Origin of the sequence: Salipiger sp. 1_MG-2023, assembly GCF_030547555.1 — a bacterium.
GTDB lineage: Bacteria > Pseudomonadota > Alphaproteobacteria > Rhodobacterales > Rhodobacteraceae > Salipiger.
The window spans coordinates 1-54397 of record NZ_JAUOQN010000023.1; the positions used below are offsets into that span (position 1 = coordinate 1).

A 54397-nucleotide genomic window follows, 5' to 3' on the forward strand; every position below is an offset into this window, starting at 1 on the left:
GCACGCGATGAAGGACTGGCACAAACTCAAGCCAGAGCTGTTCAAGAAACAGCCATATTACCTGCCGGGATGTGACACATATGCTAGAAGGCGCTCAAAAGGCTCTTTTCTACCTCTGACGTATTTCCATGTTCCTTCGACGTCAAGGCCAACACCGCCGGGTTTCGCGCCGGCTGATTTCGTAAGTTCATACTCGGACTTTTCAATTTCTTCCAAGCGATCAAGTTTATCCTCAAATGCAGCGCCGAGACTTCCTAGCGAAGATGCTTGAACAAGATTAACAACTTCGGATGATACTTTTGATTCTTCAAATACTTGCTTGTAAAGCCAAGACTTGCCATTTCCACTCTCTCCAAATATCACTAGATGTTGACTTTCGGAAAGTCCTTCTCGAAGCTCTTCTTCGAGATCGGGGCGGGGGATATAAATGCGTGGATTAACTGTGGCAGACCTTGGGGTGAAAATATCCTCTGGGGCGATCTTCGGCCGGAATAAGCTCACTTTTCACTCCAGTTTAGTGTTAAATTTCAATACTGTGAGGCTGAATCATTCTTGCAAGATAGGGTGGTTCACCCCTGCTTCAACAACCTCTGCTTCTGCCGGCTCCAATCGCGCTTGGCTTCGGTTTCGCGTTTGTCGTGGTTCTTTTTGCCCTTGGCGATGCCGATCTTCAGCTTCACGATGCCCTTGTGGTTGAAATACAGCACCAGCGGCACGATGGTCATGCCCTTGCGCTGGGTCTCGTTCCACAGTCGCGCCAGTTCCTTTTTCGAGGCGAGCAGCTTGCGCCGCTTGCGTTCCTCGTGGCCGAACATGGCGCGCTCGTAGGGGGCGATATAGCTGTTGACCAGCCACAGTTCGCCGTTTTCAACCGCCGCGTAGCTTTCCGCGATGTTCGAGGTGTTCTCGCGCAGGGATTTGACCTCGGAGCCGGACAGGATGATGCCGACCTCGAGATCGTCTTCGATCGCGTAGTCGTAACGGGCGCGCCGGTTCTCGGCGATCACCTTGTAATTCGGGTCTGTCTTCGGTTTGGCCATGTCGTGCATGTAATGCGCGCCAAGGCGTCTGTCCATATCTAGGCGGGCAGGATCAGTTCGGCGTGCTCGCCGCCGCCGCTGCGGGCGCTTAGCGACAGCGTTCCGCCCATGCGCTCCATCGCGGCGGCGACGATGGCAAGGCCCAGCCCGCTGCCGGTGCCGCTGTTGGATGCGCGGAAAAAGCGTTCGGTGACACGGGGGCGGAGGGCCTCGGCGATGCCGGGGCCGCGATCGCTTATGGAAAACCGCACAGTCTGCCCGTCGCGCGACAGCTCGGTGTCGACCGTGGCGCCTTCGGGTGAGGCTTCGATGGCGTTTTCCAGCAGGTTGCGCAGGGCGGCGTGCAGCAGCGGCGGGCGGTCGGTCTGCCACAGGCCGGGCAGGGCGTTGATCGACAGCGTGACGCCGCGCCGGTCGGCCAGTGGGGTCAGCTCGACCACGGTGCCACGCAAGACCTCGGCGGCATCGCGCTTTGGGCCCTGCGGGGTGTCGCGATCCACCGCCGCCATCTCGAGCAGTTGGCGCACCATGCGGTCCGAGCGTTTCACCCCGCGTTCGATCTGCAGCAGGGCGTAGGCGCGGGTGGCCTCGTCTGGCGCGAGGCGGGCGATTTCGGCCTGTGTGCGCAACCCGGCCAGCGGGGTCTTCAGCTCATGCGCGGCGAAGGCGGTGAAATTGCGCTCGCGCTCGCGGGCGCTGCTGACCCGCGCCAGCAGCCCGTTCAGCGAGTCGAGCATCGGACGCAGCTCGCGCGGCGCGCCGCGATCGTCGAGCGGTCCAAGGTCGGCGTGTCCGCGACCCGCGAGCGCCCTGCCCAGCCGGTCGAGCGGGGCCATGCCACGCCCGACGATGACCCAGATCAGCGCCGCCAGCAGCGGCAGCACCAGCAGCGCCGGAACCGCCAGCCCCTTGACCACGCCGCTGACCAGATGGTCGCGCATCGCGACGGCGTCGCCGACCATGACGCGAAACCCCAGCCCCGGCTCTTCGAGGGTAAACACGCGCCATTGCTCGCCGTCGACGTTGGTTTCGCTGAAGCCGTCACCGTCGCCCAGCTGCTGCGCGGGCGCGCCCTGCGAGCCGCCGATATATTGCCCGTCGAGTCCCCAGACCTGACAGGACAGTTGGCGCCGCATGCCTTCAGGCCCGGCATGCGACAGGGCGCGGCCCGCGATCTCGACCCCGACGCCGCCTTCGCCGATCAGGGAGGCCACCATGCGGGCCGATTCCTCGAGCCGGCGGTCCAGCACGCGGATCACCTCGGCGCGGGTGTTGTGCTGGGCCCAGAGCACGGCGCACAGCCAGATCGCCCCGGTGGCGGCCAGCAGGATCAGCAACAGGCGGCTGCGGATACTGGTCATGTTTCGGGCGCTTCGCTGTGCCGCAGCTCGGGTACATCGCTGTGCTGCACCTCTGGTGCGAGGCGATAGCCTGCCCCCCGCACGGTCTGGATAAAGCCGCTGCCCAGCTTGGCGCGCAGGTGGTGGATATGCACCTCGACGGTGTTGCTTTCGATGCCTTCCTGCCAGCCGTAGAGCTTTTCCTCGAGCTCCTGCTTGCCAAGGATCGCGCCGGGGCGATCCAGCAATGCGGCCAGAACGCCGAATTCGCGGCGCGCAAAATGCACGTCGACGCCGCGATAGCGCCCCGCCATGCGCGCCGTATCGAGCGTTAGCCCGTTCCACGACACGGTGTTTTCGGCCCTGCCCTGAGCGCGGCGGATCAGGGCGCGCAGCCGCGCCGACACTTCGGGCAAGGCGAACGGTTTGCCGAGGTAATCATCGGCCCCGGCGTCGAGCCCTTCGACGCGGTCTTCCAGCGTGTCGCGGGCGGTCAGCATCAGCACCGGCAGGCTGTCGCCCCGGGCGCGCAGCCCACGCAGCAGATCGACGCCGGAGCCGTCGGGCAGCATCAGATCAAGCACCATGGCATCGAATCCGCCCGCCTCCAGCGCATGGCTGGCATCGGCGCAGGTTTCCACCGCTTCGGGGGAAAACCCGTGCAGGCGCAGCCCGACGGTCAGCCCGTCAAGGATCAGCGCATCGTCTTCGACCACCAGTACCCGCATCATCGCCTCATGCCCGCTTGCCCCCCTGCCTAACGGCAGATCGGCGGGGGGGCCACTGACGATGCCGTCAGTTCAGCTGCCGCGATAGGTGGAATAGCCATAGGCCGACAGCAGCAGCGGCACATGATAATGCGCCTGCGCGTCGGCCATGCCAAAGCGCAGCGGGATCTCATCTAGGAACATCGGCGCCTCTCCGGCCTGCCCCGTGGCCTTGAGATAATCGCCCGCGAAGAACACCAGCTCATAGGTGCCGGGGGCGAAATCCTCTTTCGGCAGAATGGGTTTGTCGGTGCGGCCATCGGCGTTGGTCAGGGTTTCGGCAACCAGCGCGCGTTCGGGCGCAAGGCAGTACAGCTGGATTCTGACCCCCTCGGCGGGTACGCCCTTTGCCGTATCCAGAACATGGGTGGTGAGATATCCTTCGGCCATCGGCTGTGCTCCTTTTGCGGGCAATGCTGCGAAAAGCAGCAGATCCGCGACGATTGGTCGTGCGCGGGGTGTTCCGTTTCGATCAGAGCGCGATTATCGGAGGGATGCAACTCAGGAGGGCCCGCCATGAACCGCTATCCCCGTAATATGATCGGCCATGGGCCGAACCGCCCCGATGCCGACTGGCCCGGAGGCGCAAAGATCGCGGTTCAGTTCGTGCTCAATTACGAAGAGGGCGGCGAGAACAACGTGCTGCACGGCGATGCGGCCTCCGAGGCGTTCCTGTCGGATATTCCGGGCGCGGCGATGTGGCCGGGGCAGCGGCACTGGAACATGGAATCGATCTATGAATACGGCGCCCGCGCCGGGTTCTGGCGGGTGTATCGGCTGTTCACCGAGGCCGATATTCCGTTGACCATCTACGGCGTCGCCACGGCGCTGGCGCGCAATCCCGAACAGGTCGAGGCGATGAAGGACGCGGGCTGGGAGATTGCCTCGCACGGGCTGAAATGGGTCGAACACAAGGACATGCCCGAGGCCGAAGAGCGCGCCAGCATTCTTGAGGCGATCCGGCTGCATACCGAGGTGGTCGGCACGCCCCCGCAGGGCTGGTACACCGGGCGCTGTTCGGAAAACACCGTGCGGCTGGTGGCCGAAACCGGTGCCTGCGATTACATTTCCGATAGCTACGACGACGATCTGCCCTACTGGCTAGAAGTCGGGGACCGTGATCAGCTGATCATTCCCTACACGCTGGAAGCCAATGATATGCGCTACGCGACCAGCCCGGGCTGGATCGAGGGCGAGATGTTCTACACCTACCTCAAGGATTCCTTCGACATGCTCTATGCTGAGGGCGAGGCGGGCAAGCCGGCGATGATGTCGATCGGGCTGCACAACCGTCTGATTGGCCGTCCGGGCAAGATTGCAGGTCTGAAGCGGTTTCTCGAGTACATCGAACGGTTCGACGGGGTCTGGACCCCGCGCCGCATCGACATCGCTCGGCATTGGGCGGCAAAGCATCCGCATCTGCGCAAGGAGCGGCCAAGCCAGATGGACCGCGAGACCTTTGTTGCCCGCTTCGGCGAGGTGGTCGAGCATTCGCCATGGGTCGCAGAGCGCGCCTGGGCGCTGGAACTTGGCGCGGCGCATGACCGGCCTGCGGGCTTGGCGAATGCCTTGGCGCGGGTGCTGCGCACCGCCTCGGATGCCGAGCGCATGGGCGTATTGCGCGCCCACCCGGATCTTGCAGGCAAGCTGGCCGCCGCCAAGGCGCTGACCGAGGACAGCAGCGCCGAACAGGCCAGCGCCGGGCTCGATGCGCTGACCGATGCAGAGCGCGCCCGCTTTACCCAGCTGAACGATGCCTATATGGACAAGCATGGATTTCCCTTCATCATTGCCGTGCGCGATCACGACAAGCCCGGTATCCTTGCCGCCTTTGAACGGCGGCTCGCACAGGATACCATGGCCGAATTCGACGAGGCTTGCCGCCAGGTCGAACGCATCGCCCGGCTTCGTCTGGAGCAAATGCTTTGAAGCATGACCCCATCGTGACCTACGCCTTTCCGCCCGGCGGCCTGCCCGGTCAGGCCGGAGAACCCGACGCCAGCGCGGCGATCTTCACCGAGTCCTATGCCGTCATCCCCGCTTCGGTGATGTGCGACATCGTGACCAGCTTTCTGCCGGGCTGGGTCGGGCACCGGGTGTGGATTCTCGCCCGCCCGATGACCGGCTTTTCCGAGACCTTCGCGCAATACGCGGTGGAACTCTCGCCCGGCGGTGGCAGCAACGATCCCGAGCCGGACCCTGACGCGCAGGGGGTGATCTTTGTCACCCATGGCGAGATGCGCCTGACGCTGGGCCGCGACTCGTACGATCTGAAGGCGGGCAGCTATGCCTATCTGCCGCCCTCGGCGGTGTGGAGCATCTGGAACACCGGCGAGGTTCCGGCCGGGTTTCACTGGGTGCGCAAGCGCTGGACCCCGGTGCCGGGGATGCTGCCGCCCGAGGCCTTCGTGACCCACGAGCGCGACGTGGCCCGCACCCCGATGCCCGATTGCGACGCGGTCTGGGCAACGCAGCGCTTTGCCGATCCGCTCGACCTGCGCCATGACATGCACGTCAATATCGTCAATATCGAAAGCGCCGGGCGCATTCCCTTTGCCGAAACCCATGTGATGGAACACGGGCTTTACGTGTTGTCGGGCACGGCGCGCTATCTGCTGAACCGCGACTGGGTCGAGGTCGGCCCCGGCGATTTCATGTGGCTGCGCGCCTTTTGCCCGCAAGCCTGCATTGCCACCGGCGACGAGACCTTCCGCTACATGCTTTACAAGGACGTGAACCGCCACGTGTCGTTGTCGCTGAAATGACCACCATCGTCGCAAAGCCGCTGAGCGCTGCCGCCTTCGCCCCGTTCGGAGATGTCCTTGAGATCGCAGGCGATCCCGACAAGATCATCAATCAGGGTCTTTGCGGGCGCTACCACGACCGCGCCGCGCTGGATTTCGGCGCCGATGGGCGCGCCGGGATCAGCCTGTTCAACGCGCAGCCGCGCGCGCTGCCCTATACGCTCGAGCTGCTCGAGCGGCACCCCGAGGGCTCGCAGGCGTTTGTGCCGATGCACCAGAACCCGTGGCTGGTGATTACTGCTGAGGCAGGTGAGGCCCCGGAGGCCCCTCCGGGGATGGTTCACGCTTTCCTCGCCGCGCCGGGACAAGCTATCAATTTCCATAAGGGCACGTGGCACGGGGTTTTGACCCCACTGCACGGTCCCGGCCTTTTTGCAGTGATCGACCGCATCGGCGACAGCGCAAACCTCGAAGAGCACTGGCTGGCAGAGCCGCTGCTCGTGACCGGCCCCTGACCCTTTGGGCGGGGGCGCACGCCTCCGCAGCAGGCCCGGCAAGAGGTCGCGGACCCAAGGGACAGGGAGCTTCCCCATGACCAAGGCCTCACTCGGCACGCCGGCGCAACTGGCGGACCCAAATTATACCCCGCCCATCGTTCAGGCGATACCGCTGGGCATCCAGCATGTGCTGGCGATGTTCGTCTCGAACGTCACCCCGGCGATCATCGTCGCGGGGGCGGCGGGCTTCGGATTCGGCTCGAACTCGCCCGACTTTCCCGAATTGCTGTACCTGATCCAGATGTCGATGCTGTTTGCCGGCATCGCGACGCTGTTCCAGACCATCGGCATCGGCCCGGTCGGGGCGCGGCTGCCGATCGTGCAGGGCACCTCGTTCGCCTTTCTGCCGATCATGATCCCACTGGTAGCGGGGCAGGGGGTCGATGCGCTGGCCGGCTTGTTCGGAGGCATTCTGGTCGGCGGCGTGTTTCACGCCTGTCTTGGCACGGTGATCGGCAAGCTCCGCTTTGCCTTGCCGCCGCTGGTCACCGGGCTTGTGGTCACGATGATCGGGCTGGCGCTGGTCAAGGTCGGCATCGAATACGCGGCGGGCGGAGTGCCGGCCAAGGCGTCGGGCAATCCGAGCTATGGCGGGCTTGCCAGCTGGTCGACCGCGCTGGTGGTGGTGATCGTCACGCTGTCGATCAAGTTCTTCACCCGCGGGCTGCTGTCGATTTCGGCGGTTCTGGTGGGCATCGTCGTCGGCTATTTCTACGCGCTGGGCATTGGCGTGCTGGCGTTCGACTCGGTTATTGCCAGCTGGCAGAACTCGGCCGCCTTCGCCCTGCCGGTGCCGTTCAAATATGGCTTTGAATTCAGCTTTGCCGCGGTGGTCGGCTTTTGCCTGATGGCCTTCGTCTCTGCGGTTGAAACAGTCGGAGACGTCAGCGGCATCACCAAGGGCGGTGCGGGCCGCGAGGCGAGCGACAAGGAAATCGCCGGCGCGACCTATGCCGACGGTATCGGATCGTTCATTTCGGGGATGTTCGGCGGGCTGCCCAACACCTCATTCAGCCAGAATGTCGGGCTGATTGCCATGACCGGCGTCATGAGCCGCCACGTGGTGACCATCGGCGCGATCTTCCTGATCGTCTGCGGCCTTGTGCCCAAGGTCGGCGGCGTCATCCGGACCGTGCCCATCGAGGTGCTTGGGGGCGGGGTTATCGTGATGTTCGGCATGGTGGTGGCCTCGGGCATGTCGATGCTGTCGGATGTAACGTGGGACAAGCGCAACATGGTGATCTTTGCGGTGTCGCTGTCGGTGGGGCTGGGGCTGCAACTCGAGGTGTTGAACGTGCCGCCGGGGGCACCCAACGCGCTGCAACATCTGCCCGACACGCTGCGCATCCTTGGCGCATCGGGCATTCTGCCCGCGGCGCTGCTGGCCATCGTGCTGAACCTTGTGCTGCCAACGCCGTTATCTGACGAATCGACCGAAGAGATCTCGGGCGGCATGGCCGGGCACGGCACGCCGGGCGAATGAGCCTGTGATCACAGGGCGCGCGCCGGGGTGGCGCGCGCCGATCCGGCCGTCAGTTGCCGGGGTAGCGGCGCGGCAGGTAGGGCGTTGCGCTGTAGCGTTCGTTTTGCTGCCAGCCGCTCTGCCTGTCGCGGCCATGGTTGCTGAACCGATCAATGCAGCGCGCGTCAAAGCCAAGCGCATTGCCGTGTCGGGTGTTCAGCGCGACCCGGCATTGACCGGGCAGATCGCGCAGCTGCACCCCCTGCCGGGCAAGGCAGTTTGCGTCATAGGCATCGTTGCGTCCGCGCTGATCGACGATGCAGCGCTGTGACAATTGGATGCCGCGCCGGGGTTGTTCGTGCCGGGGCTGTTCATAGCGGGGCTTGTGCTTTTCGGCCTCGCGGCGATCCTTGTCCTTTTTCCTGTCTTTTTCGCGTTTCTCGTCCTGCTTGGCCTTGTTGGCGATGGCAGCGCCGAGGATGGCAATCGCTGCCGCCCCCGCGATCAGCTTGGCGGCGTCGTCGTTGCGCTTGTCGAGGCGGGTGGTGTCGGCGGCGACCGGGCTCGCGGTCAGCGGCACAATGGCGGTGATGGACATCGAAACGGCCAGAACGGCAGAGATGAAACGACGGGACATGGGCGATCTCCTGAGGGCTTGCGAAGGCGCCGGTCGTGGCGCGCTTGCCATGCCGGACCGTCGCCTTACCCTGCGGTTTCAGGCAATATCGGCCCGCCGTTATGGGATAACCGGCCGATTTTGCGCCGCCGCTATTGCCTTGCAGGGATCTGGCAGCGCAGGAATACTGTCATGAAACACGCCCTTCTCATCGCTCTGCTGGTCATCGGGATGCCTGCCGCCGCGCAGGCCGATTGTTTTGCCCAGTACAAGGCCAAGCAGGACAGCCCGCTGCGCCTGCATTTTGGTATCGCCCGCCTGTCGGGGGCCTGCCCCGATCGGTCCACCGCTGAGTCCCAGCTGCGCGCGCGTCTTGCGCAAGGCGGCTGGCAGTTGCTCAACATCGTGTCCCTGTCGCCCGACGAGCCGGGTGCCAAGCAGAAGGCGAATGCCGGTGAGTTCTACCTCCGTTACTGACGCCCGCCGGGCAGGCACGCGGCTGGTGAGCATCGGCATCGGCGTGATCACGGCGCTGCTGGTCGGCACGGCGGCGGTGTTGATGCTGACCCTGCCCGGAGCCAATGCCTTCAATGACCGGGTCGAACGCATCTTTGTGCAGAACGATGCGCTGACCGGGCAGGGTGAGGTCAAGCTGCTCGAGATCCTTGCGCAGTCGGGCACCGTCTTTGCCGATACGCTGACCAGCTACCGCATGGTCATTCTGGTGCTGCTGCTGTTCGCCGCCGCGCTGCTGGTGGCGGCGCTGGTCTGCCTTGTCATGCTGGTGACGCTGAACCGACGGATGGCGCAGATCGAACGATCGGGGATTCAGGTCAGCTCGCTGATCATTTCGCGCGAGGAAAATACCGTTTACCTCAATACCATGGGGTTCAAGCTGACCGAGGCGATGATCGAGACCCTCGCGGTGCTTGCCGAGGCCCGCATGGATGACGAAATGCTGTCGGGGATCGAGGTCGAGGCGATGATTTCGGGCAAACCCACCTCTGACTGCGAGGAATCCGCCGGGGCGATGCGCATCAAGCGGCTGCGCGACGGGCTGGGCAATCAGATGGTGAGCGAGCTTCTGGTCAAGACCATTGCGCGCAAGGGCTATGTGCTGGCCATCGACAAGGACGTGATCGAGGTCGTGTGATGCCCCGCGCGCCTGAATGAGCGTTCAAAACCGCTGGCAGCGTGGCGAAACCGGCAGGAAAACCGCGGAGAATCACGCGCACAGTTGCAACCGGGCGGGATAGAAGGCACACATGAGGTCGGATTTCCCTGTCTTCCCGGATACTATCGCTCCCATGGCAAAGCTCTATCATGTGCCGCTGTCGCCGTTCTGCCGCAAGGTCAGGCTGAGCCTTGCCGAGAAGAAGATCGAGTGCGAGCTGATCGAGGAGAGGTATTGGGAAAAGGGCAGCGATTTCATGCGCCGCAACCCGGCGGGCAAAGTGCCGGTGCTGCGCATCGACAACAAGATCATGTCCGAAAGCGCCGCGATCTGTGAATGGCTCGAGGAAAAGTACCCCGAGCCGCCGCTGATGCCGCGCTCGGCCGATGCCCGCTACGAAGTGCGCCGCATCGTCAGCTGGTTCGACGACAAGTTTCACAATGAGGTGACGTCGAAGCTGCTGTATGAGCGGGTGAACAAGAAGATCATGAAGGCAGGGTTCCCGGACAGTGGCAACGTCAAGTCCGGTGCCAAGGCGATCAAATATCACATCGACTACATGGCGTGGCTGCTGGATCATCGGCGCTGGCTGGCGGGCGATGTGATGACGCTGGCGGATTTCGCCGCCGCGGCGCATCTGTCGTCGCTCGATTATATCTCGGATGTGGACTGGAACCGCAGCCAGACGGTCAAGGACTGGTATGCGAAGATCAAGTCGCGCCCTGCGTTCCGCAATATCCTTGCCGATCAGGTGTCGGGTTTTCCGCCGCCGCCGCAATATGCCGATCTGGACTTCTGATCGCGAGGGCAGAGGGGGGCCAGCCCCCCGCCTGCGGCTCCCCCCGGGATATTGCGGGCCAGAAGAAGGGCCGGGCGCGTGTCTTTGAAGGCGGCGCTTGTCGAGGAGGCGCGGGTGGCCGGGTTTTCGGCGTGCCGGGTGTGTCGGCCATGGGATGTGCCGCAGGCGGCGGGGCGGCTGGCGGCGTTTCTGGACGCCGGCTATCATGGGCAGATGGGCTGGATGGCGGAGCGGACGGCCTGGCGGGGCGATCCGGCGGCGCTCTGGCCCGAGGCGCGATCGGTGATCATGCTGGCAGAGAATTACGCGCCGCCGTTCGATCCGATGGAGATCGTCGGGCAGGGCGGGCGCGGTGCGATCTCTGTCTATGCGCAGAACCGCGATTACCACGATGTGGTGAAGAAGCGACTCAAGCGGCTGGGGCGCTGGCTGATCGACCAGGCCGGGGGCGAGATCAAGGTGTTTGTCGACACCGCCCCGGTGATGGAAAAGCCGCTGGGGCAGGCGGCGGGGCTGGGCTGGCAGGGCAAGCACACCAATCTGGTCAGTCGTGAGCTGGGCTCGTGGTTCTTTCTCGGGGCGGTTTTCACCACGCTAGAACTGGAAACTGACGCGGCGGAGCGCGATCATTGCGGTTCGTGCCGGGCCTGTCTTGATGTCTGCCCGACGGATGCGTTCCCGGCACCTTATCAGCTGGATGCGCGGCGGTGCATTTCCTACCTGACGATCGAGCATTCCGGACCGGTGGACGAGGCTTTGCGCCCGCTGCTGGGCAATCGCATCTATGGCTGTGACGATTGCCTGGCCGCCTGCCCTTGGAACAAGTTTGCCCAGAGTGCCGCCGAGGTGAAATACCACGCGCGGGATGAGCTGATCGGGCCGTCGCTGGCAGAGCTTGCCACGTTGGATGACGCCGGGTTTCGGGCGCTGTTCTCGGGCTCGCCGATCAAGCGGATCGGGCGCAACCGGTTCCTGCGCAATGTCTGCTATGCCATTGGCAATTCCGCCGACCCGGCGCTGCGCCCCGCCGTGCAGGCGCTGTGCGACGAGCCGGACGAGGCGCTGCGCGACGCGGCGCGCTGGGCGGCGTTGCGCCTAAGCTGACCGTCAGCTGCGATCGTCAATCAGGACCGTCACCTGACCGCTGCCCGAAGAGTAGACCCCCAGCACCTGATCCGAGGTGACGCCATCGGCCTCTAGCGCCTCTGTCAGCAACGTATCGCCGTCGATGCGGGTCTGCAGCATGTCGAGCTGGGTCTGCGCGCGGGACAGGGCCGTATCCAGGGCCGCGTCATTGCCCGAGCCGGTGGAATCGCTCGGCAATTCGGTGATGCTGAGGGTTTCGATTTGGGTGCCTTCGGGCATGTCTTCCATCGGCACGGCGACGCCGTCACCGCTTAGGCTGCCAACCAGTTCGGCGAGCGTTTCGGGCGGCGGGGCCAGCGGGCTGTCGGCCTCGAGCCGGGCGGCGGCATCTGCCTGCGCCTGCGCGGTAAGGTCGTTGGCGGCTTGTGCGGCTGCGCCTGTGGCAAGGCTGGCGACGAGCAGAGCGGCAAGGGCGGTTCGGGAGGTGCTGCGGCTGGTCATTCTGGATGCTCCTTTGCGTGGGATGCAGACCAATGCCCGGCGGGGCCGGCGGGATCCCATGCCTTTGCGGGCTGGCGGCAGACTGCCGGAACAGGGGGGCGGAAGCGGCGGTCAGTCGCCACCGCGTACAGATCAGCGGGAACCCGCCCGCTCACGCCCGCGCGAGAAGCCTTTGCAAAAGATGCAAACGCGCCCCATCTTGGACAGGACAGATCATGGAGGACCCCTCATGGCGTATGAACGCAATCCCGACGTTGTGGCCGCGCTCGATCCCGAGCAGTACCGCGTTACGCAGGAAAACGGCACCGAGCGCCCCGGCTCGGGCCAGTACCTGTCGAACAAGGCCCCCGGCATTTACGTGGACATCGTGTCTGGCGAGCCGCTGTTCGCCTCGGCGGACAAGTATGAAAGCGGCTGCGGCTGGCCGAGCTTTACCAAGCCCATCGAGCCTGCGCATGTGATCGAGCTGCGAGATGTCTCCCACGGCATGATCCGCACCGAAGTGCGCTCGACCCATGGCGATTCGCATCTGGGGCATGTGTTTCCCGATGGGCCGCAGGATCGTGGCGGGCTGCGCTATTGCATCAACTCGGCCTCGCTGCGGTTCATCCATCGCGACGACATGGAGGCCGAAGGCTACGGCGCCTATCTTCAGCAGGTGGAGGACGTGGCATGAGCGAGCGCGCTGTTCTGGCCGGAGGCTGTTTCTGGGGCATGCAGGATCTGATCCGCAGGCTGCCCGGCGTCACCGGCACCCGTGTCGGTTATACCGGCGGAGACGTGCCCAACGCGACCTACCGCAACCATGGCACCCATGCCGAGGGCATCGAAATAATCTTCGACCCCGAGCGGATCTCGTTCCGGCAGTTGCTCGAGGTGTTCTTCATGATCCACGATCCGACCACGCTGAACCGGCAGGGCAATGATCTGGGCACCAGCTATCGGTCGGGCATCTATTACGTTGATGACGCTCAAAAACAGATCGCCGAAGAGCTGATCGGCGAAATCGACGCATCGGGGATCTGGCCGGGCAAGGTCGTGACCGAGATCGCGCCGGTCGGGCCATTCTGGGAGGCCGAGCCAGAGCATCAGGATTACCTCGAGCGCTTTCCTGCCGGGTACACCTGCCATTTCCCGCGCGAGCACTGGGTGCTGCCAAAGGCGAACGCGGCGGAATGATCTACGGGGGCGCTGAGGCGCCCCTGACCTTGACGCAACGGTGCGTTTGCCATCATTGCTTCGGGCGCCGCCTTAACGGGTTGAGCGGACATTCATGGCAAACGTCATTCTTGGGGGGCGCGCACTTCGTCCACTCTCGCGGTCGTCGCCTCCGCCACCCATGCCGCTGCGCTGCGCGAAGGATTGTGCTGACCCTAGCCTGTCATTTCCACGGCTGTCGCAAGATGTTGGTCCGCTCCCCCCGGCGGCACGGTGTGCGGCGCTGATCGAGGCCTTCGTCACCCATTCCTGACGCGACGTTTCGCGCGACAGGCGGGCGGGCGCGGGGCAGTCTCTGCCCTCGAAAGGAGACCCGCATGACCCAGTATCCGCACCTGTTCGCGCCGCTCGATCTTGGCCATCTGACCCTGCCCAACCGGGTGCTGATGGGATCGATGCATACCAATCTCGAAGAGCGCGGTGACTGGTCCCGCGTTGCGGCATTCTATGCGGCGCGGGCAAGGGGCCGCGCCGGGCTGATCGTCACCGGCGGCATGGCACCCAATGCCGAAGGCGCGGTGTTTCCCGGCGCGGCGGGGCTGTTCGATGCGCAGGGCATCGCCAACCAGCGCCGCGTAACAGATGCGGTCCACGGCGAAGGCGGGCGCATCGCCATGCAGATCCTGCACGCGGGGCGCTATGCCTATGGCAAGGATTGCGTCGCCCCCTCTGCGATCAAATCTCCGATCTCGCCCTTTGCCCCGGCCGAGCTTGACGAGGCGGGCATCGAAAAACAGATCGCCGACATGGCCACCGCCGCCGCCCGCGCCCGCGAGGCGGGCTATGACGGGGTCGAGATCATGGGGTCCGAAGGCTACCTGATCAACCAGTTCCTTGCCGCCCGCACCAACCGGCGCAGTGACGACTGGGGCGGCAGCTATGACAATCGGATGCGTCTTGCCATCGAGGTGATGAAACGGGTGCGCGCAGCGGTGGGGCAGGATTTCATCGTGATCTTCCGGATCTCGATGATCGATCTCGTGCCGGGCGGCTCTACCCATGACGAGGTGGTGCAGCTGGCGCAGGCGATCGAAGCCGCCGGGGCCAGCCTTCTCAACACCGGCATCGGCTGGCACGAGGCGCGGGTGCCAACCATCGCCACCTCGGTGCCGCGCGCTGGCTGGGCGTGGGTGACGCGCAAGTTGATGGGCAAGGTGGGCATCCCTGTCATCACCTCGAACCGGATCAACACGCCGCAGGTCGCCGAGGATCTGCTGGCTTCTGGCGCGGCCGACATGGTGAGCCTCGCGCGCCCCTTCCTCGCCGATCCCGATTTCGTCGCCAAGGCGCGGGCGGGGCAGGCCGAACTGATCGCACCCTGCATCGCCTGCAATCAGGCCTGCCTTGACCATACGTTTCAGGGCAAGGTGTCATCGTGCCTTGTGAACCCGCTCGCGGGGCATGAGACTGAGCTGTCGATCGCCCGGGCGGACGCGCCACGCGATATTGCCGTGGTTGGCGCTGGCCCTGCCGGCCTGTCCTGCGCCATCACGGCGGCGCAGCGCGGGCACCGTGTCACGCTTTTCGAAGCCGATGGGCAGATCGGAGGCCAGCTCAACATGGCGCGCCGGGTGCCGGGCAAAGAGGAATTCCACGGCCTCGTCGACTGGTACAGCGCGATGCTGGCCGAGACCGGCGTGGAGTTGCGGCTGAACACCCGCGCCGAGGCGGCCACGCTGCAAGGCTTTGACGCGGTGGTTGTTGCCACCGGCGTGCTGCCGCGCAGCCCCGGCATTCCGGGGCAGGACGGGCCGAATGTCCTAAGCTACATCGATGTGTTGCGCGGCGGTGCCGAGGTTGGCCCACGCGTTGCGGTGATCGGCGCGGGGGGCATTGGCTTCGATGTGGCGGAATACCTTGTGACCGGCGAAAGCCCGACCCTGAACCTGCCCGACTGGCTGCGCGAATGGGGCGTCACCGATCCCGCAGAGGCGCGAGCAGGGCTGGCCGAGGAAGGCCCGCAGCCCGACAAGGCCCTGCGCGCCGTGACGCTGGTGCAGCGCAAGGCGGAACGCCCCGGCAGGCGGCTTGGCAAAACCACCGGCTGGATTCACCGCGCTTCCCTGACGATGAAGGGCGTGAAGATGATCGGCGGCGCGACTTATGAGCGGATCGATGCGCAGGGGCTGCACATCCTGCGCAACGGCGTGCCAGAACTGATCGCCTGCGAGAATGTGGTGCTGTGCGCCGGGCAGGAAAGCCTGCGCGATCTCGCGGATCTTCCCGGCGAAGTGCATGTCATTGGCGGCGCCGATGTGGCTGCCGAACTGGATGCCAAGCGCGCCATCGATCAGGGGGTGCGGCTGGCGGCACGGCTGTAGCTCACGCAGGCGTTATCGCCGGTTCTGGAACGTAGCCCCCTCCTTTCGGCGTTGTCCCCATAACTGAAAGACACTGGAAGGAGGCTCACCATGGCCAAGATCACCGAAGCAAAGATCCTCATCATCTCCACCAACGGGTTCGAGCAGTCCGAGCTTGAATTCCCCCGCGATCAGCTGCGCGCCAAAGGCGCAGAGGTGCATGTCGCCACGCTTGACGGCAAGGCGATCACGGGCTGGGAAGGCACCGACTGGGGCCGCGAGGCCGAGGCAGACCTTGCGGTCGAGGATGCGGATGCCACGAAATATGACGCGCTGGTCATTCCCGGTGGCCAGATCAACCCGGACATCCTGCGCACCAAACCCGAGGTCATCGCCTTGGTGCGTGCCTTCGCCCATCAGGGCAAGGCCATCGCGGCGGTCTGCCATGGCCCATGGGTGCTGATCGAAGCAGAGATCGTCGCGGGCCGCGAGATGACCGGATACCCGTCGATCCGCACCGATCTGAAAAACGCCGGGGCCCGCGTGGTGGATGTTCCTGTCGCGTGCGACAGCGCGATCATCACCAGCCGCACGCCGGACGACCTTGAGGCATTTGTCGCCAAGATCGTCGAGGAGGTCGAGGAAGGCCGCCACAACCAAAAGGCCGCCTGACGCATCGGCACAACGCTATTGAGCGCGCCGCGTCCCTTTCTGGGGCGCGGCGTTTTTTGCGCCGCCGTGCGGTTTCCGGCGGCCCGACAGTGCGCCAAGAATTCCCGCCATTGTCGCGCCAGCGTCCCAATCGTGCCCGAATTGCCCTGCATAGCTAGTGTCTAGCGGAACGATGAAGCCGTTCCAGTCAAGGCAAGTACGATGAAGGAGACGGTGATGGATCGCCTGACCGAGATGGAGGCCTTTGCCATGGTGGTGGACCAGGGAGGCTTCACCGACGCGGCAAAGAAGATGGGCATCTCGAAATCGGCGGTGTCCAAACACGTCTCATCGCTCGAGGCCCGGCTTGGGGCGCGGCTGTTGAACCGCACCACCCGGCGGGTGTCCCCGACCGAGATCGGGCTGGCCTATTACGACCGGGCCCGGCGGGTTCTGAACGACGCGGGCGAGGCGGATGCGCTGGTGACCTCGATGCAATCGGCGCCCTCGGGGCTGCTGCGGATTTCGGTCGCGACCGATTTCGGCGTCAACCATCTGTCGCCGATGCTGGGGGAATTCCTCGCGGATTTCCCGGACATCACCGTGAACATGGTGCTTAACAATCGTTACGTCGAGCTGATCTCGGAAGGCTTCGACATGGCGTTGCGCATCGGCGAGCTTGAAGACAGCACGCTGCGCGCCCGCAAGCTGACCGAAACCACCAAGCGGATGATCGCCTCTCCGTCGTATTTCCAGAAATACGGTCGGCCGATGCGCATCGATGATCTCAACGAACACAAGCTGCTGCACTATTCCAACCAATCCTCGGGCAATGTCTGGAAGGTTACCGCGCCGTCGGGTGAAAAGCGTCAGGTGCGCACGGCGGGCTGGCTGTCGGTGAACGACGGGCAATCGTTGCTGAATGCCTGCATCGCCGGGCTGGGCATCGCCTACCTGCCCTCTTACCTGTATTCCGAGGCGATGCGGGATGGCCTTGTCGTCGATGCCATCCCCGATCTGCCAGTCGAAACGCAAGGCATCTATGCCGTCTATCCGCCGGGTCGGTTTACCCAGCCCAAGGTGCGCGCCTTCATCGATTTTCTCGCCCATGCCTTTGCCGACAAAGGCCCGACCAACTGGTAACTGCCTGACCTGACTGCTCTTCCTCATGTCTTGTTCACCAAGACCTGACCTTCGCTCCGGCCTCGTGCCGGAGCGTTTTTTACGTGCGGATGCTCTGGACCCGGACGGCTGGCCTGCTTAGATGCAAGGCGTTCACCTTATCGGAGCCTTTCCTCAATGCGCCAGAGCCTCGCCCGGATCGTCGATCACCCGGTGACCCGGACGGTGATCATCGCGGTGATCCTGTTCAATGCCGTGATTCTGGGGCTGGAAACCTCGCCTGCGGTCATGGCGCAGCTTGGGCCGCTGATCGTGGCGCTGGATACCGCCTGCCTTGCGATCTTTGTGGCAGAGCTGACGGCCAAGCTGATCGCGCGCGGCGGGCGGTTCTTTCGCAGCGGCTGGAACATCTTCGATTTCATCATCGTCGGCATTGCGCTGGTGCCCGCCGGGCAGGGGCTGGCGGTGCTGCGGGCGCTGCGCATCCTGCGGCTGTTGCGCGTGGTGTCGGTGGCGCCGACGCTGCGCCGGGTGGTCGAGGGGTTCATCGCTGCGGTGCCGGGCATGGCCTCGGTGTTCCTGCTGATGGGGGTGATCTTTTACATCGCCGCCGTGATCGCGACAAAGCTCTTTGCCGCCACCTTCCCCGACTGGTTCGGCAGCCTTGGCGCCTCGCTCTACACCCTGTTTCAGGTGATGACGCTGGAAAGCTGGTCGATGGGCATCGTCCGCCCGGTGATGGAGACACATCCCGAAGCGTGGATCTTTTTCGTGCCCTTCATCCTGATCACCACCTTTGCGGTGGTGAACCTTGTGGTCGGCCTGATCGTCAACTCGATGCAGGATGCCCATGCCGAGGAATCCAACGCCGCCACATCCGACCACCGCGACGAGGTCATCGCGCGGCTGCGCGCCATCGAGGAACGGCTGGACAGGCAAAGCTGATCTGCGCCTGCCAGCGGGCGGCGCGGCATTGCCCGCATGGCGCGGCCCGGCTACACCGGGGCCATGCGCACGCTCGACAACATCATCTCGGATCGCGATTCGAAATACGCCGTTTCGGGCGCGCCCTGCGGTTCGGACGCCGAGGCCAAGCAGCTGATCAAGGCGCTTTGCCGCAAGAAGAAATTCGCCAAGGCAACGCATAACACATGGGGTCTGCTGCTGGAGAGCGGCCCGATCAAGAACGACGACGGCGAAAGCGGTGCGGGCATGGTGATCTTGCGGATGCTGGAGCGCGAGGGGCTGAGCGGCCATCTTGTCGTGGTGACCCGCTGGTACGGCGGCAAGCATCTTGGCGGCGACCGTTTTCGCCATGTGCAGGACGCGGTGCGGATGTATCTCGACACGCTTTAGGGCAGCAGGACCGCCTCGACCCGCCGGTTCGCCTCTCGTCCCTCGGGGGTCAGATTGCTGGCGATGGGCGCAAGATAGCCTACCCCTTCGGCCGAAACCTGCCCCTGCGCGACGCCCCGCTGCATCAGGTAGCTCACCGCCGCCCCGGCGCGGCGTTTCGACAGCGCGGTGTTGGCATCAAGCGAGCCGACCGCGTCAGTGTGCCCGACAAAGACGATGCGCCGCGAGGGGTTGTCGCCCAGATAACCCGCCAGCGCGTCGAGCGAGAGCACATCGCCGCCCAGTTCGACCGAGCCGCTTTCGAACAGCAGATCCGGCAGCATCACGTGCCCCACCGCTTCCAGCTCTGCCGCGATGTCCGTGGGGGGCGCGATGGCAACCGGCGCGACCTCGGGCCGGGGCGCGACGGCCTCGCCCGCCTGAACAAGCTGAAGATAGCCCGCCGCGCCGGATTTGCTGGCCAGCAGGGTTACCCAGTCGCCCTTTTGCCCCCGCGCCGCCAGAAATCGAAAGGCGGTCAGGTCGACATACATCTCGGGGGCGGGGATCACTTCGGTGCCAAAGCGGAAATCAAAGCCGCCGCAGCGCGTGGTGCGGCATTCGAACACCACGTCATAGCCCTGTGCCACCAGCCCGTCACGCAGCGGAGACAGGATCTGTAAGGTGGTCAGATCGCTCGAGTCGATGCGCCACGCCTGCCGCAGAATGCGCCCTTCGACGACCAGATCCGGCACGCCGCTTTGTGTCCAAGGCCCGGTCGGCACCGCGTAGCTGCCCGGATCGCTCACCGTTTCGCTCATCAGCCGCGCGCCGCCCGGCAGCGCCAGATCGAGCGCCGCCGCCGGTCCGGCCAGCAGGACCAGAAGCGCCTTAGCGAGCCTGCGCGTGATAGGCATCGTTCGGGGTCATGGCGGTGGCCGAGGCCACCCGGTTGGTCATGTTGAAAAAGCCCGTGATATTGGCGATATCCCAGATGTCACGGTCCCTGAAACCGGCATCTCGCAACGCCTCGCGGTCGTATTCGGCGATTTCGGCGCTGGCCTTGGTCATCTTTTCGACAAAGCTCAGCATGGCGCGCTGACGATAGGGCAGATCAGCGACGCGCCAGTTCATCACCAGCATCTCGCCCAGCTTGGGATCGCCCGACAGCGCGCGCACCGCCGCCCCATGGGCGGTCAGGCAGTAAAAGCACTTGTTGATCGATGACACCACGACGGCGATCATCTCGCGTTCCAGCTTGGTCAGGCCCGAGTCGGCCAGCATCAGCTCGTTGTAGAGCGCGGTGAAGCTGTCGAGCTTGGCGATGTCAAAGGCATGCGCCCTGAGCACGTTTGGCACCATGCCAAGTTTTTCTTCGCAGATGTCGAAATATTTCTGCGTCTTCTCGGGCAGCGGATCGACCATTGGCAGGTCGAGAGCGGTCGGCAGGTCCTTCGTCATGTCGCGGCCTCTGTCTTGATGCGGTAATGGTACTGTCCCACGCATTCGAAGCCGAGGGAAGCATAGAGCCCGTTGGCCGCAGCGTTGTCTTGAAGGCACAGCACCGCCATCCACTGCGCGCCGTTGTCCTGCGCCCAGATCGCCGCGCGGCGCATCATCCATTTGCCCAGCCCCTTGCCACGGTAGGCGGGTCGGATCTCCAGCGCATGGACCATGGCGATATCCTCGTGAATGCCGCAGAATCCGGTTCCCGCAGGCTTGTCGGCCAGCCGCCCGAGAATGCCGGTCTTGGGGCCCTTGACCCGGTGCATCACCCGCAGCCGCGCCGGGCCGATGCCCGCTTCGGCCCAAAGCTCGCGCATGATCGCCAGCGGCTCCCAGACGGCAAAGGTCATCACGCGCGGCATGTCCTCGGGAATCAGCGCGGCCACCGGCAGCACCCACAGGTTCACCGGGTCGATCAGATCGTAGCCGGCTGCGTCGAGGGCATCGTCAAGGCGCCGCTCGCCTGCGCGCAGCATGAACAGCGCGTCCTGCCCCAGCAGGCGCATGGCGGTTTCGGCGGCGGCAAGATCGTCCGGGGTCCACGCGCCGGTTGCGGTGGCGCAGGACACCCGCTTGCCGCCGCCATCGCCCTCGCGCAATGTCCACGGCCCGGCGGTGACAGCGCGCGCGCAGGGCCATGTGCCGTCGATGGCCTCGTAAAGCCGGGGCAGCGCCGGGGTCATGCGGGGAACAGTTCCGCCAGCCGCATCATCGCCGCGTCGACCCGCGCGCCATCCTGTCCACGGATCACGATGTTGGCGCCGTAGATGCCATCCTTCTGAAACGGGTAGGAGCCGATGGACAGGTCGGCATATTCCACCGCCAGCTTGCCGAGCGGGCCGGCAATCTCGCCTTCGCCGCGCTGGATGCGCAGGGTCTGCGACAGCAGCGGAGCGCCGCCCGTCAGCGTCGGCAAGACGCTGGCCAGCATCGCCTCGAACACGGCGGGCACCCCGGCCATCACATGCACATTGGCAATGATGAAGCCGGGCGCGACCGATACCGGGTTGTCGATCAGCTTTGCCCCGTCGGGGATACGCGCCATGCGCTGGCGGGCCTCGTTGAACTCGCTGCCTTGCCGGTCGTAATGGGCATGCAGTAGCTGATAGGCATCTTCGCGCACGCCGATGGGCGTGCCAAAGGCGGCGGCGACGCAATCGGCGGTGATGTCGTCATGGGTCGGCCCGATCCCACCCGAGGTGAAGACGCTGCCATAGGCGGCGCTCAGCGCCTTGACGGTGCTGGTGATCGCCTCGGGGTCGTCGGCGATGAACCGGACCTCGCGCAGGTCGACGCCGATCTTGGTCAGCTCCTGCGCAAGGTAGTGCATGTTGGAATCGCGGGTGCGGCCTGACAGGATCTCGTCTCCGATGACGATCATGGCGGCGGTGGGGTTGGTCATGGCGCTGCCCTCCTTGGCGCTTGTTCTGCAATGGTATAGGCCCACGCCATGCGCTTTCAAACCCCGCTCGTGCCCGCCACCCTGATCCGCCGCTACAAGCGCTTCCTCGCGGATGCGCGGCTTGACGACGGGCGCGAGATTACCGCTCATGTCGCCAACCCCGGCGCGATGACCGGGATGAAGGAGATCGGCACGCGGATCTGGCTTGAACCCAACGACGATCCCAAGCGCAAACTGAAATATACATGGCGGCTGGCCGAGGTGGGCGGTGCCTTCATCGGCGTCGATACCAGCGTGCCGAACCGGATGCTGCGGGCAGCGCTTGAACGCGGTGTGCCGGGGTTGGAGGGCTATGCGACGGTGCGCCCCGAGGTCCGCTACGGCGAGAACAGCCGCATCGATTTCCTGCTTGAGGGCGGTGGTGTCCCTGCCTGGGTCGAGGTGAAATCGGTCACGCTCAGCCGAACGCGCGGCCTTGCGGAGTTCCCCGACACGGTGACGACGCGCGGCGCAAAGCATCTGGCCGAGCTGGCGATCCGCGCCGAGGCGGGGGAGCGGGCGGTGATGCTGTATCTCGTGCAGCGCACCGATTGCACCGCGGTGAGCCTCGCCGCCGACATCGACCCGGCCTATGCGCGCGCCTGGGCGCAAGCCACGGAAAGAGGCGTCGAAACCCTCGCCTTTGGCTGCGACATTACGTCAACGTCTGTGTTCCTTGGCGCGCCGCTGCCCTTCCACCCCTGCGATTAATGCACATTCCTTGCAGGCAAGGGGCGTCAGGGGCGGCTCTCCACTGGCATCTTCCACCCTTTACGTCTAAATAGATGACCAACACGCAGACGGAGCGCGCAGCCTTGAGACATGACACCGGCCGCCTCACACGGGACGGTATCCGCATTCACGAAGCAGATGATTTCGCCGGCATGGCGAAGGCAGGAGCTGTCGCGGCCAAGATCCTCGACGATCTTGTGCCGCACGTCTTTCCCGGCCAGACAACCGGCGGGCTCGAGGCGATCATCCGCGAACTGGTCGCGGCCAGCGGATCGACGTCGGCCACCATCGGCTACAAGGGCTATCAGCACGCCAGCTGCATTTCGGTGAATCACGTGGTGTGCCACGGGATTCCCGGTAGCAAGATCCCCAAGTGGAAGAATGACACCCATTCGCGCACCGATGATGCGCTGTATGACGGCGATATCCTAAATATCGATGTCACGGTGATCGTCGATGGCTGGTTCGGCGATACCTCGCGGATGTATGTCGCAGGAGAGGCGAAACCCTTTGCCGCGCGGCTGATCCAGGTGACCCATGACGCGCTGATGATCGGCATTGATACGGTCAAACCGGGCAAGACCTTCGGCGATATCGGCCACGCCATCCAGAGCTTTGTCGAGGGCCATCGCATGTCGGTGGTACGAGATTTCTGCGGCCATGGCCTTGGGCGGGTGTTCCACGCCGCGCCCAATGTACTGCATTATGGCCGCCCCGGAACCGGGCCGGTGCTCGAGGAGGGCATGTTCTTCACCATCGAGCCGATGGTGAACCTCGGCCGTCCCGAAACCAAGGTGCTCAAAGACGAGTGGACGGCGATCACCCGCGACAAGCACCTGTCGGCACAGTTCGAGCATTCGGTCGGTGTGACCTCTGACAGGGCCGAGATCTTTACGCCGTCTCCGGGTGGGCTGTTCTATACCCCAGCTTCGGCATAGGCGCAGAGAGCAGAGGGGGGCCAGCCCCCCGCCTTCGGCTCCCCCCGGAGTTTATTCAGCAAGATGAAGATGGGCGCGGCGCCTTGTCTTCATCTTGCCGAATAAACTCCCGCCGGAGGCTGGCCGACCATTGCGGACAGGCGCTGAGATTTGGGGAATCTCACTGCGTCCAGAGTGCCTGAGCGGAGCAGTCGCTGCGGCTCTGGCGTATGACATGGGCAGCGCCGGAAATCGGAAAGTGGTTGCAAAATACCGCCAGGTGGCCGATCGACAGCCATGTCGAGCAGGTGGCGGTGGCTCGTCACGGTTCGGGCAACGTAGATGTCGAGACCTTTGTACCGGTCCGGGTGGGCAAGGCTAATGGGGTCGTGATTCATCGCGGCGCCGGTGATGAGGCGCTGTTTATCGTTTGAGTCGATCACAAGGCTCGTGTGGTCGGGGGCGGGTGCAGGAGGCAAACGCGACGCCATCTGCGGCGGTTGTGTTCCGCGTGCTGGCACGAATTGCGGCATCTCTGGATCGACGCTCGCTGCGAATTCGTCCTGCATCCAACAAGCTGATCGAAGCCAGTTGTCGTATCCGAAAGGATTGCCTCGTCTAAATCGTTTTGGATGCTCCAGATGTGGGCGGGCCGGGCGTGGGTGATGCTGGCAGGTGCGGTTCGGGACGGTGATGCTGCCCTCTCATGTCGCGAACGGATACATACGATATTGTCCTCGACATGCACCGCGCCCGGCGAGTCCTCTCATCGGGTGCGCAGCACCGTGACATGGGTGTCGCCATAGCGCCGAGTATCCAGCGGCTCGAAGCCTTCGGGGGCGTGTTGAGGTGCGTTTTCTTCCCAGACCACCAGCGTTTCGGCGGCGAGCCAGCCGCCGGTGCGGGCCGCGTCCAGGGCTTTGGCCCCCAGCGCCTTGCCGTAGGGAGGGTCGAGAAACACCAGCGTTGCGGCAGTGTCTGTCGGTGGCAGGCGCGTCGCATCGCGGGGGATCACGCTCGTCTGCCGGTCGCAGCCAAGCAGCCGGATGTTCTCGCGCAGGATGCTCAGAGATTTGCGCCCGTCGTCGACAAAGGTGCAGGATGCCGCCCCGCGCGACAGGGCCTCGAGCCCCAGCGCGCCGGTGCCCGCGAAAAGGTCGAGCACCACGGCATCCTCGAAAGGATCGCCAAAGCGGCCCCCGGCGAGCATGTTGAACAGGCTTTCGCGGGTGCGGTCGGTGGTCGGGCGCAGATGCGCTTTTGGGTCACCCTTGCCGACGGATGTCAGGGCGCGGCCGCGCCAGTCTCCGGCGATGATCCTCACTTGAGCAGCGACTTGAGGTCGGTGGCCGGGTCTGCCACGGCGTCCGGGTCGGGGGATTTTCCCGCTTCGATCAAACGCTTGCCCACCATGTAAGCGCGTGGGTCGTTCATCGCGTCCAGCGCCAGCAACGTTGCGCCCGCGTAGTACCAGTGCGAGCAGGTGCCCTCGCCCTTGCGCACGGCCAAGCGATCGTAGCCGTTGTTCAGCCCGGCGATCTGCAGCTTGACGTCGTATTGATCCGACCAGAACCACGGCTTTGCCTCATACGCCCGTCCGGCCCCAAGGATGTTGTCCGCCACCAGTTCCGCCTGATCGATGGCATTGCCGACGCTTTCCAGCCGGATCTGCGCGCCCTTGTGCGGGAAGGAGGCGCAATCGCCCGCTGCCCAGACATTCGGAGCCGATGTGCGGCCGGTGGCATCGGTGCGGATGCCGTTTTCGATGGCGATGCCGGCCGCTTCGGCCAGTTCCACCTCGGGCACGATGCCGACGCCGGCGATGACGAAATCGACGGGCAGCTTGGTGCCATCGGTCAGTTCTGCCGCCTCGACCCGGCCCGCGCCGGTCAGGGCACCAAGGCCGACGCCTTCGCGGATGTCGACCGCATGCGCGCGGTGCAGGGCACGGAAGAAATCCGCCGTCTCGGGAGCGGCGACTCGCTGCAGGATGCGCTCTGCCATTTCGACCAGCGTCACCTTGAGCCCGAGCTTTGACGCCACCGCTGCTGCCTCCAGACCGATATAGCCGCCGCCGACGATCAGCACCCGCGCGCCCTTGGTGAACCGGGGCGCCATTGCATCAACATCGGCCAGCGTGCGCACGACGCAGACGCCATCCAGCGTGCCGCCGATGGCTGCGGGTAGGCGGCGCGGCTCAGACCCGGTGCAGAACACCAGATCGTCCCAGCCGATCATCTCGCCATTGGCGATCAGGGTGCGGGCCGACAGGTCGATGGCGGTGACCGGCGTGCCCAGCATCAGCTCGATCCCTTGCGCTTCGTAGAAATCGCGCGGGCGCAGGTAAAGCCGCTCTTGGTCCATTTCACCCAGTAGATAGGCCTTGGACAGGGGCGGGCGCTGGTAGGGGGGCACGGCTTCGGCGCCGATCACGGTGATTTCGCCGTCGTGCCCCTTTGCGCGCAGGCGCGCCACCAGTGAGGCCGCTGCTTGGCCCGCTCCGATCACAACAACTTTGCCCATCCGTTCGCCTCTTCGAAAATTCGTTTGTATGTCCGGGCGGAGCCTATAACCGTGGGCGTCGGAAACGCAACGCACAGGAGACGATGCACATGGCAATCACCAAGGGAGATACGCTTCCGGGGGCAACCCTCGTGAAGATGGGCGAGGACGGGCCGCAGCAGGTCAAACTGGATGACGTGACCAAGGGGCGCAAGGTGGTGATCTTTGCCGTTCCCGGCGCCTATACCCCGACCTGCTCGGCGGCACATGTGCCCAGCTTTATCCGGGTCAAGGACCAGCTGGCCGAAAAAGGCGTGGACGAGATCGTCTGCCTGTCGGTGAACGATCCCTTCGTGCTGAAGGCATGGGGCGAATCGACCGGCGCGACTGAGGCGGGGATCACCATGCTCGGCGATCCCGAAAGCAGCTTCACCAAGGCGATCGGCATGGATTTCACCGCGCCGCCCGCGGGCCTGATCACCCGGTCCAAGCGCTATGCGATGCTGGTCGAGGATGGCACCGTGACGATTCTGCACGCCGAAAACAGCCCCGGCGAATGCGACATCTCGGCCGGGGAAAGCCTGCTCGCCGCGATGTGATGACAAAGCCGGTCGCGCGGGCAGTCGCGCGACCGGCCTGCATGGATCAGCCCTTGCGGCGACGCCTGACAGAACCGGCAGCATTGCCCCTGCTGGCAGGGGAGCGGCGTGTAGGCGTTCACGCCAACTTCATTGACATGGTGGGCGGTGGTCGGCCTATGATCGGCAATGCTTGTGTCGCTGATCGGTGCGCTATAGGGCCGGGCGGTGCGAACCTTGGCGATCAGATGTCATCGTCACTGGTTGTGCCGCCGGGTTCGGGCGGTGCCGCGCGACCGCTATAGGCGCGGCTCGACAGTTGCACCGAATTTCCCGACGGATCCTTTGTATTGGCGAAGCTGTAGCCATCGGCGTGGTGGATCGCGCCGAATTCCAGCCCGCGCGCCTTGGCCGCATCGCAGGCGGCGTTCACGTCGGGCACGTCGAACACCAGTTTGACCAAAGACTGACCGCCTCTTTGCCCCTTCGACGCCGGGTGCAGCAGGATCGCCGCCCCCTGTCCGGGCGGGCGCAATTCGACGATGCGATCGCCGGGAAGCCGCACCGCCTCATAGCCGAAATGAGCGCTATAGAACGCCATCATCGCGTCGGTCTTTCTGGTGTAGATCACCAGACGGCCAAGCTGCGGTGTCATCCGGCGCGCCGCAGATCCGCGATCATGGCATCGATGTCGCCGCCGCGGCGGTCGAGCATCGAGCCGATCTCGGTGCGTTCGGTCAGCAGCATGTTGACGCCTTCGACATACAGGTTGAAGAACTTGCCCGATTTTTCGCCGATGAAGAAGGTTACGTCAAAGGGCGACTGGCCGCGTAGATAGGCCAAGGTCGACACCTGATAGGCGTTCTTGACCGACTTGGTGCCCTGTACGTCGATGCGCCCGCCGATGAATTTGCGGAACTGCTTGCCATACTTGCGCGAGATGTAGCTCGAGAAGGCCTCGGTAAAGGCTTTCTTCTGGGCAGGGCTGGCCCTGCGTGCCTCGACGCCCATGGCGTAGGCGGCGATATAGGGCATGTCGCCGTAGCTGCGGAAGATCTGCTCGAACTGCGCGATCAGCTTCGCCTCGCTCGCGCCAGAGCCGATTGCCGTGTTGATGTCACCGACCAGCCTATCCACCAGCGCCTCGGCCTGTGCGGCGCTGGTGGCGTGCGCCGGGGCACCGATCAGCGTAAGGGCCACGGCCGAAACCGCACCGGTGATCATCGCCCGCCGTGTCATGGTGCTGCCTGAAAATGCGCGCATCAGAATCCCTCCGTATCGATGGCTTCGGGGTCGATATAGCCCGCCCCGCCCGCGGATTCATCCCCAAGCTCATAGCGTCGGTTCTGCAAATAAATCGTGCGTGATTGCGCGTAGCTGTCGGCCGAGCCGTAGAGCATCTCGTCGATCTGGTCGGCATATTCCGACCGGTCGAGCACCCGTTCCGCCAGACGCACGCCGGTTGCGGTGTAGCGCGCGTTCGGCGGCAGCACGTAGCTCAGCGGGTTGGTGAAGATGTCGACGAACATGCCCACCGCGTCGCGTTCGGTGCTGGGGCCGAGGACGGGCAGTTCGATATAGGAGCCTTCGGGCAGCCCCCAGACATGCAGCGTTTCGCCGAAATCGCTTTCGTCTTCGGGCAGGCCCATGGCCTCGGCGGGGTCGAGCAGGCCCAGCAGGCCGACGGTGGCGTTGATGGAGAACCGGGCGGTGTTGCGGGTGGCGCGCCCGAGGCGAAGCTGCAACAGCTGGTTGACCACCGTTTGCGGCAAGGACACGGTGTCGGCCATGTTCTCGATCCCGGCGCGCACCGGCAGCGGCACAGAGCTGCCAGCGCTTCCGGCGCCCGACAGCGCGGTGTCGAGCCGCTTGTTGAAGGCGTGTACCCGCCGGTTCGGGCCTTCCTGCGGATCAAAGATGCCGTCCGGGGCCTCGCCGGGGCCGGGGTTGGCGCAAGCGGCAATAAGGCTTACAAGCGCAAGACAGGCGATGGGGCGCAGGCTGGGCAATTCCTGACCTCCTTGATTTGATGCTGGTACAGGCAAAGCCGGAAGATGTAGGCTCTGCTTAGTTGCTGGCACATGAAAGGCCAAGGGATACGGGCCGATTTCGCCTTCCGTGCGATGGCCTCGTGATGAAGTGTCTGTTAATTGTATTTTCGCTTTCGGCTGACAGGGTCGCCGGAGCGCGGAGAGGGTCCGGGAATGGCGAACATGCAACGCAAGGATGGCGGGCGCGACGAGCTTCTGGCGGCCCGAAAGCAGGGGCGGCCATTCTATTGGTTCGTCGGGATCTTCAGTTTTCTGGTGAACGCCCTGATGCTGACGGGGCCGCTGTATATGCTTCAGGTCTACGATCGGGTGCTTGGCTCGCGGTCCGAGGCGACGTTGCTGGCGCTGACCGTGCTCGTGGTGTTCCTGTACTCCATGATGGGGGTGCTCGATTACGCCCGCGGGCGGATCATGGCGCGGGTCGCCGCGCGGTTTCAGGCACGGCTCGACCTGCGGGTGTTTGACGCGGTGATGCGGCGCGCAGCGGTCAAGCCAGACGAGCTGTCGGTCACCGGGCTCAAGGATCTTGAATCGGTGCAGCGGCTGATGTCGTCGCCGGTGCTGATGGCATTTTTCGACATTCCGTGGACGCCGCTGTTCGTCGCGGCGATCTTCATTTTTCACCCGTGGCTGGGCTTTCTTGCCGTTGGTGGCGGGCTGGTTCTGGTGGCCGTGACGCTTCTGAACCAAGGGCTTAGCCGGGACCCGACGCTGAAATCCAATCAGGCGATGATGCGGGCCGAACAAAGCTCGGAACAGATCCGCTCCGAGGCCGAGATGGTGCAGTCTCTGGGCATGCGTGCGGCGGCGTTCAAGCGCTGGCACAAGGCGCGCTCGGCGGCGCTGAGCGGGCAGATCAACAGCGCGGATATCGTAGGCACCTTCACCGTCACCACCAAGACCTTCCGACTGTTCCTGCAATCGGCGATGCTGGGCCTCGGCGCATATCTGGTGCTTCAGGGGGAATTGACGGCGGGTGCGATGATCGCGGGGTCGATCCTGATGGGCCGGGCGCTGGCCCCGATCGAGCTGCTGATCGGCCAGTGGCCCGCAGTGACGCGGGCGCGCAAGGGCTGGGACAATCTCGCGCAGCTGCTGTCCGAGGTGCCACCCGAAGAGGCGCGCCTACCGCTGCCCAAGCCACAGGCATCGCTTGAGGTATCGCAGCTTACCGTGGTGCCGCCGGGCGATCATCAGGCGGCGCTGCGGCTGGTCAGCTTCACGCTCAACCCCGGCCATGCGCTGGGAGTGATCGGATCCTCCGGGGCCGGGAAATCGACGCTGGCACGGGCGATCACCGGCGTTTGGCGGCCCGCGGGTGGCAAGATTCGCCTCGACGGTGCGTCTTTGGAACAATATGGGCAGGATCTTGGCCAGCATATCGGCTACTTGCCGCAACGGGTGACCCTGTTCGATGGCACGATTGCCGAGAACATCGCCCGTCTGCTGGAAAACCCCGATCCCGAAGCAATCGTTGCCGCCGCCCGCAAGGCAGATGCGCATGAGATGATTCTCAAGCTGCCCGACGGGTATGACACCCGCGTCGCGGCTGCCGGAGGGCGGCTCTCGGGCGGGCAGATGCAACGTATCGGCCTTGCGCGGGCGATGTATGGCGACCCGATGATCCTTGTGCTCGACGAGCCGAATTCGAACCTCGACAATGAAGGGTCCGAGGCGGTGAACCGCGCCATCCGCACGATGAAGGACGAGGGCAGGTCGGTGATTATCATGGCGCACCGTCCGTCGGCGATTCGCGAGTGCGACATGCTGCTGATGCTGGAAAACGGCGCACGCGCGGCGTTTGGCCCCAAAGAAGAAGTGCTGCGCTCGATGGTCAAGAATCACGATCAGATCAGCCGCAGTGCCGGCCACGGAGGTGTGCGATGAGCGATGACGGTTTCTCGACCCGGTTGCCAATGACGCTGGGCCTTGTCGCGCTGGTGGTGCTGATCGGTGGCTTCGGCACATGGGCGGCGACGACGCAGATTTCAGGGGCCATCGTCGCGAGTGGCCAGATTCAGGTCGAACGCAATCGACAGGTGGTGCAGCATCCCGATGGCGGCGTGGTGTCCGAAATCCGTGTGGACGAGGGGGATGTGGTGGAGGCGGGCGATGTCATGGTCCGGCTCGACCCGACGCTGCGCAAGTCGGAACTGTTGATCATCGAAGGGCAGTATTTCGAACTTCTGGCCCGAGAGGCCCGTTTGACGGCGGAACGCGATGGCAAGGAAGAGCTCATCTTCAACGAAGAGCTGCTGGCCCGCGCCGAGGTTGACGACGAGGTCGCTGAACTGGTCGAGGGACAGCGCAACTTGTTCTTTGCGCGGCTTGAATCACTGTCAGGGCAGACCGAGCAGCTTGCAAAGCGGTCTGAACAGATCGGGAGCCAGATCGAAGGGATCGAGGCGCAGATCGCCGCCATGTCCGAACAGCATGACCTTATCCAGAAAGAGTTGACCGACCAGCAGTCGCTGCTTGACCGCGGGCTGGCGCAGGCCAGCCGGGTGTTGAGCCTGCAGCGCGAAGCGGCCCGCCTTGCCGGTCAGCAGGGTGACCTGGTGGCGCAGAAGGCCCAAGCCGAAGGCCAGATCACCGAGATCGACATTCAGGTTCTGGGGCTTCAGACCCAGCGCATCGAAGAAGCGATCACCACTCTGCGCGACATGCGGTATCGCTTTCGTGAACTGGCCGAACAGCGGTTGTCGCTGCTTGAACAGCTCAAGCGAATGGAAATCACCGCCCCGGTGTCGGGTGTGGTCTACGGCCTCACTGTCTTTGCACCACGCTCGGTGATTCGCGCCGCCGAGCCGGTGCTTTATGTGGTGCCGCAGGACCGTCCTCTGGTGATTCAGGCCAATATCGATCCGATCCACATCGACCAGACCCATGTCGGTCAAGAGGTGTTGCTGCGCTTTGCCGCGCTCGACCAGCGCACCACGCCCGAACTCTTCGGCAAGGTGACTCGGATCTCTGCCGATGCCTTCACCGACGAAGCCACCAAGGTCAGTTATTACCGGGCCGAGATCGTGCTGCCGGAAGGCGAGGTCGAGAAACTGCCCGAGGGGTCGTCCCTGATCCCCGGTATGCCGGTCGAGGCGTTTCTGCGCACCGAAGATCGCACGCCGCTGGCCTATCTGATCAAGCCCTTCGCCGTTTATTTCAGCAGGGCATTGCGGGAGACCTGACCTCTCGAAGGGGTGTTTCCATCCGTGCGCAACGCGGCTAGCGTCGCGCACGGACTGCAACCCAGGAATTTCGCCATGACCGACATCGACTCCCGCCTTTCCGAGCTTGGACTGACCCTTCCCGACGCGCCCGCGCCGGCGGCAAACTATGTGCCCTACGTGATCAGCGGCAGCACTGTTTTTGTTTCGGGGCAGATCAGCCAGGGGCCGGACGGCCTGATCAAGGGCAAGCTTGGCGAGGGCATGACCACCGAAGACGGTGCAAAAGCCGCTGCCAGCTGCGCGCTGGCCCTGCTTGCACAGGCCAAGGCGGCCTGCGGCGGTGACTGGACCAAGCTCAAGCGCGTCGTCAAACTGACTGGTTTCGTCAACTCGACCGGCGATTTCACGGAACAGCCCAAGGTCATCAACGGCGCGTCGGACCTGCTGGTCGCGGTGCTGGGCGACGCGGGCAAGCATTCGCGCTCGGCGGTATCTGCCGCGTCGCTGCCGCTGGGCGTTGCGGTTGAAATCGAAGGCATCTTCGAGCTGAACTGATGCAGCTGCCCGCCGCCTTTCTCGACCGACCGATCGCTCACCGCGCGTTGCACAACACCCAGCGTGGCCGCCCCGAGAACTCGATCGAGGCGATTTCCGCCGCGATCCAGGCCGGATACGGCATCGAGATCGACCTTCAGCTGTCGAGCGACGGCGAAGCGATGGTGTTTCACGATTACGACCTCTCCCGCCTTACGACGCAGACGGGGGCGGTCCGCGACCGCAGCGCGGCGCAGCTGGCGACGATCCAGCTGCGCCACGGGCAAGAGCGTATTCCGACCCTCGCGCAGGTGCTCAAGCTGGTGGCGGGCAAGACTGCGCTTCTGATCGAGGTCAAGGATCAGGATGGCGCGATGGGTCCTGATGTCGGGGCGCTTGAAGCCGCCGCGGTGCGGGCGCTTGACGGTTATATCGGGCCGGTGGCGCTGATGTCGTTCAACCCGCATTCGGTGGCGGCGCTGGCGCGGATGGCGCCCGGGCTGCCGCGCGGCCTTACGACTTGCGCATGGGATGCGGATGACTCGCCATTGGTGCCCGCAGCCACCCGCGCCAGCCTGCGGGAGATTCCCGATTACGACCGTGTCGGCGCCTGTTTCATCAGTCACGACCGCCGGGATCTGGCGCGCCCGCGCGTCGCCGAGCTTCAGCGCGACGGTGCCGCAGTGCTGTGCTGGACGGTCCGCTCGCCCGAGCAGGAGGCAGAGGCGCGCAAGGTGGCTCAGAACATCACCTTCGAGGGATACGAAGCTTGAACGCCACGCCATCGGGGCCAGATTGGAGTCCGGAGGCGCTTGCATGACCAGCCACGACCCGACCCCTACGATTGCCGTCAACGTCCTGACCTCGCTCGACCAGATCGCGCAAGCGGACTGGGACGCCTGCGCCTGTCCCGAAGCCGCTGACGGGCGGGCCAATGACCCTTTTACCACGTGGCGTTTCCTGCACGCGCTCGAAGCCTCGGGGTCGGTCGGGCGCGGCACCGGGTGGGAGCCGCACCATCTTGTGGCCGAGCAGGATGGCAAGATCATCGCCGTCGCGCCGCTTTATGCCAAGGGGCACAGTCAGGGCGAATACATCTTCGATCACAACTGGGCCCATGCGTTTGATCAGGCCGGCGGGCGCTATTACCCCAAGCTTCAGATTGCGGTGCCCTTTACCCCCGCCACCGGGCGGCGGTTTCTGGTCAAACCCGGGCACGAGGTCACCGGACTGTCGGCGCTTGTGCAAGGCGCGGTGCAGTTTGCCTCGGAGAATGGCGTCAGCTCGCTGCACGCCACCTTTTGCACAGAGGCCGAGGCCATCGCGGGCGAACAGATGGGGTTGATGCGGCGGACCAGTCAGCAGTTTCATTGGGAAAACAACGGCTACGCGGATTTTGACGGCTTTCTGAGCAGCCTCAGCAGTCGCAAGCGCAAGGCCATCCGCAAGGAACGCCGCACGGCGCAGGAGTTTGGCGGCGATATCCGGATGCTCACCGGGGCGCAGATCGAGCCAGACCATTGGGATGCCTTCTGGCGGTTCTATCAGGACACTGGCGCGCGCAAATGGGCCACGCCCTATCTGACCCGTGCGTTTTTCGAGATCGCCCATGACACATTGAAAGACGACATCGCGCTGGTGATCGCCGAGCGCGGCGGCACGCCCATCGCCGGGGCGCTGAACTTCATCGGGCGCGAGACACTTTATGGCCGCTATTGGGGCTGTATCGAAGATCATCCCTGCCTGCATTTCGAGCTGTGCTATTATCAGGCCATCGACTTTGCCATCGCCCGGGGGCTGAAGCGGGTCGAAGCCGGGGCGCAGGGCGAACACAAGCTGGCGCGCGGATACCTGCCGGTGCAGACCCATTCGCTGCACTGGATCGCCGACCGGGGTTTCGCCAGCGCCGTCGAGCGCTATCTAGAAGAAGAGCGCCGCGCGGTGGGGGAGGACATCGAGATCCTCACCGCCTATGGCCCCTTTCGCAAAACCCGCAGGGACGAACAGCCATGACTGAAAAACTCTCGGAGACCGCCCGCGAAACCATTCTTGCCCCTCTGTTGGACAACGGCTGGCAGATGAACGAAGATCGTGACGCCATTGAAAAGACCTTTGTCTTCGGCGGGTTCATCGAGGCGTTTTCATGGATGACCCGCGCCGCCATGTGGGCGGAGAAGTGGAACCATCACCCCGAATGGACCAATGTCTACAACAAGGTGACGGTGCTGCTGACGACGCATGATGTGGGCGGGCTGTCATCGCTGGACGCCAAGCTGGCGCGCAAGCTGGATCTGCTCTGAGCCAGCGTCTGCTGACGGGGGCGTGAAGGCCCTGCTCATTGCGTGTTCAGGGATCGCAAGCTAGGCTCCCCGCAACGAAATCGGAGGCGACAGGCATGGGATCGAAGGTTGGAACGCTGCGCGGGGCAGGGCTTGCGCTGGCCGTGATGGCAGGGCTCGCGGGGCCTGCTGCGGCCAACAGCCTTTCGGGCGGCTATCTGGCGGCCCGGCAGGCAAGCTTCCTTGGCGACTTCAAGGCGGCGGCGGAATACTACGGCCGGGCGCTGATCTTCGACCCGGGCAACTCTGCGCTGCGCGAACGGGCGGTCTATGCCAATCTTGCGCTCGGCAATGTGCCGCAGGCGGTGACGCTGGCCGACAACCTGTCGCAGGACGGATTCCAAAGCCAGATCGGCCACATGGCGCAGGTGGCACAGCTTTCCAAGGACGGCGATTACAACGGGCTGATCGACCGTATCGACAGCGATACCGCGATCGGGCCGCTGGTCGATGGGCTGGTTCGCGCGTGGTCCGAACTTGGTCGCGGCGACATGCGCGCTGCGCTGGCCGCCTTTGATGCGCTGGGCCAGCAGCAGGGGCTGAGCACCTTCGCCGAGTATCATCGCGCCTTTGCGTTGGCCTCGGTCGGTGATTTCGAAGGTGCGGAGGCGGTGTTCGAAGCGCGGCGCGCTGGCTCGATGCAGCTGACACGGCGGGCGGTGATGGCTCGGGCTGAAATCCTCAGCCAGCTTGGGCGGCAGGCCGACGCGGTGACGATGATCACCGAGGGCTTCCCCGAACCGCGTGATCCCGCGCTGGAACTGATGCGGGGCAAGCTGATGGCCAATGAGGTGCTGCCGTTCACCTATGTGACCAATGCCCGCGACGGCATCGCCGAGGTGTTCTACACCCTCGCGGGTGCGCTTTCGAACGAGGCGAACGACGATTTCACCCTGCTTTATGCGCGGATCGCCGAATATCTGCGCCCGGATCATTCAGGGGCGATCATGATGACCGCATCGCTGCTTGAGGGGCTCGACCAGTACGATCTGGCGATCGAGACCTACAAGAAAGTGCCGGCCAGCGACCCCGATTATCACGCCGCCGAACTGGGCCGCGCCGATGCGCTGAGCGCCGCTGGCCGCGACGATGCCGCGATCGAGGTGTTGGAGCAGCTCGCCAAGACCCATGGCGGCGAGGCGACGGTGCAATCTGCGCTGGGGGATATGCTGCGCCAGCTTGAACGCTATGACGCGGCGGTCGATGCTTACACGCGGGCGCTGACGTCCTTCGATACCGAGAACCCGGCACAATGGTTCCTGTATTACGCACGCGGCATCAGCAACGAGCGGCGCGGCACATGGGATCAGGCCGAAGCGGATTTCCGCAAGGCGCTGGCGCTGAACCCCGGTCAGCCGCAGGTGCTGAATTACCTTGGATATTCGCTGGTCGAGCATCACGAAAAGCTCGACGAGGCGCTGGAGATGATCGAACAGGCGGTCTCGGCGCAACCGCAGAGCGGCTATATCGTCGACAGCCTTGGCTGGGCGCTGTACAAGCTTGGCCGTTACGATGACGCGGTGATGCATATGGAACGCGCCGCCGAGCTGATGGCGGTCGATCCGGTGGTGAACGACCATCTGGGCGATGTCTACTGGGCGGTCGGGCGCAAGAACGAGGCGCGGTTTCAATGGCAGCGTGCGCTCAGCTTCGTCGATTGGGAAAACGCCTCGGACGAGGTCGACCCCGAGCGCATTCGTGAAAAGCTGAAGGTTGGGCTGGATCAGGTGCTGGCCGAGGAAGGCAAGCCACCGCTCAGGGTCGCCAATGGCGGCAACTGAGGTCTTCGCCCCGGCGAAGATCAATCTTGCGCTGCATGTCACTGGCCGTCGGGCGGACGGGTATCATCTTCTGGAGTCGCTGGTCGCGTTTGCGCCGGTCGGAGATGTGGTGCAGATCGCGCCGGGAAACGGGCTGTCGTTGCGGGTCATCGGCCCCGAAGCGGCGGGCGTGCCATTGGATATGAGCAACCTCGCGCTGCGCGCGGCGGCGTTGCTTGGGCAGGACGCCGCGCTGACGCTGGACAAGCGGTTGCCGTCGTCGTCGGGCATCGGGGGGGGCTCCGCCGATGCAGCCGCCGCACTGCGCGGCATGGCGGCGCTGACCGGGCGCGAAATCGACGCGACGCAGGCGCTGGCGCTGGGGGCCGATGTGCCGATGTGCCTCGATCCGGTGCCTTTGCGGGTGGGCGGCATCGGCGAGCAGCTGACGCGGCTAAACCTGCCATCGGTGGCGGCGGTTCTGGTGAATCCGCGCCGCCCGGTGTCAACGCCCGAGGTCTTCAAGTCGCTGCAAAGCCGAGAGAATTCACCGATACCCGCGCTGCCGAAGCTGAGCGATGCGGCGGGCCTCATCGCGTTTTTGCGCACATTGCGCAACGATCTTGAAGCGCCAGCGATACGGGTCGAGCCGATGATCCGTATCGTGCTGAGTGCGCTTGGGGCGCAGCGTGGCTGCGGGCTGGCGCGAATGTCGGGGTCCGGGGCGACCTGCTTTGGCCTGTTCGCCCGTGAAGAGGACGCGCAGCGCGCCGCCGAACAGATCGGCCGGGAAAAGCCGGATTGGTGGGTCGCCGGCGGTCTGCTGGGCGATCAGTCACAGCAGGCAGCGCCCCGTATGACGCAACGCGCTCAGTAAAGCCGCGCCACCACGAAATCTGCCAGCTCGATCAGAACCTCGCGCAGGTCCGATGCGGGCAGGGCGCGCATGGCGATCTTTGCCGTCTCGGCCCATTCCAGCGCATCGTCGCGGGTGGCGGCCAATGCGCCATGGCGGTTCAGCAAGTCCAGCGCATGATCGAGATCGCCGTCGCGCTGGTCGCCCTTTTCGACGGTGCGTTTCCAGAAAGCGCGCTCGTCCTTGGATGCGGCGGCGATGGCCTTGATCAACGGCAGGGTCAGCTTGCGCTCGCGGAAATCGTCGCCGACATTCTTGCCCGTGGTCTTGCTATCACCCTGATAATCCAGCAGATCGTCGGCGATCTGGAAGGCGATCCCCAGCGCATCCCCATAGGTGTAGAGCGCCTGAATCAGCCCTTCGTCGACATCGGCGATCACGCCGCCAACCTCGGTCGCGGCAGAGAACAGCGCCGCGGTCTTGCCACGCACCACCTGTAGGTAGATTTCCTCGGTGGTCTTCAGATCCTGCGCCGCGGTCAGCTGCAACACCTCGCCTTCCGCGATGGTGGCGGCGGCGTTGGACAGGATGTTCAGCACCCGCAGGTTGCCCGGCTCGACCATCAACTGGAAGGCACGGGCAAACAGGTAATCGCCGACCAGAACCGAAGATTTGTTGTCCCACAGCAGGTTGGCAGTGGGCCGCCCGCGCCGCTGCTTGCTTTCATCGACCACGTCGTCGTGCAGCAATGTCGCGGTGTGGATGAATTCCACCGTCGCGGCGAGATGCACGTGAAACGGCCCCTCGTAGCCGCAGAGCCGTGCCGAGGCGAGCGTCAGCAGGGGCCGCAGCCGCTTGCCACCGGCGTCGACCAGATGTGCGGTAACCTCGGGAATGCGCGGCGCGTGTTTCGACGCCATACGCTGGCGGATCAGCGCATTCACCTCGGCCATGTCCTGGTCGAGCATCTCGGCGAGCCGGTCGTGCGGCTTTTTCATCGGCGTATCCAGACCCATCGGATCCCCATATTCCTTGCCCGAACAGGCTCGACAAGGCGGTGGCACTGTCCTTACATCCTGCCCATGGAAGAGCTTCTCAGAACCAACGACATAACGCTAATCCCGCTGGTGAAAACCCTTCTGGACGCCGAGGGTATAGACAGCTTCGAGCTGGACGTAAACATGAGCGTTCTCGAAGGGTCGATTGGCATATTGCCGCGCCGCCTGATGGTGCGGCGCGGTCTTGCGGATCAGGCGCGGCGCATCCTGCGACTGAACGGGGTGCGATTTGAGGGCTGAGCCCTTCGCCGATGCCGAACTGCGCCGCGATGCCTTTCTTGGTGGAAAGCTGCGGCTTTGGCAGCCGGTTTCGGGCTATCGCGCCGGCATCGATCCGGTGCTGCTGGCGGCAACGGTTCCGGCGCAGCCCTCGGAGAGCGTGCTTGAACTCGGCTGTGGCGGCGCGCCCGCGCTGTGCTGTCTTGGCGCGCGTGTGCCGGGGCTGCGGCTGGTCGGGCTGGAGATACAGCCTGCCTATGCGATTCTGGCGCGTCGCAATCTTGATGAGAACGGGCTGACCGGGCAGGTGTTCGAAGGCGATATCGCCGCGCCGCCCGAGGCGCTGCGGGCGCATTCCTTTGACCATGTCATCGCCAATCCGCCTTATTTCGACACCCATGCGCGAAGTTCCGCCGATGATCCCGGGCGCGAGCTGGGGCTTGCCGGGCCGCTGCCGCTGGCCCTCTGGGCGGCATTGGCGGCGCGACGGCTGAAGCCGCGCGGCAGTTTTACCGTGGTGCTGCGGATCGAAAAACTTCCAGAGCTGCTCGACGCGATGAAGCCTCTGGGATCGTTGGAAGTATGGCCTCTTTCACCGCGCGCCGGGCGCCCTGCGAAACTGTTTTTCGCCCGCGCTCGCAAGGGTGGCCGGGCGGCATTTCGCCTTCATCCGGCGCTGGCTCTACACGAGGGCGAGAGCCATCTTGCGGATGGTGAGGACTATTCACAGATCATAAGGGCGGCATTGAGAGAGGGCAAAGCGCTGCCTTTCCCGAAATGACCGCAACGTGTTGATGCATTCGTAAGGAATCTTTCAGCACTCTCGCAGCTGCGGCGTGACAGGAATCAAATGTTGTGCTGCACTGGAGGCTCAACCCAGCACTAGGAGGAAACAAATGAGCTTGAGTTCGCACCTGCAGGAACTGAAGAAGAAGCACCAGAACCTCTCTTCCGCTGTGGAACAAATGCAGCGGAGTCCCGGCACGAGCGACCTCCACGTCGCCGCGCTCAAGAAGCAGAAGCTGAAGATCAAAGAAGAGATCTCGCGTCTGAGCGGCCAGCTGCACTGATCTTCCCCAGATGAATGACACCCGGCCCGGCGGCGTTCTTGGGGCCGCCGGGCCGACCAGAACAAGCGGAACCGGCGCCCCGATCAGACCGGGGCGCCACTTGGGTCAGTACAGCGGCTCAAGCTTGGCTTGCAGGCTTTCCCTCAGATGTTCGTGCCGCAACGGCAGCTGAAGCGCCTCGCCAAGGCGTTCAGGCGGCTCATCACGGTCAAATCCGGGGCCGTCGGTGGCAATTTCAAACAGCACGCCGCCGGGGGTGCGAAAATAGATTGCCCAGAAATAATCGCGGTCGATCTGTTCGGTGACGGTCATGCCCTCTGCGATCATCGCGTCGCGCACCCGCAATTGTGCGTTTCGATCTGGCACCGAAAAGGCGACATGATGCACGCGCCCGGCGCCGTACCGCGCCCTTGGCAGATCGCTCTTGCGCAGATCGACGCTGTTCGCGCCATTGCCGGGCAGGCTGTAGCGGGTCACATCGCCTTCGCGGGCGATTTCAGTATAGCCAAGCGTCGTGAGCAATCGTGCTTCGGCGGCGATATCGGACAGGCGCAATTCGACAGACTGAAACCCGCGGATCGCGACCTCTGGGCCGATCTCGTCGGTGGCCCATGGAGTACGGGGATCGTCGCGCTCGACGAGGGCCAGCGCGTCCCCGTCGGGGCCGCTGACCTCTAGACGCCTTTCTCCGAAGCGGGTGTCGAGCGCTCCGCCCAGCCGCCCTTGCCAGAACGCTGCCGCGCCATTCGGTATGCTGAAGGCGGTGGTCGACACCTCGCCGGTGCCTTCGCGCCCGATCTTGGCGTTGGGGTGGGGAAAATAGGTCATCACACTGCCGGGCGTGCCCACCGCGTCACCATAATACAGGTGATAGACATCCGGGGCGTCGAAATTGACCGTGGTTTTGACGCGCCGCAGGCCAAGGGTCTGTGTCCAGAACGCATTGTTCGCCCGCGGGCTGCTGCCAAGCGCGGTGACGTGATGAAGCCCATTTACAAGCATGAGACGTCTCCTTTCCTACCTGAAGATAGGCTGGAAAGGCTGTGTGCACAGGCACAGTTGCGCGCTGGCGTGGTGCATCAGTGCACAAAAAACGCCCCGGACGGGCCAAGTCCGGGGCGTCTGGAAAGTGTCGGATCAGACGAAAAACTGACCGCCGTTGGCCGAAATCGTCGAACCGTTGATGAAGCCGGCGTCATCCGAGGCAAGGAACACCACGCAGCGCGCGATTTCCTCGGGCTCGCCGAGACGACCGGCCGGGATCTGTGCGATGATCGAGTCCCGCACCTTTTCGGGAACGGCCATGACCATCTCGGTCGCGATGTAGCCGGGGCAGATCGCGTTGGCGGTGATGCCGGCGCGGGCGCCTTCCTGAGCGAGCGACTTGATGATGCCCAGATCGCCCGCCTTGGTCGCGGCATAGTTCACCTGAGCGAACTGGCCTTTCTGACCGTTGATCGACGAAATGACGATGACACGGCCGAACTTGCGCTCGCGCATCCCCGGCCAGATCGGGTGAACGGTGTTGAACACGCCGGTCAGATTGGTGTCGATCACCTCTTTCCACTGCACGGGCGTCATCTTGTGGAAGGGCGCGTCACGGGTGATGCCCGCGTTGGCGACGACAACGTCGATCGGGCCAAGATCGGCCTCAACCTGAGCGATCCCCGCCTTGGAGGAGTCGTAATCCGCCACGTTCCACTTGTAGGTCTTGATGCCGGTTTCAGCGGTGAAGGCGGCGGCCTTTTCATCGTTTCCCGCGTAGGTCGCGGCCACGTCGTAGCCCGCAGCTTTCAATGCCTTGGAAATCGCCTCGCCAATGCCGCGGCTCCCCCCGGTGACCAATGCAACTTTCGCCATGATGTCCCTCCAGTCCGGCTTTATATCAATATCCGGTAACTTTGTTACTAATTAAAGTCAATGCGCGCAATCTTGTTGCGCACATCATTCGTCAGCGTGCGAGGCTGTCACGCCACGCATTTCCGCGCCACGAGGGCGTCATGGCGCGGATTCGGGCGCCCGATCAGGGGCGTTCGATGCACATGGCGACACCCATGCCGCCGCCGATGCACAGCGTGGCGAGGCCCTTCTTGGCGCCGCGACGCTTCATCTCGAACAGCAGGGTGTTGAGGACGCGTGCGCCCGACGCGCCGATCGGGTGACCGATGGCGATGGCGCCGCCGTTCACGTTCACGATCGACGGATCCCAGCCCATGTCCTTGTTCACAGCGCAGGCCTGAGCGGCAAAGGCCTCGTTCGCCTCGACGAGGTCAAGATCGGAGACCGACCAGCCAGCCTTTTCCAGTGCCTTGCGCGAGGCATAAATCGGGCCCACGCCCATGATCGACGGATCAAGACCTGCGGTCGCGTAAGATGCGATGCGGGCGATCGGCTCGATGCCGCGCTTTTCGGCTTCGTCGGCGGACATCAGCAGCACACCTGCGGCACCGTCGTTGAGCCCGGAGGCATTTGCAGCAGTGACCGTACCGTCCTTGGTGAAGGCGGGGCGCAGTTTCTGCATGCTTTCGAGCGATGCGCCGTGACGGATGTATTCATCCTTTTCGACGATGGTATCGCCCTTGCGGCCCTTGACGGTGAAGGGGATCACCTCGTCATCGAACTTGCCGGCTTTCTGTGCGGCTTCGGCCTTGTTCTGCGATGCCACTGCGAACTCGTCCTGCATCTCACGCGAGATCTGCCATTTTTCGGCGACGTTTTCGGCGGTCTGGCCCATGTGGTAGCCGTTGAATGCATCCCACAGGCCGTCCTTGATCATGGTGTCGATGTATTTGACATCGCCCATCTTGTAGCCGTTGCGCAGGTTCTGCGCATGGACCGACATCGACATGTTTTCCTGACCGCCGGCGCAGACGATGGAGGCATCGCCAAGCAGGATGTGCTGGGCACCAAGCGCCACAGCGCGCAGGCCGGACCCGCAGACCTGATTGATGCCCCATGCTGCGCTTTCCTGCGGCAGGCCTGCATTGATATGTGCCTGGCGGGCGGGGTTCTGGCCCTGAGCTGCGGTCAGCACCTGCCCGAGGATGGTCTCGGAAACGTCTCCCTTGTCGATCCCGGCGCGGGCGACAAGCGCTTCAAGCACGGCAGCGCCGAGGTCATGCGCGGGGGTGTTGGCAAAGCTTCCCCCGAAGCTGCCGACGGCGGTACGGGCCGCGGATGCGATAACGACATTCGTCATGGATTACTCCTCCAAGCATAAACTGACGAGGGAGGCTGCATCATAATAGGCAAGCCTCCCTTTTTGGGTCTTGCGCCCCATGCTTAGCGCGACCTTTCAGAGCGCGACAGGGGGTCTGGGAGGAAAGTAACCACTGGTAGCGCAAATGGTAGCGCAAATTTAACTCGTTGGGTCAGCCTTGTGCGCGTTCGCCTTCGGCAATGCGCCATTCAGGGGAAACCGTGGGCGCACCAAAATAGTAGCCTTGAAGGCAGTCGAGCCCAAGGTCGGTCAGGAAGCTGGCGTCGTCGGCACGTTCGACCGATTCGGCGACGGTGAACATGTCGAACTGTTCGGCGATGCTTAGAATGGCGCGGGCCATCACCTGATTGTCCGGATCCTCGGCGATGCCGCGGGTGAACGCACCGTCAATCTTGAGGATGTCGAAGGTGAAATCCTTGAAATGCCGCAGAGAGGAATAGCCCGCGCCGAAATCATCGACCGCAAAGGTTATGCCCTTGACCTGAAGGTTCGCCATGAAGGCCACTACCAGTTCGGGCACCAGCATGGCAGAGCTTTCGGTAATCTCGAGGATCAGCCGTTCGCCTATGGTCGGATTGCCAGCGAGCCCGCGCTGCAGCGTTTCTGTCCAGCGGGGATAGCCGATCGAGCGGGCCGACATGTTGATTGCAAGCCGCAGCGAGGGGACATGGGCCAGCTCGTTCAGCCCTTCCTCAAGCGCGATGCAATCGAGCATCCGGCCATATTCCGTGTCCTCTACCGCGCCAATGAAATCGCGGGCGGGAATGATGCGGCCGGTCTCGTCCAGCACGCGGACAAAGCCCTCGTGAAAGGCGGCAGTGCCCGGCCTGCGCGCCTGCACCACGGGCTGGAACGCAAGCAGCACCTGCTTGTGCCGGATCGCCATGCGCACGGTGTCCAGCATCGTCTTCTCGCGTTCTGTTACCGCGATATCGAGCGGGCTGAGCCTTGGTGTCCTGCCCTTTTTCTTGTCGCCCTGCATGGTCGTTTTCCCCGTGGTGCCGCCTGATCGAGGGGCATAGGCCCCGGTCCATACGCTACACTCGGTGCTCTCGCTTAACCGGTCGTAAAAGATCTCATTTGGAGCTAAATTCCCCGGCAAGGATCGCGCTGTTGACTCGGGCGAATGATGGCCCTATTAGCCGCCACTCGTTGGTGTTGGTGGCCCCCGCAAGGGGATGCCTGTCAGACCGGGGCGCCAAGCGCGATTCGTCGCGTGCAGGTCCGGGAAGAGGACAACGCCCTTTATCGCTGCGGCAAGGCCGGATGCGGGGTTGACTTGGAACGGTTGCATGGACACGCGTCCGCAACCCGAAAAGTGGGGTCCGGTTTCCGGAACCGGTTGCAGGGCCAATAATAAAGGAGATCAGACGGTGACCAAACGCACCTCTGCCAAGTACAAGATCGACCGCCGTATGGGCGAAAACATCTGGGGCCGCCCGAAGTCCCCGGTGAACCGCCGTGAATACGGCCCCGGCCAGCACGGCCAGCGCCGCAAGGGCAAGATGTCCGACTTCGGTCTGCAGCTGCGCGCCAAGCAGAAGCTCAAGGGTCACTACGGTGACATGACCGAAAAGCAGTTCCGCCGCATCTTCTCCGATGCCGAGCGCGCCCGTGGTGACACCGGCGAGCTGCTGATCGGCCTGCTCGAGCGCCGCCTCGACGCCGTCGTCTACCGCGCCAAGTTCGTGCCGACCGTGTTCGCTGCCCGTCAGTTCGTGAACCACGGCCACGTGTTGGTCAACGGCCGCCGCGTGAACATCCCGTCGTACCGCGTTCAGGAAGGCGACGTGATCGAGGTTCGCGAGAAGTCCAAGCAGCTCGCTCTCGTTCTGGAAGCCTCGCAGCTGACCGAGCGTGACGTGCCCGATTACATCGACGTCGATCACAACAAGATGGTTGCGACCTTCGTGCGCACCCCCGGCCTGTCGGACGTGCCCTTCGCCGTCCAGATGGAACCGAACCTCGTGATCGAATATTACGCTCAGAACTGATTTCGGTTCTGCATCGCGCTACGGAAGGCCGCTCCCTTTGGGGCGGCCTTTTGTTTTGCCTGTTTTGAAGGCAAAGGCCCCCGGCCCGGGTCTGCTTTGATATTTTACCAGTTGATAAAAAAATCGACCCATGGAAGCCTTGCCGTAACACAATAGGCAGCGGGAGGCGACCGATGGACGTTAAGGCTCTGGCCTCGGGGATCACCCCGGGGCGTCTGAACAAGGCAAGGATCGAGGCGGGGTTTGCCGATCTGCACCCGGCGCTCGATGATCACGAGGCGCTGGTGGCGGCGGACCGCTGCTATTTCTGCCATGACGCACCCTGCGCCACGGCCTGCCCGACGGATATCGACATTCCGCTGTTCATCCGCCAGATCGCGACCGGCACGCCCGAGGCGGCGGCGCGCACGATCCTGTCGCAGAACATTCTTGGCGGCATGTGTGCACGGGTCTGCCCGACGGAAACGCTGTGCGAAGAGGTCTGCGTGCGCGAGACCGCCGAGGGAAAACCGGTCGAGATCGGTCGCCTGCAACGCTACGCCACCGACGCGCTGATGGCGCAATCTGCCCATCCGTTCGAACGCGATGTGGCGACGGGCAAGCGCATCGCGGTGGTCGGGGCTGGGCCTGCCGGTCTGTCCTGTGCGCACCGGCTGGCGATGATGGGGCATGACGTGGTGCTTTTTGATGCGCGGCCCAAGCCGGGCGGGCTGAACGAATACGGCATTGCGGCTTACAAGAGCACCGAAGATTTTGCTGCCCGCGAGGTCGACTGGCTGATGGGTATCGGCGGCATCGAGCTGCGCTGCGGCATGGCGCTGGGGCGCGATCTGACGCTGGATTCTCTGCGGGCCGAGTATGATGCGGTGTTTCTCGGCATGGGTCTTGGCGGCGTGAATGCGCTTGGGGTTCCGGGCGATGACAAGAGCGGCGTCGTCAATGCGGTCGATTTCATCGCCGATCTGCGGCAGGCGGCGGATCTTGCGGCGTTGCCGGTGGGGCGCGACGTGGTGGTGATCGGCGGCGGCATGACGGCGGTGGATGCCGCCGTGCAGTCAAAGCTGCTGGGCGCGCTGAACGTCACCATCGTCTATCGTCGCTCGCAGGAGCGGATGGCGGCCTCGGTCTATGAACAGGATCTGGCGCAGGCCAAGGGCGTGCGGATCATCTGCAATGCCTCGCCGGTTGCGGTCCATGGCAACGGGGCGGTGCGCGAGATCGAATTCGAATTCACCGATGATGACCTGTCCCCGACGGGCGAGACCTTCCGTCTGCCCGCAGATCAGGTGTTCCGCGCCATCGGCCAGACGCTTGTGCCGGGCGATCTGCCAGAGCTTGACGGCCGCAAGATCGCGGTGGACGGCACCGGGCGCACGACGCTGCCCGGGGTCTGGGCCGGAGGCGATTGCGCCGCTGGCGGAGACGATCTGACCGTGACGGCGGTGGCCGAAGGCCGCGACGCCGCCGAAGACATCCACGCAAGCCTGATGGAGCAAGCGAATGGCTGACCTGACCTCCAACTTCATCGGGATCAAATCCCCGAACCCGTTCTGGCTGGCCTCGGCGCCGCCGACCGACAAGGAATACAACGTCCGCCGCGCCTTTGACGCGGGCTGGGGCGGCGTGGTCTGGAAAACGCTGGGCGAGGCCGGCCCGCCGGTGGTCAACGTCAACGGGCCTCGGTATGGCGCGATCTGGGGAGCGGATCGGCGCTTGCTGGGGCTCAACAATATCGAGCTTATCACTGACCGCCCGCTCGAGGTGAACCTGCGCGAGATGAAGGCGGTCAAGCGCGACTACCCTGACCGCGCGCTGATCGCATCCATCATGGTCCCCTGCGAAGAGGCGGCGTGGAAGGCGATTCTGCCGCTGGTCGAGGAAACCGGCGCCGACGGGATCGAGCTGAATTGCGGCTGTCCGCATGGCATGTCCGAACGTGGCATGGGCGCGGCGGTGGGGCAGAACCCCGACCTGATCGAAATGATCACCCGCTGGTGCAAGCAGACCACCCGGATGCCGGTCATCGTCAAGCTGACCCCGAACATCACCGACGTGCGCCTTCCGGCCGCGGCCGCCAAACGCGGCGGTGCGGACGCGGTGTCGCTGATCAACACGGTCAATTCCATCACCTCGGTGGACCTCGATCTTTATGCGCCCGAGCCGACGATCGACGGCAAGGGCAGCCATGGCGGTCTGTGCGGACCGGCGGTCAAGCCGATGGCGCTGAACATGGTGGCCGAGATCTCCCGAAACGCGGAAACCGCCGATCTGCCGATTTCCGGCATCGGCGGGGTGACCACGTGGAAGGATGCCGCCGAATTCATGGCGCTCGGGGCTGGAAACGTGCAGGTCTGTACCGCCGCGATGACCTATGGATTCAAGGTGGTGCAGGAGATGATCTCGGGCCTGTCGCAATACCTTGACGACAAGGGTATGGCGCTGGACGATCTGGTCGGTCGCGCAGTGCCGAATGTCAGCGATTGGCAGCATCTCAACCTGAACTACGTGACCAAGGCGGTGATCGATCAGGAGGCCTGCATCAGTTGCGGGCGCTGCTATGCCGCCTGCGAGGACACCTCGCATCAGGCCATCGACATGAGCGAGGATCGCGTGTTCTCGGTCAAGGATGACGAATGCGTGGCCTGCAACCTGTGCGTCAACGTCTGCCCGGTCGAGAATTGCATCACCATGAAGCGTGTCGAGCCGGGGGACATCGACCTGCGCACCGGCAAAGTGGTTCCCGCCGAGCCAGCGGACTGGACGACCCATCCCAACAATCCGATGGCGGTGCGCGCCGCCGAATAGGATCTTTCGACCGAAAGATCCTGTGGCGCGCATCAAAGGCCCGGGAGAATTCTTGCGAATTGTTCCGGGCTGACCTTGGCTCGCCGGGTATCAGCAGTGCACATGCATCTGGCTTGGGTTGCAGATGATGACGTATTGATCGCCGCATTCGACAAGGTGGAAGCCACGGGCCTGAACTTCGGCCAGCAGCGCGTCATGGTCGATTTCGCGGTGCACGTCGGTCTTGTCGCGACGCAGCACCCCGCCAGTCTCTGCCGCGGTCGCGGAAAAGAGCTGCGCCTGCCAGGCCGGGTTGCGCGGCCGTGAGGACTGAAAGAAGGGGACATGTTTCATGCCCGTAGCTTCTGGTGATTCTGGTTAACCAGACCTTTCCGAAACCGTGAGCATTGTGCGAAACATCGCCTCGACATGCGCAAATGCCGCGTCCCACCCGGCTGCCTCGTCCGGGATCAGCACCCGGATCTGCGCGTCGAAATCGGCGTAATGTTGGGTGATCGCCCAGATCGACAATAGCAACTGGCGCGGATCGATCTGCGCCAGACGCCCTTCGGCGATCCAGTCGGCGATCACGGCGGCCTTTTCGTCGAACAGCGGCTTCAGGCCGCGTTCAAGATGCGGCCCCATGCGCGGCGCGCCTTGCAGGATCTCGTTGGCGAACAGCCGGCTTTCGCTCGGAAACTCCCGGCTCATCTCCATCTTGCGGCGCACATAGGCGAGGATTTCGTCCAGCGGGTCTCCGCCCGGATCCATTTCGTGAAGGGGGGCGAGCCAGTCTTCCATCAGGCGGTTCAGCAGCGCGACGTGGATGGCCTCCTTGCCGTCGAAATAGTAGATCAGGTTGGGCTTTGACATGCCCGCCGCATCGGCGATCTGGTCCAGCGTCGCGCCGCGATAGCCATGCTGAGAAAACACCTCGAGCGCCGCTTCCATGATGCGCTTGCGATTGCGCAGCTGGATGCGACTCGGCTTTCTGGCGACCTCCTCGGACATTCCTACTCCTCTCGCTCAATTTGCGGGCAGATCGCCCCGGCACATGCCCGCTTTCCACGCGGAGTTCTTAACGGAATTCTTGACAGGCTCGAGAGCCATTGCAATCGTGGCTTTACCAAATGGTAAAAAACCAGCGAGCCGGTCGGGAGCCGGCCCGGAAAAACAGCAGACTGAACAGGGGAAGCGACATGGTGACCGGTGAGAACCTCCGGATTGATGGCGACCGTTTGTGGGACAGCCTCATGGAGATGGCAAAGATCGGGCCGGGGATCGCGGGCGGCAACAATCGTCAGACGCTGACCGATGAGGATGCCGCAGGGCGCGCCCTGTTCAAATCGTGGTGCGACGAGGCAGGGCTGAGCATGGGCGTCGACCAGATGGGCACCATGTTCATGCGCCGCGAGGGCACCGACCCGGATGCGCTGCCGGTTTACATGGGCAGCCACCTTGATACCCAGCCCACGGGCGGCAAGTACGACGGCGTGCTTGGCGTGCTCGGAGCGCTGGAAGCGGTGCGCTCGATGAACGATCTGGGCATCAAGACCAAGCATCCGATCGTGGTGACGAACTGGGCCAACGAGGAAGGCGCTCGCTTTGCCCCCGCCATGCTGGCGTCGGGCGTGTTCGCCGGGGTGCTGACGCAGGATTACGCCCACGCCCGCACGGATCTTGAGGGCAAGACCTATGTCAGCGAGCTGGAGCGCATCGGCTGGAAGGGCGACGAAGAGGTCGGCGCGCGCAAGATGCACGCCTATTACGAGCTGCACATCGAACAGGGGCCGATCCTTGAAGCCGAGGGCAAGGATATCGGCGTTGTCACCCATTGCCAGGGGCTGTGGTGGCTGGAATTCACCCTGACGGGGCGCGAGGCGCACACCGGCTCGACCCCGATGGAGATGCGGGTGAACGCGGGCCTTGCAATGGCGCGAATCCTCGAGATGGTGCAGGAGGTAGCGATGGGCGAACAGCCGGGCGCGGTTGGCGGCGTCGGACAGATGCAGTTTTCGCCCAATTCGCGCAACGTGCTGCCCGGCACGGTGGTCTTCACTGTCGATATCCGCACCCCCGATCAGGCCAAGCTGGACCGGATGCGGGCCGAAATCGAAACCCGCGCCGCCGCGATCTGCGACGAGATCGGCGTTGGCTGCGCGGTCGAGCCGGTGGGCCATTTCGACCCGGTGACCTTTGCCCCTGAGCTGGTGGGCAACGTGCGCAAGGCGGCCGAGGAGCTGGGGTATTCGCATCTCGATATCATTTCGGGCGCGGGGCATGATGCCTGCTGGGCGGCCAAGGTCGCGCCTGCAACCATGATCATGTGCCCCTGCGTGAAGGGCATTTCGCACAACGAGGCCGAGGAGATCAGCAAGGACTGGGCGACGGCGGGAACAGAGGTGCTGTTCCGTGCGGTGCTAGAGACGGCGGTGATTGTTGAATGAATAGAGTATTGCGAGTGGTTGCGATCTGGAAGGACGCAACTGATCCGTCAGACGACAGGCTCACTATTGATGTGGTGGTCAATGATCAGAACCTTGTCCTCAAAAAATGTATGACATTTGGTTTCATGGGGTCAGCGAGCCCAAATGCTGAAAAATTCCACCCCTTCGCTTTGAGAATAGATGGGACATTGGCGAACGGGTCAGATACCGGCGAGCCAGACGACACAGATGAAAGCGTCAACATTCACGGCAAAAAGGCCGAAATGGGCGAGCTTTTCACCTATCTACAGGATGGCGAGGAATACATCTATCGAATCGCCCAAATAGTAGACTTGGGAGAACCTTAAATATGACCACTGTCATCAAGGGCGGCACAGTCGTCACCGCAGATTACAGCTACGTCGCGGATGTTCTTGTCGAGGGTGGCAAGATCATCGAAATCGGTCCCGATCTGAAGGGCGACGAGGTTCTGGATGCGGCGGGCTGCTATGTCATGCCGGGCGGGATTGACCCGCATACCCATCTTGAGATGCCGTTCATGGGCACCTATTCCGCCGATGATTTCGAAAGCGGAACACGCGCGGCGCTGGCGGGTGGCACCACGATGGTGGTGGATTTCGCGCTGCCCTCACCTGATCAGGGGCTGCTGGACGCGCTTAAGATGTGGGACAACAAATCCACCCGTGCCCATTGCGATTACAGCTTTCACATGGCGATCACCTCGTGGAACGAGAAGATCTGGGGCGAGATGGAGACCGTGGTCAAGGAGCGCGGCATCACCACCTTCAAGCATTTCATGGCCTACAAGGGCGCGCTGATGGTGAATGATGATGAACTGTACGCGTCGTTCAAGCGCTGCGCCGAGCTGGGGGCGATTCCGCTTGTGCATGCCGAGAATGGCGACGTGGTGGCGGAACTGTCTGCGCGTCTGCTGGCCGAGGGCAACACCGGCCCCGAGGGTCACGCCTATTCCCGCCCGCCGCAGGTGGAGGGCGAGGCGACAAACCGCGCCATCATGATCGCCGACATGGCCGGGGTGCCGCTGTATGTCGTGCATGTCAGCTGCGAGGACAGCCACGAGGCCATTCGCCGCGCCCGGATGATGGGCAAGCGGGTCTGGGGCGAGCCGCTGATCCAGCACCTGACGCTGGATGAGTCCGAGTATTTCGACAAGGATTGGGATCATGCGGCGCGCCGGGTGATGTCTCCGCCGTTCCGCAACAAGATGCATCAGGACAGCCTGTGGAACGGGCTGTCGGGAGGCTCGCTGAGCTGCGTGGCGACGGATCACTGTGCCTTTACCACCGATCAGAAGCGGTTTGGCGTGGGGGATTTCACCAAGATTCCCAATGGGACGGGCGGGCTGCAGGACCGGATTCCGATGCTCTGGACCTATGGCGTCGGGACGGGGCGGCTTACGAAAGAAGAATTCGTCGCGGTGACCTCGACCAATATTGCCAAGATCCTGAATTGCTATCCACGCAAGGGGGCGGTTCTGGTCGGGGCGGATGCGGATCTGTTGGTGCTCGACCCGGAGAAGACCAAGACAATTTCTGCCGCGTCCCAAGAATCTGCCATCGATTACAATGTGTTCGAGGGCAAGGAGGTCAAGGGCCTGCCGCGCTTCGTGCTGACGCGCGGGCGGGTTGCGGTGATGGACGGCGATCTGAAGCCCGCCGAAGGGCATGGGCAATTCGTCAAGCGCCCAGCGTCTGGCACGGTCAACACCGCGCTGTCGTCGTGGAAGGCGCTGACGGCGCCGCGCCCGGTCGAGCGCTCTGGCATTCCTGCCAGCGGGGTTTGAGGTGCCGCAGTGTGCCTGCGGCGGCAAGAGGGGGGCAGGGGCCTGCCCGGCCACGACCTGCAATCGCGCGCCGCCATCGAGCCAGACGCCGGGGGTTGCCTGAGGCCTGCTGGCCCGCCCGAAACCAGATAAGCAGAAAGATAACATGCCCGCCGATCAAGTGAGCCGCACGCCAAAGATCGCCCGCAACACGGTGATCGACGCCAGCAAGCTGAACCTGACCTTCGAAACCAACGATGGGCCGGTTCATGCGCTTCGGGACGTGGATCTGAAGGTCGAGGCGGGCGAGTTCGTTTCGTTCATCGGGCCTTCGGGCTGTGGCAAGACCACCTTTTTGCGGGTGATGGCGGATCTGGAACAGCCGACCTCGGGGCAGATCCTCGTCAACGGCGTGCTGCCCGAAGTGGCGCGCAGAAACCGCGCTTATGGCTACGTCTTTCAGGCGGCGGGGCTGTACCCTTGGCGGACCATCGGCGGCAACATCCGCCTGCCGCTCGAGATCATGGGCATGCCCAAGGCGGTGCAGGCGCAAAAGGTGCAAGAGGTTCTGGAGCTTGTCGATCTTGCCGGGTTCGAAAAGAAATACCCTTGGCAATTGTCGGGGGGAATGCAGCAGCGCGCTTCGATCGCGCGGGCGCTGGCCTTCGAGGCGGGCATTCTGCTGATGGACGAACCGTTCGGGGCGCTGGACGAGATCGTGCGCGATCACCTCAACGAACAGCTTCTGGCGCTTTGGGCGCGCACGCAGAAGACCATCTGTTTTGTCACTCATTCGATCCCCGAGGCGGTGTATCTGTCGACAAAGATCGTCGTGATGTCGCCGCGTCCGGGGCGGATCACCGACGTGATCGACAGCCCACTGCCGCGCGAACGCCCGTTGGACATTCGCGATTCCCCGGAATTTCTCGAGATCGCGCACCGGGTGCGGGAGGGGCTGCGGGCCGGGCATGCCTATGATTGATGCCCCGAAACCCCGGCGTGCCACGATGGATGACATTCCGGCCTGCGCTGCGGTGATCAACAGCTGGATCGACCGCACCGACTGGTTTCCCCGGCTCTATGGCCCGGAAACCATCCAGCAGGCGTTTCATGACGCGTGGGACAAGCGCGAGATCTTTGTGATCGGTGCGCCTGTCGAAGGCTATGTGTCGATCGACCCCGCCCAACGTAAGATCGCGGCGCTTTATACCGCGCGGCCGGGTGCCGGGCTGGGCAAGGCTTTGTTGGACACGGCGAAGGACGGGCGCGAGATGCTGTTCCTTCATACGCATGTTCCCAACGACGCCGCGCAGCGGTTTTATCGCCGCGAGGGCTTTGTGCAGGTCGGCGGCGCACTGCCCCCCGAGCCGCCCGAGACCGTCCCGGAGATCCGCATGGAGTGGCGGGCATGAGGAATATCCTACCGGTGTTGACGGTGATCCTTGCGTTGCTGGTGGTCTGGTACGCGGCGGCGTTTCAGCTCAACAAGCAATGGGCGCTGGACATGGCGGCGCGGCAGGATCGCGTGATGACGACGCAGCAGCTGATCGCCGACACATGGGCGCAGGACAAACCGAAACTGCCCGCGCCGCATCAGGTGGCGGTCGAGCTGTGGGAGACGGTGGCGCTCAAGAACGTCACGTCGCGGCGCAGCCTTGTCTACCACGCCTGGGTGACGCTGAGCGCGACGCTGGCGGGCTTTGGGCTCGGCACCTTGCTGGGCACCTTGCTGGCGGTCGGTATCGTCTACAGCCGGGTGATGGATCAGTCGGTGATGCCGTGGGTGATCGCCAGCCAGACCATCCCGATCCTTGCCATCGCGCCGATGATCATCGTGGTGCTCAACGCCATCGGGATTTCCGGGCTGCTGCCCAAGGCGATGATCTCGATGTACCTGTCGTTCTTTCCGGTGGTCGTGGGGATGGTCAAGGGCCTGCGCTCGCCCTCGCAGATGGAACTGGACCAGATGCGCACGTGGCACGCCAGCGGCGTGCAGGAATTCATCAAGCTGCGCTTGCCCGCGTCGATGCCCTATCTCTTCGCCTCGCTCAAGATCGCCATGGCGGCGAGCCTTGTCGGCGCCATCGTCGGAGAGCTGCCGACAGGCGCTGTTGCCGGGCTTGGCGCGCGGCTGCTGGCGGGCAGTTATTACGGGCAGACCATCCAGATCTGGTCGGCGTTGTTCATGGCAGCTGCGGTGGCGGCGGCGGCGGTGGGGATCATCGGCATCCTGCAGCGTGCGACGCTCAAGCGCATGGGGCTTGATAGATGATCCGCTCGCCCATCATTCTGATCGAAGCCGCGCTGGGCCTTGTGTTGACGCTGCTCGCCGCTGTAGCGCTGGGCGGGCAGGGCGCGCTGGTGACGGCGCTGGTGTTCGCCGTCTGGATCATTGGCACGCTGATCAACCTGCGGCTTGCGGCGGGCGGCAGGGGCGCGGGGCTGGCGCCGCTGGTGCTGGGACTGACGCTTCTGGGGATGTGGGAACTCGCGGTGCGCGGGTTTGGTATCTCGCCGGTGATCCTGCCGCCGCCATCGGCCATCGCGGTGCGCATCGCAGGCTCGCTGCCGATCCTGTGGGAGGATTTCGTGCAAACGGTGATCAAGGGCGCGCTGAGCGGCTACGTCATCGGCTGCGGCGCGGCGCTGATCACCGCCGTCATCGTCGACCGCTTTGATTTCCTGCGGCGCGGCCTGCTGCCGGTGGGCAATTTCGTCGCTGCGCTG

Annotated in this window: 63 protein-coding genes (1 of these 63 cut by a window edge); 40 read left to right on the forward strand and 23 right to left on the reverse strand. The window is 64.0% G+C overall.

Annotation, left to right across the window (positions count from 1 at the left end; genetic code table 11):
- Window positions 1-57: 57 nt before the first annotated feature.
- The 5 genes from Q4543_RS12390 to uraH form a co-directional block, all read right to left on the reverse strand.
- Window positions 58-501, reverse strand: a complete 444-nt coding sequence (locus Q4543_RS12390; RefSeq protein WP_303438693.1) for a hypothetical protein — start codon at window positions 499-501, stop codon at window positions 58-60.
- Between the two features lie 68 nt (window positions 502-569).
- Complete coding sequence (gene smpB, locus Q4543_RS12395; RefSeq protein WP_216004460.1) at window positions 570-1040, reverse strand: SsrA-binding protein SmpB; 471 nt, start codon at window positions 1038-1040, stop codon at window positions 570-572.
- 38 nt (window positions 1041-1078) lie between these two features.
- Complete coding sequence (locus Q4543_RS12400) at window positions 1079-2401, reverse strand: sensor histidine kinase (protein WP_303438694.1); 1323 nt, start codon at window positions 2399-2401, stop codon at window positions 1079-1081.
- Complete coding sequence (locus Q4543_RS12405) at window positions 2398-3108, reverse strand: response regulator (RefSeq protein ID WP_303438809.1); 711 nt, start codon at window positions 3106-3108, stop codon at window positions 2398-2400. Before Q4543_RS12405 ends, Q4543_RS12400 begins: the two co-directional genes overlap by 4 nt.
- A 72-nt stretch (window positions 3109-3180) precedes the next feature.
- Complete coding sequence (uraH, locus tag Q4543_RS12410) at window positions 3181-3537, reverse strand: hydroxyisourate hydrolase (protein ID WP_303438695.1); 357 nt, start codon at window positions 3535-3537, stop codon at window positions 3181-3183.
- A gap of 126 nt (window positions 3538-3663) precedes the next feature.
- Between uraH and puuE the strand changes: the two genes are divergently transcribed.
- The 4 genes from puuE (at window position 3664) to Q4543_RS12430 (ending at window position 7931) form a co-directional block, all read left to right on the forward strand.
- The gene (gene puuE / locus Q4543_RS12415; protein WP_303438696.1) at window positions 3664-5076 is read left to right on the forward strand and encodes an allantoinase PuuE; all 1413 of its coding nucleotides are present in this window, start codon (window positions 3664-3666) and stop codon (window positions 5074-5076) included.
- Between the two features lie 14 nt (window positions 5077-5090).
- Window positions 5091-5912 carry a bifunctional allantoicase/(S)-ureidoglycine aminohydrolase gene (locus Q4543_RS12420; protein ID WP_216004462.1) on the forward strand — a complete coding sequence of 274 codons (822 nt, stop codon included), beginning with the start codon at window positions 5091-5093 and terminating at the stop codon, window positions 5910-5912.
- Complete coding sequence (locus Q4543_RS12425; RefSeq protein ID WP_303438697.1) at window positions 5909-6406, forward strand: ureidoglycolate lyase; 498 nt, start codon at window positions 5909-5911, stop codon at window positions 6404-6406. Before Q4543_RS12420 ends, Q4543_RS12425 begins: the two co-directional genes overlap by 4 nt.
- A 76-nt stretch (window positions 6407-6482) precedes the next feature.
- Window positions 6483-7931, forward strand: coding sequence for a uracil-xanthine permease family protein (locus Q4543_RS12430; protein WP_303438698.1), 1449 nt, complete (start codon window positions 6483-6485; stop codon window positions 7929-7931).
- 49 nt (window positions 7932-7980) lie between these two features.
- On the opposite strand, the gene Q4543_RS12435 is transcribed toward Q4543_RS12430, so the two are convergent.
- A complete protein-coding gene (locus tag Q4543_RS12435) occupies window positions 7981-8547 on the reverse strand; it encodes a hypothetical protein (protein ID WP_303438699.1) in 567 nt (188 codons plus the stop codon).
- Between the two features lie 171 nt (window positions 8548-8718).
- Here Q4543_RS12435 and Q4543_RS12440 point away from each other — a divergent pair, with 171 nt between their 5' ends.
- The 4 genes from Q4543_RS12440 to queG all read left to right on the forward strand — a co-directional run bounded on the left by Q4543_RS12440 (window position 8719) and on the right by queG (window position 11603).
- Window positions 8719-9003, forward strand: a complete 285-nt coding sequence (locus Q4543_RS12440; RefSeq protein WP_303438700.1) for a hypothetical protein — start codon at window positions 8719-8721, stop codon at window positions 9001-9003.
- Window positions 8975-9679, forward strand: coding sequence for a hypothetical protein (locus tag Q4543_RS12445; RefSeq protein ID WP_303438702.1), 705 nt, complete (start codon window positions 8975-8977; stop codon window positions 9677-9679). The genes Q4543_RS12440 and Q4543_RS12445 overlap by 29 nt, the downstream gene beginning before the upstream one ends.
- A gap of 154 nt (window positions 9680-9833) precedes the next feature.
- Complete coding sequence (locus tag Q4543_RS12450) at window positions 9834-10499, forward strand: glutathione S-transferase family protein (protein ID WP_216004408.1); 666 nt, start codon at window positions 9834-9836, stop codon at window positions 10497-10499.
- A gap of 78 nt (window positions 10500-10577) precedes the next feature.
- Window positions 10578-11603 (forward strand): tRNA epoxyqueuosine(34) reductase QueG, encoded by a 1026-nt coding sequence (gene queG, locus Q4543_RS12455; protein ID WP_303438705.1) that lies wholly within the window; start codon window positions 10578-10580, stop codon window positions 11601-11603.
- 3 nt (window positions 11604-11606) lie between these two features.
- On the opposite strand, the gene Q4543_RS12460 is transcribed toward queG, so the two are convergent.
- Window positions 11607-12086 carry a hypothetical protein gene (locus Q4543_RS12460; protein ID WP_303438706.1) on the reverse strand — a complete coding sequence of 160 codons (480 nt, stop codon included), beginning with the start codon at window positions 12084-12086 and terminating at the stop codon, window positions 11607-11609.
- Between the two features lie 229 nt (window positions 12087-12315).
- Here Q4543_RS12460 and msrB point away from each other — a divergent pair, with 229 nt between their 5' ends.
- The 7 genes from msrB to Q4543_RS12495 all read left to right on the forward strand — a co-directional run bounded on the left by msrB (window position 12316) and on the right by Q4543_RS12495 (window position 18733).
- Complete coding sequence (gene msrB, locus Q4543_RS12465; protein WP_216004411.1) at window positions 12316-12762, forward strand: peptide-methionine (R)-S-oxide reductase MsrB; 447 nt, start codon at window positions 12316-12318, stop codon at window positions 12760-12762.
- Complete coding sequence (gene msrA, locus Q4543_RS12470) at window positions 12759-13265, forward strand: peptide-methionine (S)-S-oxide reductase MsrA (RefSeq protein WP_303438707.1); 507 nt, start codon at window positions 12759-12761, stop codon at window positions 13263-13265. Before msrB ends, msrA begins: the two co-directional genes overlap by 4 nt.
- Before the next feature lie 356 nt (window positions 13266-13621).
- Window positions 13622-15625 carry an NADPH-dependent 2,4-dienoyl-CoA reductase gene (locus Q4543_RS12475; protein WP_303438709.1) on the forward strand — a complete coding sequence of 668 codons (2004 nt, stop codon included), beginning with the start codon at window positions 13622-13624 and terminating at the stop codon, window positions 15623-15625.
- A 90-nt stretch (window positions 15626-15715) separates the two neighbouring features.
- Window positions 15716-16276, forward strand: coding sequence for a type 1 glutamine amidotransferase domain-containing protein (locus Q4543_RS12480; protein WP_303438711.1), 561 nt, complete (start codon window positions 15716-15718; stop codon window positions 16274-16276).
- A 216-nt stretch (window positions 16277-16492) separates the two neighbouring features.
- A complete protein-coding gene (locus Q4543_RS12485) occupies window positions 16493-17398 on the forward strand; it encodes a LysR family transcriptional regulator (RefSeq protein ID WP_216004415.1) in 906 nt (301 codons plus the stop codon).
- A 156-nt stretch (window positions 17399-17554) separates the two neighbouring features.
- Window positions 17555-18322, forward strand: coding sequence for an ion transporter (locus Q4543_RS12490; protein ID WP_216004416.1), 768 nt, complete (start codon window positions 17555-17557; stop codon window positions 18320-18322).
- Between the two features lie 63 nt (window positions 18323-18385).
- Window positions 18386-18733 (forward strand): YigZ family protein, encoded by a 348-nt coding sequence (locus tag Q4543_RS12495; RefSeq protein ID WP_303438812.1) that lies wholly within the window; start codon window positions 18386-18388, stop codon window positions 18731-18733.
- Here the strand turns inward: Q4543_RS12495 and Q4543_RS12500 are convergent.
- Genes Q4543_RS12500 through Q4543_RS12515 form a run of 4 tightly spaced genes read right to left on the reverse strand, consistent with a single transcriptional unit; the run spans window position 18730 to window position 21620 of the window.
- Window positions 18730-19629, reverse strand: a complete 900-nt coding sequence (locus tag Q4543_RS12500) for an OmpA family protein (RefSeq protein WP_303438714.1) — start codon at window positions 19627-19629, stop codon at window positions 18730-18732. The genes Q4543_RS12495 and Q4543_RS12500 overlap by 4 nt on opposite strands.
- Entirely contained in the window at window positions 19604-20173 is a 570-nt protein-coding gene (locus Q4543_RS12505) for a peroxidase-related enzyme (protein ID WP_303438717.1), read from the reverse strand. Before Q4543_RS12505 ends, Q4543_RS12500 begins: the two co-directional genes overlap by 26 nt.
- The gene (locus Q4543_RS12510; protein WP_303438719.1) at window positions 20170-20901 is read right to left on the reverse strand and encodes an N-acetyltransferase; all 732 of its coding nucleotides are present in this window, start codon (window positions 20899-20901) and stop codon (window positions 20170-20172) included. The genes Q4543_RS12505 and Q4543_RS12510 overlap by 4 nt, the downstream gene beginning before the upstream one ends.
- Window positions 20898-21620: a molybdopterin-binding protein gene (locus Q4543_RS12515; RefSeq protein ID WP_216004420.1), complete on the reverse strand. Its 723-nt coding sequence runs from the start codon at window positions 21618-21620 to the stop codon at window positions 20898-20900. The genes Q4543_RS12510 and Q4543_RS12515 overlap by 4 nt, the downstream gene beginning before the upstream one ends.
- A 48-nt stretch (window positions 21621-21668) precedes the next feature.
- On the opposite strand from Q4543_RS12515, the gene sfsA reads away from it, so the two are divergent.
- The 3 genes from sfsA to Q4543_RS12530 all read left to right on the forward strand — a co-directional run bounded on the left by sfsA (window position 21669) and on the right by Q4543_RS12530 (window position 23742).
- Window positions 21669-22370, forward strand: coding sequence for a DNA/RNA nuclease SfsA (gene sfsA, locus Q4543_RS12520; RefSeq protein ID WP_303438722.1), 702 nt, complete (start codon window positions 21669-21671; stop codon window positions 22368-22370).
- A gap of 104 nt (window positions 22371-22474) precedes the next feature.
- Window positions 22475-23329, forward strand: a complete 855-nt coding sequence (gene map / locus Q4543_RS12525) for a type I methionyl aminopeptidase (RefSeq protein ID WP_303438724.1) — start codon at window positions 22475-22477, stop codon at window positions 23327-23329.
- A 242-nt stretch (window positions 23330-23571) separates the two neighbouring features.
- Window positions 23572-23742 carry a hypothetical protein gene (locus tag Q4543_RS12530; protein WP_303438726.1) on the forward strand — a complete coding sequence of 57 codons (171 nt, stop codon included), beginning with the start codon at window positions 23572-23574 and terminating at the stop codon, window positions 23740-23742.
- A gap of 332 nt (window positions 23743-24074) precedes the next feature.
- Here the strand turns inward: Q4543_RS12530 and rsmD are convergent, their stop codons facing one another.
- Window positions 24075-24632, reverse strand: a complete 558-nt coding sequence (gene rsmD, locus Q4543_RS12535; RefSeq protein WP_303438728.1) for a 16S rRNA (guanine(966)-N(2))-methyltransferase RsmD — start codon at window positions 24630-24632, stop codon at window positions 24075-24077.
- Window positions 24629-25831: an NAD(P)/FAD-dependent oxidoreductase gene (locus Q4543_RS12540; RefSeq protein WP_303438730.1), complete on the reverse strand. Its 1203-nt coding sequence runs from the start codon at window positions 25829-25831 to the stop codon at window positions 24629-24631. Before Q4543_RS12540 ends, rsmD begins: the two co-directional genes overlap by 4 nt.
- 89 nt (window positions 25832-25920) lie before the next feature.
- On the opposite strand from Q4543_RS12540, the gene Q4543_RS12545 reads away from it, so the two are divergent.
- Entirely contained in the window at window positions 25921-26409 is a 489-nt protein-coding gene (locus tag Q4543_RS12545; protein WP_303438732.1) for a peroxiredoxin, read from the forward strand.
- Window positions 26410-26632: 223 nt separating this feature from the next.
- On the opposite strand, the gene Q4543_RS12550 is transcribed toward Q4543_RS12545, so the two are convergent.
- From Q4543_RS12550 to Q4543_RS12560, 3 genes are read right to left on the reverse strand one after another with little or no spacing between them, the layout of a single operon-like run.
- Window positions 26633-27043 (reverse strand): VOC family protein, encoded by a 411-nt coding sequence (locus Q4543_RS12550; protein WP_303438734.1) that lies wholly within the window; start codon window positions 27041-27043, stop codon window positions 26633-26635.
- Window positions 27040-27651, reverse strand: a complete 612-nt coding sequence (locus Q4543_RS12555; protein ID WP_303438736.1) for a phospholipid-binding protein MlaC — start codon at window positions 27649-27651, stop codon at window positions 27040-27042. The genes Q4543_RS12550 and Q4543_RS12555 overlap by 4 nt, the downstream gene beginning before the upstream one ends.
- A complete protein-coding gene (locus tag Q4543_RS12560; RefSeq protein ID WP_303438737.1) occupies window positions 27651-28397 on the reverse strand; it encodes a VacJ family lipoprotein in 747 nt (248 codons plus the stop codon). The genes Q4543_RS12555 and Q4543_RS12560 overlap by 1 nt, the downstream gene beginning before the upstream one ends.
- A gap of 195 nt (window positions 28398-28592) precedes the next feature.
- Between Q4543_RS12560 and Q4543_RS12565 the strand changes: the two genes are divergently transcribed.
- From Q4543_RS12565 to Q4543_RS12600, 8 genes are all read left to right on the forward strand, one after another.
- Window positions 28593-30326 (forward strand): type I secretion system permease/ATPase, encoded by a 1734-nt coding sequence (locus tag Q4543_RS12565; protein ID WP_303438739.1) that lies wholly within the window; start codon window positions 28593-28595, stop codon window positions 30324-30326.
- Entirely contained in the window at window positions 30323-31624 is a 1302-nt protein-coding gene (locus tag Q4543_RS12570) for an HlyD family type I secretion periplasmic adaptor subunit (RefSeq protein ID WP_303438741.1), read from the forward strand. Before Q4543_RS12565 ends, Q4543_RS12570 begins: the two co-directional genes overlap by 4 nt.
- A 75-nt stretch (window positions 31625-31699) precedes the next feature.
- Complete coding sequence (locus Q4543_RS12575) at window positions 31700-32161, forward strand: RidA family protein (RefSeq protein ID WP_216004430.1); 462 nt, start codon at window positions 31700-31702, stop codon at window positions 32159-32161.
- Window positions 32161-32913: a glycerophosphodiester phosphodiesterase family protein gene (locus Q4543_RS12580; protein WP_303438743.1), complete on the forward strand. Its 753-nt coding sequence runs from the start codon at window positions 32161-32163 to the stop codon at window positions 32911-32913. The genes Q4543_RS12575 and Q4543_RS12580 overlap by 1 nt, the downstream gene beginning before the upstream one ends.
- 43 nt (window positions 32914-32956) lie before the next feature.
- Window positions 32957-34153, forward strand: coding sequence for a GNAT family N-acetyltransferase (locus Q4543_RS12585; RefSeq protein ID WP_303438745.1), 1197 nt, complete (start codon window positions 32957-32959; stop codon window positions 34151-34153).
- The gene (locus tag Q4543_RS12590; RefSeq protein WP_303438747.1) at window positions 34150-34440 is read left to right on the forward strand and encodes a 4a-hydroxytetrahydrobiopterin dehydratase; all 291 of its coding nucleotides are present in this window, start codon (window positions 34150-34152) and stop codon (window positions 34438-34440) included. Before Q4543_RS12585 ends, Q4543_RS12590 begins: the two co-directional genes overlap by 4 nt.
- Before the next feature lie 95 nt (window positions 34441-34535).
- The gene (locus Q4543_RS12595; RefSeq protein WP_303438749.1) at window positions 34536-36260 is read left to right on the forward strand and encodes a tetratricopeptide repeat protein; all 1725 of its coding nucleotides are present in this window, start codon (window positions 34536-34538) and stop codon (window positions 36258-36260) included.
- Window positions 36247-37116 (forward strand): 4-(cytidine 5'-diphospho)-2-C-methyl-D-erythritol kinase, encoded by an 870-nt coding sequence (locus tag Q4543_RS12600; protein WP_303438751.1) that lies wholly within the window; start codon window positions 36247-36249, stop codon window positions 37114-37116. Before Q4543_RS12595 ends, Q4543_RS12600 begins: the two co-directional genes overlap by 14 nt.
- On the opposite strand, the gene Q4543_RS12605 is transcribed toward Q4543_RS12600, so the two are convergent.
- Window positions 37110-38111 (reverse strand): polyprenyl synthetase family protein, encoded by a 1002-nt coding sequence (locus Q4543_RS12605; protein WP_303438754.1) that lies wholly within the window; start codon window positions 38109-38111, stop codon window positions 37110-37112. The genes Q4543_RS12600 and Q4543_RS12605 overlap by 7 nt on opposite strands.
- Before the next feature lie 66 nt (window positions 38112-38177).
- Here Q4543_RS12605 and Q4543_RS12610 point away from each other — a divergent pair, with 66 nt between their 5' ends.
- The 3 genes from Q4543_RS12610 (at window position 38178) to Q4543_RS12620 (ending at window position 39442) form a co-directional block, all read left to right on the forward strand.
- Window positions 38178-38393 carry a DUF2007 domain-containing protein gene (locus Q4543_RS12610; protein WP_303438756.1) on the forward strand — a complete coding sequence of 72 codons (216 nt, stop codon included), beginning with the start codon at window positions 38178-38180 and terminating at the stop codon, window positions 38391-38393.
- Complete coding sequence (locus tag Q4543_RS12615; RefSeq protein WP_303438757.1) at window positions 38383-39153, forward strand: tRNA1(Val) (adenine(37)-N6)-methyltransferase; 771 nt, start codon at window positions 38383-38385, stop codon at window positions 39151-39153. The genes Q4543_RS12610 and Q4543_RS12615 overlap by 11 nt, the downstream gene beginning before the upstream one ends.
- 115 nt (window positions 39154-39268) lie before the next feature.
- A complete protein-coding gene (locus Q4543_RS12620; protein ID WP_216004439.1) occupies window positions 39269-39442 on the forward strand; it encodes a YdcH family protein in 174 nt (57 codons plus the stop codon).
- A 105-nt stretch (window positions 39443-39547) separates the two neighbouring features.
- On the opposite strand, the gene Q4543_RS12625 is transcribed toward Q4543_RS12620, so the two are convergent.
- From Q4543_RS12625 to Q4543_RS12640, 4 genes are all read right to left on the reverse strand, one after another.
- Window positions 39548-40444 carry a VOC family protein gene (locus Q4543_RS12625; RefSeq protein WP_303438759.1) on the reverse strand — a complete coding sequence of 299 codons (897 nt, stop codon included), beginning with the start codon at window positions 40442-40444 and terminating at the stop codon, window positions 39548-39550.
- A 135-nt stretch (window positions 40445-40579) separates the two neighbouring features.
- On the reverse strand, window positions 40580-41302 hold the full coding sequence (gene phbB, locus Q4543_RS12630; RefSeq protein WP_303438760.1) for an acetoacetyl-CoA reductase: 723 nt from the start codon (window positions 41300-41302) through the stop codon (window positions 40580-40582).
- 163 nt (window positions 41303-41465) lie between these two features.
- Window positions 41466-42641 carry an acetyl-CoA C-acetyltransferase gene (locus Q4543_RS12635; RefSeq protein WP_303438762.1) on the reverse strand — a complete coding sequence of 392 codons (1176 nt, stop codon included), beginning with the start codon at window positions 42639-42641 and terminating at the stop codon, window positions 41466-41468.
- Between the two features lie 172 nt (window positions 42642-42813).
- Window positions 42814-43644, reverse strand: coding sequence for an EAL domain-containing protein (locus tag Q4543_RS12640; protein WP_303438764.1), 831 nt, complete (start codon window positions 43642-43644; stop codon window positions 42814-42816).
- 391 nt (window positions 43645-44035) lie between these two features.
- Here Q4543_RS12640 and rpsD point away from each other — a divergent pair, with 391 nt between their 5' ends.
- The 3 genes from rpsD to preA all read left to right on the forward strand — a co-directional run bounded on the left by rpsD (window position 44036) and on the right by preA (window position 47461).
- Complete coding sequence (rpsD, locus tag Q4543_RS12645) at window positions 44036-44656, forward strand: 30S ribosomal protein S4 (protein WP_216004444.1); 621 nt, start codon at window positions 44036-44038, stop codon at window positions 44654-44656.
- Between the two features lie 173 nt (window positions 44657-44829).
- On the forward strand, window positions 44830-46164 hold the full coding sequence (locus Q4543_RS12650) for an NAD(P)-dependent oxidoreductase (RefSeq protein ID WP_303438767.1): 1335 nt from the start codon (window positions 44830-44832) through the stop codon (window positions 46162-46164).
- The gene (gene preA, locus Q4543_RS12655; RefSeq protein WP_303438769.1) at window positions 46157-47461 is read left to right on the forward strand and encodes an NAD-dependent dihydropyrimidine dehydrogenase subunit PreA; all 1305 of its coding nucleotides are present in this window, start codon (window positions 46157-46159) and stop codon (window positions 47459-47461) included. Before Q4543_RS12650 ends, preA begins: the two co-directional genes overlap by 8 nt.
- Window positions 47462-47551: 90 nt before the next feature.
- Here preA and Q4543_RS12660 read toward each other — a convergent pair whose 3' ends face one another.
- Both Q4543_RS12660 and Q4543_RS12665 read right to left on the reverse strand, forming a co-directional pair.
- Window positions 47552-47794: a hypothetical protein gene (locus Q4543_RS12660; protein WP_303438771.1), complete on the reverse strand. Its 243-nt coding sequence runs from the start codon at window positions 47792-47794 to the stop codon at window positions 47552-47554.
- Window positions 47795-47818: 24 nt separating this feature from the next.
- A complete protein-coding gene (locus Q4543_RS12665) occupies window positions 47819-48451 on the reverse strand; it encodes a TetR family transcriptional regulator C-terminal domain-containing protein (RefSeq protein ID WP_303438773.1) in 633 nt (210 codons plus the stop codon).
- Between the two features lie 188 nt (window positions 48452-48639).
- Between Q4543_RS12665 and Q4543_RS12670 the strand changes: the two genes are divergently transcribed.
- The 7 genes from Q4543_RS12670 to Q4543_RS12700 form a co-directional block, all read left to right on the forward strand.
- Window positions 48640-49887 (forward strand): Zn-dependent hydrolase, encoded by a 1248-nt coding sequence (locus Q4543_RS12670; protein WP_303438775.1) that lies wholly within the window; start codon window positions 48640-48642, stop codon window positions 49885-49887.
- Window positions 49884-50234 (forward strand): hypothetical protein, encoded by a 351-nt coding sequence (locus Q4543_RS12675; protein WP_303438777.1) that lies wholly within the window; start codon window positions 49884-49886, stop codon window positions 50232-50234. Before Q4543_RS12670 ends, Q4543_RS12675 begins: the two co-directional genes overlap by 4 nt.
- Before the next feature lie 2 nt (window positions 50235-50236).
- A complete protein-coding gene (gene hydA / locus Q4543_RS12680) occupies window positions 50237-51691 on the forward strand; it encodes a dihydropyrimidinase (RefSeq protein WP_303438780.1) in 1455 nt (484 codons plus the stop codon).
- A 145-nt stretch (window positions 51692-51836) separates the two neighbouring features.
- Window positions 51837-52652 (forward strand): ABC transporter ATP-binding protein, encoded by an 816-nt coding sequence (locus Q4543_RS12685; protein WP_303438782.1) that lies wholly within the window; start codon window positions 51837-51839, stop codon window positions 52650-52652.
- Between the two features lie 25 nt (window positions 52653-52677).
- Complete coding sequence (locus tag Q4543_RS12690) at window positions 52678-53082, forward strand: GNAT family N-acetyltransferase (protein WP_303438784.1); 405 nt, start codon at window positions 52678-52680, stop codon at window positions 53080-53082.
- On the forward strand, window positions 53079-53942 hold the full coding sequence (locus Q4543_RS12695; RefSeq protein WP_303438786.1) for an ABC transporter permease: 864 nt from the start codon (window positions 53079-53081) through the stop codon (window positions 53940-53942). The genes Q4543_RS12690 and Q4543_RS12695 overlap by 4 nt, the downstream gene beginning before the upstream one ends.
- Window positions 53939-54397 carry the 5' end (the start) of an ABC transporter permease gene (locus tag Q4543_RS12700; protein WP_303438789.1) on the forward strand. 462 nt of this gene lie beyond the right edge of the window, so only the first 459 of its 921 coding nucleotides appear in the window; the start codon lies at window positions 53939-53941; the stop codon falls past the right edge of the window. The genes Q4543_RS12695 and Q4543_RS12700 overlap by 4 nt, the downstream gene beginning before the upstream one ends.

Coding starts and splice junctions, on each gene's coding strand:
- smpB (WP_216004460.1), bottom strand. CDS start 1,040: ATGGCCAAACCGAAGACAGACCCGAATTACAAGGTGATCGCCGAGAAC.
- Q4543_RS12400 (WP_303438694.1), bottom strand. CDS start 2,401: ATGACCAGTATCCGCAGCCGCCTGTTGCTGATCCTGCTGGCCGCCACC.
- Q4543_RS12405 (WP_303438809.1), bottom strand. CDS start 3,108: ATGCGGGTACTGGTGGTCGAAGACGATGCGCTGATCCTTGACGGGCTG.
- uraH (WP_303438695.1), bottom strand. CDS start 3,537: ATGGCCGAAGGATATCTCACCACCCATGTTCTGGATACGGCAAAGGGC.
- puuE (WP_303438696.1), top strand. CDS start 3,664: ATGAACCGCTATCCCCGTAATATGATCGGCCATGGGCCGAACCGCCCC.
- Q4543_RS12425 (WP_303438697.1), top strand. CDS start 5,909: ATGACCACCATCGTCGCAAAGCCGCTGAGCGCTGCCGCCTTCGCCCCG.
- Q4543_RS12430 (WP_303438698.1), top strand. CDS start 6,483: ATGACCAAGGCCTCACTCGGCACGCCGGCGCAACTGGCGGACCCAAAT.
- Q4543_RS12435 (WP_303438699.1), bottom strand. CDS start 8,547: ATGTCCCGTCGTTTCATCTCTGCCGTTCTGGCCGTTTCGATGTCCATC.
- Q4543_RS12440 (WP_303438700.1), top strand. CDS start 8,719: ATGAAACACGCCCTTCTCATCGCTCTGCTGGTCATCGGGATGCCTGCC.
- Q4543_RS12445 (WP_303438702.1), top strand. CDS start 8,975: ATGCCGGTGAGTTCTACCTCCGTTACTGACGCCCGCCGGGCAGGCACG.
- Q4543_RS12450 (WP_216004408.1), top strand. CDS start 9,834: ATGGCAAAGCTCTATCATGTGCCGCTGTCGCCGTTCTGCCGCAAGGTC.
- Q4543_RS12460 (WP_303438706.1), bottom strand. CDS start 12,086: ATGACCAGCCGCAGCACCTCCCGAACCGCCCTTGCCGCTCTGCTCGTC.
- msrB (WP_216004411.1), top strand. CDS start 12,316: ATGGCGTATGAACGCAATCCCGACGTTGTGGCCGCGCTCGATCCCGAG.
- msrA (WP_303438707.1), top strand. CDS start 12,759: ATGAGCGAGCGCGCTGTTCTGGCCGGAGGCTGTTTCTGGGGCATGCAG.
- Q4543_RS12475 (WP_303438709.1), top strand. CDS start 13,622: ATGACCCAGTATCCGCACCTGTTCGCGCCGCTCGATCTTGGCCATCTG.
- Q4543_RS12480 (WP_303438711.1), top strand. CDS start 15,716: ATGGCCAAGATCACCGAAGCAAAGATCCTCATCATCTCCACCAACGGG.
- Q4543_RS12485 (WP_216004415.1), top strand. CDS start 16,493: ATGGATCGCCTGACCGAGATGGAGGCCTTTGCCATGGTGGTGGACCAG.
- Q4543_RS12490 (WP_216004416.1), top strand. CDS start 17,555: ATGCGCCAGAGCCTCGCCCGGATCGTCGATCACCCGGTGACCCGGACG.
- Q4543_RS12495 (WP_303438812.1), top strand. CDS start 18,386: ATGCGCACGCTCGACAACATCATCTCGGATCGCGATTCGAAATACGCC.
- Q4543_RS12500 (WP_303438714.1), bottom strand. CDS start 19,629: ATGCCTATCACGCGCAGGCTCGCTAAGGCGCTTCTGGTCCTGCTGGCC.
- Q4543_RS12505 (WP_303438717.1), bottom strand. CDS start 20,173: ATGACGAAGGACCTGCCGACCGCTCTCGACCTGCCAATGGTCGATCCG.
- Q4543_RS12510 (WP_303438719.1), bottom strand. CDS start 20,901: ATGACCCCGGCGCTGCCCCGGCTTTACGAGGCCATCGACGGCACATGG.
- Q4543_RS12515 (WP_216004420.1), bottom strand. CDS start 21,620: ATGACCAACCCCACCGCCGCCATGATCGTCATCGGAGACGAGATCCTG.
- sfsA (WP_303438722.1), top strand. CDS start 21,669: ATGCGCTTTCAAACCCCGCTCGTGCCCGCCACCCTGATCCGCCGCTAC.
- Q4543_RS12540 (WP_303438730.1), bottom strand. CDS start 25,831: ATGGGCAAAGTTGTTGTGATCGGAGCGGGCCAAGCAGCGGCCTCACTG.
- Q4543_RS12545 (WP_303438732.1), top strand. CDS start 25,921: ATGGCAATCACCAAGGGAGATACGCTTCCGGGGGCAACCCTCGTGAAG.
- Q4543_RS12550 (WP_303438734.1), bottom strand. CDS start 27,043: ATGACACCGCAGCTTGGCCGTCTGGTGATCTACACCAGAAAGACCGAC.
- Q4543_RS12555 (WP_303438736.1), bottom strand. CDS start 27,651: ATGCGCGCATTTTCAGGCAGCACCATGACACGGCGGGCGATGATCACC.
- Q4543_RS12565 (WP_303438739.1), top strand. CDS start 28,593: ATGGCGAACATGCAACGCAAGGATGGCGGGCGCGACGAGCTTCTGGCG.
- Q4543_RS12570 (WP_303438741.1), top strand. CDS start 30,323: ATGAGCGATGACGGTTTCTCGACCCGGTTGCCAATGACGCTGGGCCTT.
- Q4543_RS12575 (WP_216004430.1), top strand. CDS start 31,700: ATGACCGACATCGACTCCCGCCTTTCCGAGCTTGGACTGACCCTTCCC.
- Q4543_RS12580 (WP_303438743.1), top strand. CDS start 32,161: ATGCAGCTGCCCGCCGCCTTTCTCGACCGACCGATCGCTCACCGCGCG.
- Q4543_RS12585 (WP_303438745.1), top strand. CDS start 32,957: ATGACCAGCCACGACCCGACCCCTACGATTGCCGTCAACGTCCTGACC.
- Q4543_RS12590 (WP_303438747.1), top strand. CDS start 34,150: ATGACTGAAAAACTCTCGGAGACCGCCCGCGAAACCATTCTTGCCCCT.
- Q4543_RS12595 (WP_303438749.1), top strand. CDS start 34,536: ATGGGATCGAAGGTTGGAACGCTGCGCGGGGCAGGGCTTGCGCTGGCC.
- Q4543_RS12600 (WP_303438751.1), top strand. CDS start 36,247: ATGGCGGCAACTGAGGTCTTCGCCCCGGCGAAGATCAATCTTGCGCTG.
- Q4543_RS12605 (WP_303438754.1), bottom strand. CDS start 38,111: ATGGGTCTGGATACGCCGATGAAAAAGCCGCACGACCGGCTCGCCGAG.
- Q4543_RS12610 (WP_303438756.1), top strand. CDS start 38,178: ATGGAAGAGCTTCTCAGAACCAACGACATAACGCTAATCCCGCTGGTG.
- Q4543_RS12620 (WP_216004439.1), top strand. CDS start 39,269: ATGAGCTTGAGTTCGCACCTGCAGGAACTGAAGAAGAAGCACCAGAAC.
- Q4543_RS12625 (WP_303438759.1), bottom strand. CDS start 40,444: ATGCTTGTAAATGGGCTTCATCACGTCACCGCGCTTGGCAGCAGCCCG.
- phbB (WP_303438760.1), bottom strand. CDS start 41,302: ATGGCGAAAGTTGCATTGGTCACCGGGGGGAGCCGCGGCATTGGCGAG.
- Q4543_RS12635 (WP_303438762.1), bottom strand. CDS start 42,641: ATGACGAATGTCGTTATCGCATCCGCGGCCCGTACCGCCGTCGGCAGC.
- Q4543_RS12640 (WP_303438764.1), bottom strand. CDS start 43,644: ATGCAGGGCGACAAGAAAAAGGGCAGGACACCAAGGCTCAGCCCGCTC.
- Q4543_RS12650 (WP_303438767.1), top strand. CDS start 44,830: ATGGACGTTAAGGCTCTGGCCTCGGGGATCACCCCGGGGCGTCTGAAC.
- preA (WP_303438769.1), top strand. CDS start 46,157: ATGGCTGACCTGACCTCCAACTTCATCGGGATCAAATCCCCGAACCCG.
- Q4543_RS12660 (WP_303438771.1), bottom strand. CDS start 47,794: ATGAAACATGTCCCCTTCTTTCAGTCCTCACGGCCGCGCAACCCGGCC.
- Q4543_RS12665 (WP_303438773.1), bottom strand. CDS start 48,451: ATGTCCGAGGAGGTCGCCAGAAAGCCGAGTCGCATCCAGCTGCGCAAT.
- Q4543_RS12670 (WP_303438775.1), top strand. CDS start 48,640: ATGGTGACCGGTGAGAACCTCCGGATTGATGGCGACCGTTTGTGGGAC.
- Q4543_RS12675 (WP_303438777.1), top strand. CDS start 49,884: ATGAATAGAGTATTGCGAGTGGTTGCGATCTGGAAGGACGCAACTGAT.
- hydA (WP_303438780.1), top strand. CDS start 50,237: ATGACCACTGTCATCAAGGGCGGCACAGTCGTCACCGCAGATTACAGC.
- Q4543_RS12685 (WP_303438782.1), top strand. CDS start 51,837: ATGCCCGCCGATCAAGTGAGCCGCACGCCAAAGATCGCCCGCAACACG.
- Q4543_RS12690 (WP_303438784.1), top strand. CDS start 52,678: ATGGATGACATTCCGGCCTGCGCTGCGGTGATCAACAGCTGGATCGAC.
- Q4543_RS12695 (WP_303438786.1), top strand. CDS start 53,079: ATGAGGAATATCCTACCGGTGTTGACGGTGATCCTTGCGTTGCTGGTG.